Origin of the sequence: Micromonospora sp. NPDC093277 (genome assembly GCF_044765245.1) — a bacterium.
Classification (GTDB): domain Bacteria; phylum Actinomycetota; class Actinomycetes; order Mycobacteriales; family Micromonosporaceae; genus Micromonospora.
In genome coordinates, this window is record NZ_JBIWJO010000003.1 from 399,022 (window position 1) to 456,516 (window position 57,495).

General features: G+C 72.8%; 48 protein-coding genes and 1 pseudogene (2 of these 49 cut by a window edge). 30 read left to right on the forward strand and 19 right to left on the reverse strand.

Annotated elements, in window-relative coordinates; translation table 11 throughout:
• Positions 1-844: the 3' portion of a 30S ribosomal protein S1 gene (gene rpsA / locus ACIRG9_RS09780; RefSeq protein ID WP_402852832.1), read on the forward strand. Its footprint begins 641 nt before the window's first position; 844 of the gene's 1,485 nt are visible here — the last part of the coding sequence; its start codon lies beyond the left edge, outside the window; the stop codon is at positions 842-844.
• A gap of 380 nt (positions 845-1,224) precedes the next feature.
• Positions 1,225-2,403 carry a dephospho-CoA kinase gene (gene coaE, locus ACIRG9_RS09785; RefSeq protein ID WP_402853086.1) on the forward strand — a complete coding sequence of 393 codons (1,179 nt, stop codon included), beginning with the start codon at positions 1,225-1,227 and terminating at the stop codon, positions 2,401-2,403.
• 31 nt (positions 2,404-2,434) lie between these two features.
• Here the strand turns inward: coaE and ACIRG9_RS09790 are convergent, their stop codons facing one another.
• Positions 2,435-3,781 (reverse strand): hypothetical protein, encoded by a 1,347-nt coding sequence (locus tag ACIRG9_RS09790; protein ID WP_402852835.1) that lies wholly within the window; start codon positions 3,779-3,781, stop codon positions 2,435-2,437.
• Between the two features lie 928 nt (positions 3,782-4,709).
• On the opposite strand from ACIRG9_RS09790, the gene uvrB reads away from it, so the two are divergent.
• Together uvrB and ACIRG9_RS09800 are read left to right on the forward strand one after the other, a co-directional pair.
• Complete coding sequence (gene uvrB, locus ACIRG9_RS09795) at positions 4,710-6,821, forward strand: excinuclease ABC subunit UvrB (protein WP_402852838.1); 2,112 nt, start codon at positions 4,710-4,712, stop codon at positions 6,819-6,821.
• A 183-nt stretch (positions 6,822-7,004) separates the two neighbouring features.
• Positions 7,005-7,964: a DUF5753 domain-containing protein gene (locus ACIRG9_RS09800; protein WP_402852841.1), complete on the forward strand. Its 960-nt coding sequence runs from the start codon at positions 7,005-7,007 to the stop codon at positions 7,962-7,964.
• Between the two features lie 128 nt (positions 7,965-8,092).
• Here the strand turns inward: ACIRG9_RS09800 and ACIRG9_RS09805 are convergent.
• Both ACIRG9_RS09805 and ACIRG9_RS09810 read right to left on the reverse strand, forming a co-directional pair.
• Positions 8,093-8,473, reverse strand: a pseudogene (locus ACIRG9_RS09805) (SDR family oxidoreductase); the annotation flags it as partial.
• A 135-nt stretch (positions 8,474-8,608) separates the two neighbouring features.
• Positions 8,609-8,902 carry an antibiotic biosynthesis monooxygenase family protein gene (locus ACIRG9_RS09810; protein ID WP_402852844.1) on the reverse strand — a complete coding sequence of 98 codons (294 nt, stop codon included), beginning with the start codon at positions 8,900-8,902 and terminating at the stop codon, positions 8,609-8,611.
• A 469-nt stretch (positions 8,903-9,371) separates the two neighbouring features.
• Here ACIRG9_RS09810 and ACIRG9_RS09815 point away from each other — a divergent pair, with 469 nt between their 5' ends.
• Positions 9,372-10,370, forward strand: a complete 999-nt coding sequence (locus tag ACIRG9_RS09815) for a TerC family protein (protein WP_402852847.1) — start codon at positions 9,372-9,374, stop codon at positions 10,368-10,370.
• A 54-nt stretch (positions 10,371-10,424) separates the two neighbouring features.
• Here ACIRG9_RS09815 and ACIRG9_RS09820 read toward each other — a convergent pair whose 3' ends face one another.
• Both ACIRG9_RS09820 and ACIRG9_RS09825 read right to left on the reverse strand, forming a co-directional pair.
• Positions 10,425-11,342 (reverse strand): NlpC/P60 family protein, encoded by a 918-nt coding sequence (locus tag ACIRG9_RS09820; RefSeq protein ID WP_402852850.1) that lies wholly within the window; start codon positions 11,340-11,342, stop codon positions 10,425-10,427.
• A 57-nt stretch (positions 11,343-11,399) separates the two neighbouring features.
• The gene (locus ACIRG9_RS09825) at positions 11,400-12,497 is read right to left on the reverse strand and encodes a mandelate racemase/muconate lactonizing enzyme family protein (protein ID WP_402852852.1); all 1,098 of its coding nucleotides are present in this window, start codon (positions 12,495-12,497) and stop codon (positions 11,400-11,402) included.
• A gap of 44 nt (positions 12,498-12,541) precedes the next feature.
• On the opposite strand from ACIRG9_RS09825, the gene ACIRG9_RS09830 reads away from it, so the two are divergent.
• Positions 12,542-13,339, forward strand: a complete 798-nt coding sequence (locus ACIRG9_RS09830; RefSeq protein WP_402852855.1) for a tyrosine-protein phosphatase — start codon at positions 12,542-12,544, stop codon at positions 13,337-13,339.
• A gap of 40 nt (positions 13,340-13,379) precedes the next feature.
• Here the strand turns inward: ACIRG9_RS09830 and ACIRG9_RS09835 are convergent, their stop codons facing one another.
• A complete protein-coding gene (locus ACIRG9_RS09835) occupies positions 13,380-14,243 on the reverse strand; it encodes a serine hydrolase (RefSeq protein WP_402852858.1) in 864 nt (287 codons plus the stop codon).
• Positions 14,244-14,313: 70 nt separating this feature from the next.
• Between ACIRG9_RS09835 and ACIRG9_RS09840 the strand changes: the two genes are divergently transcribed.
• Positions 14,314-14,979 (forward strand): class I SAM-dependent methyltransferase, encoded by a 666-nt coding sequence (locus ACIRG9_RS09840; protein WP_402852861.1) that lies wholly within the window; start codon positions 14,314-14,316, stop codon positions 14,977-14,979.
• 157 nt (positions 14,980-15,136) lie between these two features.
• Here the strand turns inward: ACIRG9_RS09840 and typA are convergent, their stop codons facing one another.
• Positions 15,137-17,005, reverse strand: a complete 1,869-nt coding sequence (gene typA, locus ACIRG9_RS09845; protein ID WP_402852864.1) for a translational GTPase TypA — start codon at positions 17,003-17,005, stop codon at positions 15,137-15,139.
• A 131-nt stretch (positions 17,006-17,136) separates the two neighbouring features.
• On the opposite strand from typA, the gene ACIRG9_RS09850 reads away from it, so the two are divergent.
• From ACIRG9_RS09850 to ACIRG9_RS09870, 5 genes are all read left to right on the forward strand, one after another.
• A complete protein-coding gene (locus tag ACIRG9_RS09850) occupies positions 17,137-18,501 on the forward strand; it encodes a DedA family protein (protein WP_402852866.1) in 1,365 nt (454 codons plus the stop codon).
• A gap of 103 nt (positions 18,502-18,604) precedes the next feature.
• Complete coding sequence (locus ACIRG9_RS09855) at positions 18,605-19,486, forward strand: transglycosylase SLT domain-containing protein (protein ID WP_402852869.1); 882 nt, start codon at positions 18,605-18,607, stop codon at positions 19,484-19,486.
• Between the two features lie 64 nt (positions 19,487-19,550).
• Positions 19,551-21,164, forward strand: a complete 1,614-nt coding sequence (locus ACIRG9_RS09860) for a CocE/NonD family hydrolase (RefSeq protein WP_402853089.1) — start codon at positions 19,551-19,553, stop codon at positions 21,162-21,164.
• A 132-nt stretch (positions 21,165-21,296) separates the two neighbouring features.
• Positions 21,297-21,866: an ArsR/SmtB family transcription factor gene (locus ACIRG9_RS09865; RefSeq protein ID WP_402852872.1), complete on the forward strand. Its 570-nt coding sequence runs from the start codon at positions 21,297-21,299 to the stop codon at positions 21,864-21,866.
• Positions 21,867-21,910: 44 nt separating this feature from the next.
• Positions 21,911-23,155, forward strand: a complete 1,245-nt coding sequence (locus tag ACIRG9_RS09870; protein ID WP_402852875.1) for an MFS transporter — start codon at positions 21,911-21,913, stop codon at positions 23,153-23,155.
• Positions 23,156-23,206: 51 nt separating this feature from the next.
• On the opposite strand, the gene ACIRG9_RS09875 is transcribed toward ACIRG9_RS09870, so the two are convergent.
• Positions 23,207-23,410, reverse strand: coding sequence for a cold-shock protein (locus ACIRG9_RS09875; RefSeq protein ID WP_402852878.1), 204 nt, complete (start codon positions 23,408-23,410; stop codon positions 23,207-23,209).
• 197 nt (positions 23,411-23,607) lie between these two features.
• On the opposite strand from ACIRG9_RS09875, the gene ACIRG9_RS09880 reads away from it, so the two are divergent.
• Together ACIRG9_RS09880 and ACIRG9_RS09885 are read left to right on the forward strand one after the other, a co-directional pair.
• Positions 23,608-24,264, forward strand: a complete 657-nt coding sequence (locus ACIRG9_RS09880) for a class I SAM-dependent methyltransferase (protein WP_402853092.1) — start codon at positions 23,608-23,610, stop codon at positions 24,262-24,264.
• A 99-nt stretch (positions 24,265-24,363) separates the two neighbouring features.
• A complete protein-coding gene (locus ACIRG9_RS09885) occupies positions 24,364-24,987 on the forward strand; it encodes a DedA family protein (RefSeq protein WP_402852880.1) in 624 nt (207 codons plus the stop codon).
• 67 nt (positions 24,988-25,054) lie between these two features.
• On the opposite strand, the gene ACIRG9_RS09890 is transcribed toward ACIRG9_RS09885, so the two are convergent.
• Positions 25,055-25,708 carry an MBL fold metallo-hydrolase gene (locus ACIRG9_RS09890; RefSeq protein ID WP_402853095.1) on the reverse strand — a complete coding sequence of 218 codons (654 nt, stop codon included), beginning with the start codon at positions 25,706-25,708 and terminating at the stop codon, positions 25,055-25,057.
• Positions 25,709-25,716: 8 nt separating this feature from the next.
• On the reverse strand, positions 25,717-26,433 hold the full coding sequence (locus ACIRG9_RS09895) for a maleylpyruvate isomerase family mycothiol-dependent enzyme (RefSeq protein ID WP_402852883.1): 717 nt from the start codon (positions 26,431-26,433) through the stop codon (positions 25,717-25,719).
• Between the two features lie 293 nt (positions 26,434-26,726).
• On the opposite strand from ACIRG9_RS09895, the gene rsgA reads away from it, so the two are divergent.
• From rsgA to ACIRG9_RS09920, 5 genes are all read left to right on the forward strand, one after another.
• Entirely contained in the window at positions 26,727-27,806 is a 1,080-nt protein-coding gene (rsgA, locus tag ACIRG9_RS09900; protein WP_402852886.1) for a ribosome small subunit-dependent GTPase A, read from the forward strand.
• A gap of 204 nt (positions 27,807-28,010) precedes the next feature.
• The gene (gene uvrA, locus ACIRG9_RS09905) at positions 28,011-30,956 is read left to right on the forward strand and encodes an excinuclease ABC subunit UvrA (RefSeq protein ID WP_402852888.1); all 2,946 of its coding nucleotides are present in this window, start codon (positions 28,011-28,013) and stop codon (positions 30,954-30,956) included.
• A 151-nt stretch (positions 30,957-31,107) separates the two neighbouring features.
• A complete protein-coding gene (locus ACIRG9_RS09910; protein WP_402852891.1) occupies positions 31,108-31,587 on the forward strand; it encodes a Rieske (2Fe-2S) protein in 480 nt (159 codons plus the stop codon).
• A gap of 90 nt (positions 31,588-31,677) precedes the next feature.
• Positions 31,678-33,618, forward strand: coding sequence for an excinuclease ABC subunit UvrC (gene uvrC / locus ACIRG9_RS09915; RefSeq protein WP_402852894.1), 1,941 nt, complete (start codon positions 31,678-31,680; stop codon positions 33,616-33,618).
• A gap of 729 nt (positions 33,619-34,347) precedes the next feature.
• Entirely contained in the window at positions 34,348-34,968 is a 621-nt protein-coding gene (locus ACIRG9_RS09920) for a C39 family peptidase (protein ID WP_402852896.1), read from the forward strand.
• Between the two features lie 60 nt (positions 34,969-35,028).
• Here the strand turns inward: ACIRG9_RS09920 and recQ are convergent, their stop codons facing one another.
• Positions 35,029-36,870, reverse strand: coding sequence for a DNA helicase RecQ (gene recQ, locus ACIRG9_RS09925; RefSeq protein ID WP_402852899.1), 1,842 nt, complete (start codon positions 36,868-36,870; stop codon positions 35,029-35,031).
• A 244-nt stretch (positions 36,871-37,114) separates the two neighbouring features.
• Between recQ and rapZ the strand changes: the two genes are divergently transcribed.
• The 8 genes from rapZ (at position 37,115) to ACIRG9_RS09965 (ending at position 44,159) form a co-directional block, all read left to right on the forward strand.
• Positions 37,115-38,053 (forward strand): RNase adapter RapZ, encoded by a 939-nt coding sequence (gene rapZ / locus ACIRG9_RS09930; RefSeq protein ID WP_402852902.1) that lies wholly within the window; start codon positions 37,115-37,117, stop codon positions 38,051-38,053.
• On the forward strand, positions 38,050-39,036 hold the full coding sequence (gene yvcK, locus ACIRG9_RS09935; RefSeq protein ID WP_402852905.1) for a uridine diphosphate-N-acetylglucosamine-binding protein YvcK: 987 nt from the start codon (positions 38,050-38,052) through the stop codon (positions 39,034-39,036). The genes rapZ and yvcK overlap by 4 nt, the downstream gene beginning before the upstream one ends.
• A gap of 54 nt (positions 39,037-39,090) precedes the next feature.
• On the forward strand, positions 39,091-40,071 hold the full coding sequence (gene whiA / locus ACIRG9_RS09940) for a DNA-binding protein WhiA (protein ID WP_402852907.1): 981 nt from the start codon (positions 39,091-39,093) through the stop codon (positions 40,069-40,071).
• Between the two features lie 265 nt (positions 40,072-40,336).
• On the forward strand, positions 40,337-41,341 hold the full coding sequence (gap, locus tag ACIRG9_RS09945) for a type I glyceraldehyde-3-phosphate dehydrogenase (RefSeq protein ID WP_402852910.1): 1,005 nt from the start codon (positions 40,337-40,339) through the stop codon (positions 41,339-41,341).
• On the forward strand, positions 41,338-42,537 hold the full coding sequence (locus ACIRG9_RS09950; protein WP_402852913.1) for a phosphoglycerate kinase: 1,200 nt from the start codon (positions 41,338-41,340) through the stop codon (positions 42,535-42,537). Before gap ends, ACIRG9_RS09950 begins: the two co-directional genes overlap by 4 nt.
• The gene (gene tpiA, locus ACIRG9_RS09955) at positions 42,538-43,329 is read left to right on the forward strand and encodes a triose-phosphate isomerase (RefSeq protein ID WP_402852915.1); all 792 of its coding nucleotides are present in this window, start codon (positions 42,538-42,540) and stop codon (positions 43,327-43,329) included.
• Positions 43,330-43,423: 94 nt separating this feature from the next.
• On the forward strand, positions 43,424-43,684 hold the full coding sequence (gene secG, locus ACIRG9_RS09960; RefSeq protein ID WP_091121805.1) for a preprotein translocase subunit SecG: 261 nt from the start codon (positions 43,424-43,426) through the stop codon (positions 43,682-43,684).
• Positions 43,685-43,814: 130 nt separating this feature from the next.
• Positions 43,815-44,159: an RNA polymerase-binding protein RbpA gene (locus ACIRG9_RS09965; protein ID WP_402852919.1), complete on the forward strand. Its 345-nt coding sequence runs from the start codon at positions 43,815-43,817 to the stop codon at positions 44,157-44,159.
• Between the two features lie 81 nt (positions 44,160-44,240).
• Here ACIRG9_RS09965 and pgl read toward each other — a convergent pair whose 3' ends face one another.
• From pgl to tkt, 6 genes are all read right to left on the reverse strand, one after another.
• A complete protein-coding gene (gene pgl, locus ACIRG9_RS09970) occupies positions 44,241-45,011 on the reverse strand; it encodes a 6-phosphogluconolactonase (protein WP_402852921.1) in 771 nt (256 codons plus the stop codon).
• Between the two features lie 91 nt (positions 45,012-45,102).
• Positions 45,103-46,119: a glucose-6-phosphate dehydrogenase assembly protein OpcA gene (locus ACIRG9_RS09975; protein WP_402852924.1), complete on the reverse strand. Its 1,017-nt coding sequence runs from the start codon at positions 46,117-46,119 to the stop codon at positions 45,103-45,105.
• Positions 46,120-46,141: 22 nt separating this feature from the next.
• Complete coding sequence (zwf, locus tag ACIRG9_RS09980) at positions 46,142-47,698, reverse strand: glucose-6-phosphate dehydrogenase (RefSeq protein WP_402853098.1); 1,557 nt, start codon at positions 47,696-47,698, stop codon at positions 46,142-46,144.
• A 2-nt stretch (positions 47,699-47,700) separates the two neighbouring features.
• The gene (locus ACIRG9_RS09985) at positions 47,701-49,371 is read right to left on the reverse strand and encodes a glucose-6-phosphate isomerase (RefSeq protein WP_402853101.1); all 1,671 of its coding nucleotides are present in this window, start codon (positions 49,369-49,371) and stop codon (positions 47,701-47,703) included.
• Between the two features lie 53 nt (positions 49,372-49,424).
• On the reverse strand, positions 49,425-50,627 hold the full coding sequence (tal, locus tag ACIRG9_RS09990; RefSeq protein WP_402852926.1) for a transaldolase: 1,203 nt from the start codon (positions 50,625-50,627) through the stop codon (positions 49,425-49,427).
• A 16-nt stretch (positions 50,628-50,643) separates the two neighbouring features.
• Positions 50,644-52,782 carry a transketolase gene (gene tkt, locus ACIRG9_RS09995; protein WP_402852928.1) on the reverse strand — a complete coding sequence of 713 codons (2,139 nt, stop codon included), beginning with the start codon at positions 52,780-52,782 and terminating at the stop codon, positions 50,644-50,646.
• 253 nt (positions 52,783-53,035) lie between these two features.
• Between tkt and ACIRG9_RS10000 the strand changes: the two genes are divergently transcribed.
• The 3 genes from ACIRG9_RS10000 to ACIRG9_RS10010 all read left to right on the forward strand — a co-directional run bounded on the left by ACIRG9_RS10000 (position 53,036) and on the right by ACIRG9_RS10010 (position 55,510).
• Positions 53,036-53,995: a heme o synthase gene (locus tag ACIRG9_RS10000; protein WP_402852929.1), complete on the forward strand. Its 960-nt coding sequence runs from the start codon at positions 53,036-53,038 to the stop codon at positions 53,993-53,995.
• A 252-nt stretch (positions 53,996-54,247) separates the two neighbouring features.
• Positions 54,248-54,583: a hypothetical protein gene (locus ACIRG9_RS10005; protein WP_402852931.1), complete on the forward strand. Its 336-nt coding sequence runs from the start codon at positions 54,248-54,250 to the stop codon at positions 54,581-54,583.
• A 6-nt stretch (positions 54,584-54,589) separates the two neighbouring features.
• Positions 54,590-55,510, forward strand: a complete 921-nt coding sequence (locus tag ACIRG9_RS10010; protein WP_402852934.1) for a RimK family alpha-L-glutamate ligase — start codon at positions 54,590-54,592, stop codon at positions 55,508-55,510.
• Between the two features lie 22 nt (positions 55,511-55,532).
• Here the strand turns inward: ACIRG9_RS10010 and ACIRG9_RS10015 are convergent, their stop codons facing one another.
• Both ACIRG9_RS10015 and ACIRG9_RS10020 read right to left on the reverse strand, forming a co-directional pair.
• The gene (locus ACIRG9_RS10015; RefSeq protein ID WP_402852937.1) at positions 55,533-57,200 is read right to left on the reverse strand and encodes a right-handed parallel beta-helix repeat-containing protein; all 1,668 of its coding nucleotides are present in this window, start codon (positions 57,198-57,200) and stop codon (positions 55,533-55,535) included.
• Between the two features lie 85 nt (positions 57,201-57,285).
• Positions 57,286-57,495, reverse strand: partial view of a heme A synthase gene (locus tag ACIRG9_RS10020; RefSeq protein WP_402852940.1) — the 3' end only. Its footprint extends 753 nt past the window's final position; only the last 210 of its 963 coding nucleotides appear in the window; the start codon falls outside the window, past its right edge; the stop codon is at positions 57,286-57,288.

Here is a 57,495-nt window from a genome sequence, read left to right on the forward strand (position 1 = left end):
CCGCAAGGGCGTCGTGTCCTCGATCGTCAACTTCGGCGCGTTCGTCGACCTGGGCGGCGTGGACGGCCTGGTGCACGTCTCCGAGCTGTCCTGGAAGCACATCGACCACCCGTCCGAGGTCGTCGAGGTCGGCCAGGAGGTCGAGGTCGAGGTTCTGGACGTCGACCTGGACCGCGAGCGGGTCTCGCTGTCGCTGAAGGCGACCCAGGAGGACCCGTGGCGTCAGTTCGCCCGCACCCACGCGATCCAGCAGATCGTGCCGGGTAAGGTCACCAAGCTGGTGCCGTTCGGCGCGTTCGTCCGGGTGGACGACGGCATCGAGGGCCTGGTCCACATCTCCGAACTGGCCGAGCGCCACGTGGAGATCCCGGAGCAGGTCGTCCAGGTCGGCTCCGAGGTCATGGTCAAGGTCATCGACATCGACCTGGAGCGTCGCCGGATCTCGCTGTCGCTCAAGCAGGCCAACGAGGGCTTCGTCGAGGGCGAGGAGCACTTCGACCCGACTCTCTACGGCATGGCCGCGACCTACGACGAGCAGGGCAACTACATCTACCCGGAGGGCTTCGACCCGGAGACGGGCGAGTGGCTCGAGGGCTACGACAAGCAGCGCGAGACCTGGGAGAACCAGTACGCCGAGGCGCGCCAGCGCTGGGAGGCCCACACCAAGCAGGTGCAGACCTCCCGGGCCGCCGACGCCGAGGCCGCTGCCAACCCGGCTCCGGCTGTCTCCGGCGCCACCACCTCGACCTCGGCCCCGAGCCGGCAGGCCGAGGAGCCGGCGGGCACCCTGGCCACCGACGAGGCGCTCGCCGCGCTGCGGGAGAAGCTCGCCGGCGGCAAGTGATCCCTGCGGCAACTCCAGCGCGGCTTTGCGCCGCGACCCGGGGTCGCCGTTGAACGACGACGGGCCCCGTCCCCGCGATCCGGTTCGCCGGATCGCCGGGGGCGGGGCCCTCGCGTGTCTCCGCCCAGTTGCGCCTGCCGCCGGCATCCCGCGTCCGCCCTTGATCGACTTGGGTCGGCGGCAGGTCGGGTCAGGTGCTTCGGACGCCGGGCATCCCGCGTCGGTCCTTGATCGACTCGGTGTGCGGCAATTCGGGCTGTCCCGGCGACGGGAAGCGCCGGGTTGCCGCAATTGGAGTCGATCATGGCGGGCGTCGGCGCGCCGACCGCTCCGGCAACCGCCGGCTTGGCGTGCGGCCGGTGATCCTGTTGACTGGTCCGGTGCTGATGGTGGGACTGACCGGGGGCATCGGGTCCGGCAAGAGCGCGGTGGCGAGCCGGCTGGCCGCGCTCGGCGCGGTGGTCATCGACGCGGACCGGATCGCCCGCGAAGTGGTCGCCCCGGGCAGCGAGGGGCTGGCCGAGATCGTCGCCGCTTTCTCCGACCGGGTGCTGGATCCGCAGGGCGCCCTCGACCGGGCGGCGCTGGGCTCCGTCGTCTTCGCCGACGAGGCGGCCCGCCGCCGGTTGGAGGCGATCATCCATCCCCGGGTCCGGGCGCGCACCGCGGAGCTGGCCGCCGCCGCGCCCGTGGACGCGATCGTGATCAACGACGTGCCGCTGCTGGTCGAGGTGGGACTCGCGCCGACGTACCACCTGGTAGTCGTGGTGCGCACGGCGGTGCGCACCCGGGTGGAGCGGCTGGCGCGCGATCGTGGCATGGACCGCGCGGAGGCCGAGCGGCGGATCGCCGCGCAGGCCGACGACCCGCGCCGGGAGGCGGCGGCCGACGTGCTGCTCACCAACGACGGCACCCTGGACGAGCTGCACGCGGCGGTGGACGCGCTCTGGCGCGACCGCCTGGTGCCCTACGAGCGCAACGTCCGCGAGCGCCGGGCGGTCCGGCCGGAGCGGGTGGTGCTCACCGAACCCGACCCGACCTGGCCCCGGCAGTACGCCCGGCTGGCCGCCCGGATCCGGCACGCGGTCGGCTCCGACCCGCGCGTGGACCACATCGGCTCCACCGCCGTGCCCGGCCTGGCCGCGAAGGACGTCATCGACATCCAGCTCACCGTGCCGTCGCTGGCGGAGGCGGACGGCGCGCTCGCGGAGCGGCTCGCCGACGCAGGGTTCCCGCGCCTGCCCGGCGACTGGTGGGACAACCCGCGCCCGCCGGGCGGCCCCCGGTGGGAGAAACGGCTGCACGGCAGCGCCGACCCGGCCCGCCCGGCGCATCTGCACCTGCGGGAGGCCGGCTCGCCCGGCTGGCGGTACGCGCTGCTGATGCGCGACCACCTGCGGGCCGACCCGGAACAGCGGGATGCGTATCTGCGGCTGAAGCGGCAACTGGCGGGCTTCGCTCCGGACAGCGACACGTACGGCGCCGACAAGGAACCCTGGTTCGACGAGGAGCACCGGCGCGCCGAGGAGTGGGCGGCGCGGACCGCCTGGCGGACCTGACCGAACCCGGTGCCCGTTCCCGCCGGGCGGGTCAGGAGGCGATGGGCAGCGCCGGTACCCGGCCCGGGGTGAGGTCGAGCTGCGACCAGACGCCACGCCCGCTCCGCAGCTCCAGCCGGCGCAGCAGGCCGTCCCGGTCGATCCAGTAGCGCAGGACCGCCCGGCCGGCCGGCACCTCGACGACGTCCACGGCGCGGCCGGCCACCTGGTCGCCGCGCAGCCGTACCGCCGATCCGGCCGGCACCGCGGTCCCACGGGTGCGCAGCGCCGCCTCCAGCAGCCGGTCCAGGTCGTCGCCGGGCGGCCGGTCGGCCGACCGGGCCAGCCCGGCCGGTGGCGGTAGCGGCGGTGCGGCGGGAACCTCCGTCGCCGCACCGTCCGCCGGCACCTCCACCCTGGCCACCCGCCCCGAGTGCCACCGCAGCAGGGTCCGGCTCCCGGGGTTGTCGGCCTCGCCCACGGCCAGGTACGCCGAGGCATCGGCCCAGCTCAGCCAGCCGGTGGCGCGCAGGTTGGCGGTGGGGCCGACCGGGGCGGTCAGGGCCAGCGTGGCACCCCCGGCGGCCCGTAGCCGGTCGGACAGCCGGGCGAGCCGGTCCGCCTCGGCGTCGGCGAGCGCGCGGGGCAGCCCGGGAGGACCGCCGAGTGCGTCCACCGGGCGAAGCGTGGGCCGGTCGCTGCGGGCCAGTTCGACGGTGATCGGTGTGCCGTCCGGCAGCCATCCCCGCAGCCGGTGCAGCCGGGCGTCCTGGTCGAGCCAGAGTCGGGGCGGTCGGCCCGCCGCGGCACCGGCCGGACCGGAGCTGGCCGAGCCGGAGCTGGCCGGGGTGCCGGCGCCGGGGTCGGACGGGGCTGCGGGCAGGGGTGTCTCCACGATGTCGACCGGACTGCCGTCCACGGTGTCTCCGCCCACCCACCGGGCCGTCCCGGTCGTGACGTCGATGCGGTCCGCCGCCAGACCGAGGAGCAGGTCGCGTACGGCGGCCACGCCGCGCCCGGCGGGCGGCTCCCGCAACCGCCAGCGGTCGGTCGGGGGCACCAGCGGTGGCGGGGCGGACGCCGCGGCCGGGTCGGGCCGGACCACCATCGCCGACCGGGTGGCCTGGACCAGGCCCGGCTCGGTGCCCACGTCCAGGCCGCGCACGCTCAGGTAGACCAGCGGCCGGACCCAGTCGACCCACCCCACGAGCTCCGCGGCGGATCGATCCGCACCGATGGTGACGCGCACCCCGGCGCGGACGTCCCGCTGGTTGGTGACCCGCATCGCCGCCAGCCGGTCGGTCTCCTCCGCGGTGAGCGCCCGGGCCGGGTCGGTCGACTGCGGCGACCAGTTCAGCAGCCCGGCGACCAGGGCCGCCGCCGAGACGACGGCGGTCACCCCGAGCGCGACGAGGGTGGCGCGCCGCCGGGCCGGCGGTCGGGGCCGGGCGACGCTGTCCTCCGGGTCGTGGTCGTCCGGCGGTGCCGCATCGGTACGGGTCTCGGCCGCTGGTCCGCCGGCATCCGCGTCGGTCCGCCAGCCATCCAGGACGGTCCAGTGCCGCGCCCCGGTGATGGGGCGGGAACGCCGATGGCGGCCGCGACCGGGTTCGCGTGGCGCGGCCCTGGGCGAACGAACCGGTGCGTCGGCCGGACTCCCGGGCGATGCGTCGGCCGGACTCCCGGGTGGCGTGGTCGGGCTTGCGGGCTTCGTGGCGGCGGGGCCTTCCGGCGGTGCGTCGGCCTGGCTCCCGGGTGGCGTGGTCGGGCTTGCGGGCCTCGCGACGGCGGGGCTCCCCGCCGAGGCGGCGGTCCGGCTCCCGGCCGGGCTCGCTGTCGGTGCGGCGGGGCTTTCGAGCGCGGCGGCGTCCTGGCTCTCGGGTGACGCGGCGGTCGAAGGGGTCGGTGGCGTGTCGGCCGGGTCCGGGGGCGAGGTGCCGGCCGGGTCGGCGTGGGTGCCGCCCGTCGGCAGCGGCCCGATGTCGGGTTGCGGCACGCGCCAGAACCGCCATCCGCGAGAGATCTCCACGAGTGGAGAACGCGGCTGCGGGGATCGGGTGACGAGAGTGGCGCTCGCGGCGGCCGGTCTGCGCCCTTCAGCGCGACCACGTCGGTGCGCACGCCGGTCGTCCCGGGTGCTGCGACCGTCCGTGCCGGGGGCGGCCGGGCCCTGTAAGGGCGACCACCGGCCCGGTCGGCCGCCGCGAGCGGCCTACGGTACGAGGGTAGTCCGGTGAGATGAGCCACACAATGGGAATATCGAAGCAGGTCTCGGACCTGCGGCGGTCCGGCCGGAACTGTCGGACCTCCGGCGTACCGTTGAGGTCATGGCGCTCGACATTCCCCGACTCGAAGGCCGCTTCCAGGTCGTCAGCGAGTTCCAGCCGGGCGGTGACCAGCCGGCAGCCATCGACGAGCTGGAGCGCCGCGTGCGGCGTGGCGACCGCAACACGGTGTTGCTCGGCGCGACCGGCACCGGCAAGAGCGCCACCACGGCGTGGCTGGTCGAGCGGTTGCAGCGGCCGACCCTGGTGCTCGCGCCGAACAAGACCCTCGCCGCCCAGCTCGCCAAGGAGTTCGGCGAGCTGCTCCCGCACAACGCGGTGGAGTACTTCGTCTCCTACTACGACTACTACCAGCCCGAGGCGTACATCCCGCAGACCGACACCTACATCGAGAAGGATTCCTCGATCAACGAGGAGGTCGAGCGGCTGCGGCACTCGGCGACCATGTCGCTGCTCACCCGGCGCGACGTCATCGTGGTGGCGACCGTCTCGGCGATCTACGGCCTGGGCACCCCGGAGGAATACCTCGATCGCGCGGTCCGGGTCGCGGTCGGGCAGGAACTCGACCGCGACCAGCTGCTGCGCCGGCTGGTCGACATCCAGTACACCCGCAACGACATGGCGTTCCAGCGGGGCACCTTCCGGGTCCGGGGCGACACGCTGGAGGTCATCCCGGCGTACGAGGAGCTGGCCGTCCGGATCGAGCTCTTCGGCGACGAGATCGAGAAGCTGTATTACCTCAACCCGCTCACCGGCGACGTGGTCCGCGAGGTCGACCAGTTGATGATCTTCCCGGCCACGCACTACGCGGCCGGCCCGGAGCGGATGGAGCGGGCGATCCGCGACATCGAGACCGAGCTGGGCGAGCGGCTGGCCGAGCTGGAGCGGCAGGGCAAGCTGCTGGAGGCGCAGCGGCTGCGGATGCGCACCACGTACGACATCGAGATGATGCGGCAGGTCGGCTTCTGCTCCGGCATCGAGAACTACTCCATGCACATCGACGGCCGGCTGCCCGGCAGCCCGCCGCACTGCCTGCTCGACTACTTCCCCGACGACTTCCTGACCGTGGTCGACGAGTCGCACGTGACGATCCCGCAGATCGGCGGCATGTACGAGGGCGACGCCTCCCGTAAGCGGATGCTGATCGACCACGGCTTCCGGCTGCCCAGCGCGGCCGACAACCGGCCGCTGCGCTTCGACGAGTACCTGGAGCGGGTCGGCCAGATGGTCTTCCTCTCCGCCACCCCGGGTCCGTGGGAGCTGGAGCAGGGCCAGGGTGAGTTCGTCGAGCAGGTGATCCGCCCGACCGGCCTGATCGACCCGGAGGTCGTCGTGAAGCCCACCAAGGGGCAGATCGACGACCTGATGCACGAGATCAAGCTGCGCACCGAGCGGGACGAGCGGGTGCTGGTCACCACTCTGACCAAGAAGATGGCCGAGGACCTGTCGGACTACCTCCTGGAGAACGGCATCCGGGTGCGCTACCTGCACTCCGAGGTCGACACGCTGCGCCGGGTGGAGCTGCTGCGCGAGCTGCGCAAGGGCGACTACGACGTGCTGGTCGGCATCAACCTGCTCCGGGAGGGCCTCGACCTGCCGGAGGTCTCCCTGGTGGCGATCCTCGACGCCGACAAGGAGGGCTTCCTGCGCAGCGGCCGGTCGCTGATCCAGACCATCGGCCGGGCCGCCCGTAATGTCTCCGGCCAGGTCCACATGTACGCCGACAAGATCACGCCGTCGATGGCGGACGCGATCGAGGAGACCAACCGGCGCCGGGCCAAGCAGATCGCGCACAACGAGGCGCACGGGATCAGCCCCGAGCCGCTGCGCAAGAAGATCCACGACATCCTGGACGACATCTATCGCGAGGCGGAGGACACCGAAAACAACACCCGCGTCGGCGGGGCGGCCCGCCAGCTGTCCCGGGGCAAGGCCCCGGTCAAGGAGACCCGCAGCCGCGGTCGGGGCGGTGCCGCCACGCCGTCCCGGGAGGGGATGGCCCGGGCCGACCTGGCCAACCTCATCCAGGAGCTCAACGACCAGATGCTCGCCGCCGCACGGGAGCTGCAGTTCGAGCTGGCTGCCCGGATCCGGGACGAGATCGCCGACCTCAAGAAGGAGCTGCGCGGGATGGACGCCGCCGGCGTGAAGTGACGGCAAGGCGGGCCGCCGGGCGGGCGCAGCCGACGGGTCGCGCCGGGTGGCAGAGCCGGTGGCGGGCAGCGTCCGCGAGTGCCGGGAGGCCAGCGCCGGCCCCGCCACATCGATCGCACTGCGCAATCATTGTATTGCCGTCCGTGATTGGTGGTGCGTAGTCTCCGTCGATGGGAGGCTCGCATGCCGTTGTCAGCAAGTCCTGTCGTGCGGCGGGCGCGGCTTGGCGCGGAGCTGCGCCGGCTGCGCCGCCGGCAGGCGCTCACCCTGGAGCAGGTCTGTGGCCGGCTCGGCTGGGCGTCCACGTCCAAACTGTCCCGCATCGAGCTGGGTCAGAGCCGGCCGGACCTGGCCGACGTGCTCGACCTGCTCGACGTCTACGGGGTGCCGCCCGGCAAGCGCGACGAGTTGATCGTCATCGCCCGGGACGCCGCCACCGGTCGGGGCTGGTCCCGGGCCCTGGGCGAGATGGGTGAGCGGCAGCGGGCGTACGCGGAGCTGGAGGCGGGCGCCGCCCGCATCATCGAATACCAGCCCGCGGTCGTGCCCGGGCTGCTCCAGACCCCGGCGTACGCCCGGCTGCGGGTCGCCGCCGGGGCGCAGCTGCACGAGGATGTGGACGTGGAGGCGGACGTACGGGCGCGCGCGGTGCGCCAGGAGGCGCTGCACCGGCCGAACGCAACCCATTACACCGCCCTGCTCGACGAGCGGGTCTGCGACCCGGGCGGCGTGCCGGCCGACGTCTGGCGGGACCAGTTGGGGCACCTCGTCGCCCTGGCTGACCGGCCGTACGTCACCATCCGGCTGCTGTCCCGGGACGCCGCCCCGCACGGTGGTGTTCATCCGCTGACCGCCTTTTCCCACTACGCGTACCCGGACCCGGCCGATCCCCGCACGGTGCTGGTGGAGACCCTCACCACCGACCTGAGGCTGACCGCCGAGGCCGACGTCGCCCGGTACGAGCGGCTGGTCGACTGGCTGCTGGCGGCGGCGCTGCCGGCGGAGGAGACGGTCGACCTGCTGGCCCGCCGCCTCGGGTCGCCGCCCGTGCCCCGCCCACGAGACCCGCGCGACGCGCCGGTCACCGACCTGCGTGACGGCCCGGTGACCGAGTCGCCTGACGCCCCGGTGATCGAGTCGTGAGAGCCACCGGTGACCGAGCCGCGTGACGGTCGATTCCCCGAGCCGCGTTGAGCGGCCGGGTGCGGGTCTCGCGGAGAGCGGTCGGGTGTGCCGCCGCTGGAAGCCGCCCTCGGAGTGATGATCTGGTCGGTGAGCCAGCCGGCGTCGGGCGAGCAGAGGGAGCGGACGAGCCGGGCGGCGTCCTGCGGGGTGCCCCAGCGGCCCCCGGGAAAGAGGCGGGCCGCCCCGGCCAGCCGCTCCGGGTCGGCGTAGCCGGTGTCGGTCGGTCCGGGATTGGCGCAGTTGACCGTGATGCCCTTCGGCGTCAGCAGCGGGGAGAGCTGGACCACGAGGTTCTCCGCGCCGGCCTTGCTGGCCGCGTACGCCAGCTCTCGCGGCGGGCGGGTGGCGGCTGATGCTGACCGGCGTGCCGGCCTTTGACGACGCCCAGTCCTACGGCGGCTGCGGGCCACCGCCGCGCCGATGCCGATCCGCCGGCTGACGCCGGTCACCAGGGCTACCCGATCCATGCCGGGCAGCCACTCGAAGGTGGATACCCGTGACAACGCATTGTCGTCGCGCAAGCCACCGGGCCCGGCGCCCCCGGTGCCGTCGGGACCGGTGACCGGCGCGTCGCGCGCAGGCTATGCGATGGGTACGACAGCTCAGGCCGGCACGTCGACGAAGTGCTCGACCAGCGGCGGGTTGGCGAAGTACGGACCGATCAGCCCCCGCCACTGCGGGAACCGCTCGCTCTGCCGGAAGTTGACGTCGTGCGCCTCGACCGAGTCCCACTCCACGAGCAGCACGAACCGGGACGGCGACTCCACGCCCCGGGTCATCCGCACCGAGCGGCAGCCCTCGGTGCCGCTGAGGATCGGATACGCCTGCGCGTACGCGGCGGCGAAGTCGTCCTCTTGTTCGGGCGTCACATCGATCAGCGCGACCTCAAGCACCATGGGTGAACCCTCGCACGCCGGCTGCCGGTCGGGGCGACCAGGGGCTGTTCCGTCCCACCGCGTGGTCCAGCTCATGTGACACCCCTGCCGGCCGCCGGTTGGTCCTTCGCCGAGCCCCTCACCTGCGGAAAATCGTCCACCTAGCCTCCTAGGAAGGCGTAGGGAACGGAGCCTCGGCCACGTCGGAACGTGATTTCCTCGCCAATCGGGGCAGCCGGAGATGCGCCAACCGGGCCTGATGGTGAAGAATGGCGCCCGAGGAGGGGAGTATTCCCCCGCGACGGAGTCGTCAGCACGGAAGAACACACCGGACCCCCGGTGCTACGACCCGGCTCCGTCGGTCAGTGGCCCGCACCCGGGTCGCTGGCGGAAGAGACCTCCGACAGTCACCAGAGTCAGCGTAGACGCACCCCGGCCCCTCACCCGGCGTACGGTGTGCCCGACGCTGCGTGTCTGCCGGAGGATGGAATTGAACGTGTCCGGATTTGTGTGGGCCGGGACCCTCGTCGCGTTGACCGCGGTCCTGCTCGCCGACCTCTTCATCATCGGTCGGCGCCCGCACGAGCCCAGCGTCCGTGAGTCGAGCCTGTGGGTCGCCTTCTACGTCGGGCTGGCCCTACTCTTCGGGGGCGGGCTCTGGCTCACCGCCGGACCCAGCATCGCCGGCCAGTTCTACACCGGCTGGCTCACCGAGTACAGCCTCTCGGTGGACAACCTCTTCGTCTTCGTGATCATCATGGGCCGCTTCGCGGTGCCCCGGCCGTACCAGCAGAAGGTCCTGCTCGTCGGCATCCTGCTCGCGCTGGTCATGCGGGGTGGCTTCATCGCCGCCGGTGCCGCCCTGCTCGCCCAGTTCTCCTGGGTCTTCTACCTCTTCGGCGCGTTCCTGATCTACACCGCGATCAACCTGGCCCGGCAGGGCGAGCCGGACGAGGGCGAGTTCAGGGAGAACGTGCTGATCCGGTGGAGCCGCAAGGCGCTGCCGCTGTCCCGGGGCTTCGACGGCGCGCGGCTGACCACCCGGCAGGACGGGCGGCGGCTGTTCACCCCGATGCTGGTCGTGATGATCGCCATCGGCACCACCGATCTGATCTTCGCCCTCGACTCGATCCCGGCGATCTTCGGCATCACCCAGGAGGCATACCTGGTCTTCACCGCGAACGTGTTCGCGTTGATGGGGCTCAGGCAGCTCTACTTCCTGCTCGGCGGGCTGCTGGACCGGCTGATCTACCTCAGCTACGGCCTGGCCGTGGTGCTCGGCTTCATCGGCGTGAAGCTGATCCTGGAGGCCCTGGCCGACAACAAACTGCCGTTCATCAACGGTGGCCGGCACGTGGCCTGGGCCCCGCACATCCCGATCTGGCTCTCGTTGGCCGTCATCCTCGGCACACTGGCGATCGCCACCGCGGCCAGCCTGTTCAAGTCGGCCCAGGACCGGCGCCGCGAGCTGGCGCGAGCCCGGCGCTGACCGTACGGAAACGGGCGCTCCCGGCCGCGGGAGCGCCCGTTTCCAGGTGCGGGGTCAGACGCGGTGGGCGCCGACCAGCGTGGCCTCCCGGTGTGGGGGAAGCCGCTCCTCCACCACCCGGCGCTGGAGGTAGCAGGCGTGCAACATCCGCCGGACCTCCCCGTGCGGCTCGCTGCTGACGATGCCGACGTGGTGGATCCGGCGGCCCGGCCGGGCGAAGAAGTAGAGGTCGCCGGGGCGCTCCTCGCCCAGCGCCAGGGGAGTGGTCGCCTCGGCCTGGTCGTCGGCGTCCCGGGGCAGCGTCACCGCGTATCGCCGCCAGGCCAGGTGCACCAGGCCGGAGCAGTCGATTCCGTGGCTGGAGACACCGCCCCAGAGATAGACCAGGCCGTGCAGCCGCTCGGCGGTGGCGAGCACCTCCTTGGGCTCCGGTCGCTCGGCGGGCAGCGGTACGACGTCGCCCTCGGGCGCCCACAGCGGGTCGGCCCGGCCGGGCACGTGGACCGGCCGCCATCCGTCCACCGGCCCGCCGGCCGGGGCGAGACGGGTGCCGAGGACCACGGCGGGCAGCGCCACCGGACCGTCCGGGGCGATGCGCAGCGCGGTGAGCAGCGCGTCGACCACCAGCGGGTCGGTCGACGGGCCGGCCTGCGGCGCGGCGGTCAACTGGGCGGTGGGCAGCCAGCCGGGGTAGCCGCGCCGGTCGAGCCTGCCGGCGGGCTGGTCCAGGGCGATCACCTGGGTCCAGCCGTCGGCTCGCACCTCGGTGACGAGCACCCGTTCACCGAGCAGCAGTTGGCTGAGCACGCATTCGTCGACCTGCTGGTCGCGGTCCATGCCGCCGACCCAGGCCGCGATGTCCGGCGGATCGGCCAGCGCGGGGCGGTCGACGGGGCGGACCTTCTCCGGGTCGGCCCAGAGGGTCGCCACCGGGACCCGCACGACGGCCTCGCGGTTTGGTTGCAGCTCCACGTCCACCCCCCAGTTCGAGCCCGCCTGAGGCGAGCCTATGAAAAAAACCACCGGCCCTCAACCTTGCTGCTGAACCTTTGCTTCACTCAGGTCCGAAATGCCGAGGCCGGGCGCGTCCGGCAGCAGGACGTCCGCGCCGTCGTACCGGATCCCGCCGCGCACCGGCGACCAGGCCAGCCACCACGCGGCGTCCAGGTCGGAGACGGCGCTGGTGCCGTACGCGGCGACCAGGCTGGCCGCGGCGCCCACGCCCACCGGGCTCTCCATCATGGAGCCGACGATGGTGCCCATCCCATGGGCGGCGGCCAGGTCGAGCAGTGTCCGCGCGGCCTGCAGGCCGCCGCACTTGGCCAGCTTGACGTTCACCATGTCGGCGGCCCGGCGGCGGATCACCTCGACCAGGTCGCGGACGTCGAAGACCGACTCGTCGGCGAGGATCGGCAGGTCGACCCGGTCGCTGACCCAGGCGAGACCGTCCAGGTCCCGGCGGTGCACCGGCTGCTCGACGAGTTCGACGTCGAGCCCGGCATCTTCGATGCCGCGGATGACCCGGACCGCCTCGCGCGCCGTCCAGCCCTGGTTGGCGTCCAGCCGGATGCGGACGTCCGGGCCGACCGCGGCGCGGACCGCGTGGACCCGTTCGAGGTCGCCCCGGGCGTCGGTGCCGACCTTCAGCTTGAGCACGCTGAAGCCCTCGCCCCGGCGCCGCTTCGCGGCGGCGGCGAGGTCCACCGCGTCGCCGGCGGCCAGGGTGACGTCCGTCGGCACCCGCAGCGCCGTGCCGCCCAGCAGCCGGACCAGGGGTACGCCGAGCCGCCGCGCGGCCAGGTCGTGCAGGGCGACGTCGACGGCCGCCTTGGCGGACTCGTTGCCGGCCACCGCGCGGCGTACCTCGGCGCAGCGGGCCTGGAGGTCGTCGGCGTCCCGTCCGGTCAACGCGGGCGCGATGACGTCCTGGACGCACGCCTCGGCGCCGGCGATGGACGCCCCGGTGACCTGCCAGACCTGCGGGGCCTCGCCGAACCCGGACCGCCCGTCGGCGTCTACCACCTCGACTACCAGGGTGTCCACCGTGGTCGTGCGGCGCAGTGCGGTGACGAACGGGGTGTGTAAGGGGGCGGAGAGCCGATGGGTGCGTACCGCGGCGATGGTCATGTGAGGCACTCTATAAACAGGTGGCCGAGGACCGGGGAGGGCCGATGGCAGCACGGGACTGGGAACTGGTGGGCGCGCCGAACGCCCGTGATCTTGGCGGCCTGCCCGCCGCGGACGGGCGGCGGGTACGCCCGGGCCGGCTGATCCGCACCGCCGCGCTGGGCCGGCTCACCGACGACGACCTGCCGGTACTGGGCAAGTTGGCGCCGGCCTGTGTGGTGGACCTGAGGCACGGCAGCGAGCAGGCGGTCGCGCCGCCGGACCGGCTAGTCGGGGATCCGCGGGTGGTGCACCTGCCGGTGTACGACCCGGCCCACCCGGTCTTCACGTACGTCTCGGCGGTGCTGCTCGGTCATGATCTGGAGGCGTACGACGAGTTGGCCCGGGAGGGGATGCCGGCTGCGATGGCGGCGATCTACCGGTGGTTCGTCAGCGGGACGACGGCCCGGGCCGGGTTCGGCGCGGCGGTGCGGCTGGCCGCCGACGGGGCGAACCTGCCGCTGCTGTTCCACTGCTCGGCCGGGAAGGACCGGACGGGCTGGCTGTCGGTGGTGCTGCTCACCGCCCTCGGCGTCGACGAGGCGGTGATCCGGGGCGACTACCTGCGGCACAACGAGTTGACCGAGAGCCTGCGCGAGGTGCTGCTCGCGGCGATGACCCGCCAGCGGTCGGACCTGGACCCGGCGGTCGCGCGGCCACTGCTGGAGGTGCGGCCGGAGTATCTGGACGCCGCGTACGACGAGGTGCGGCGGGTGCACGGTTCGTTCGGGGCGTACCTGCGGGACGGGTTGGGGGTGACCGACGGGACGGTCGCCGCGCTGCGCGCGAACCTGTTGGAGTGAACGGGCCGCCGGCGCGGGCGCGTCGGCGGCCCGCGTCGGGTCAGTCGGCCAGCTTGTGCCGGGATTCCCACACCTGGGCGGAGATGTTCGCGATCAGGCGGCACGCGTCGTCGGTCTCCTCGCCGCTCGGGCCGCCGTCGGCCAGGTCCGTGGTGGTGCAGACGACGACCGTGTACGGCGGGGCGTCGGCCGGGAAGACCACGCCCGCGCCGTGCCGCAGTCCGCGTACCCAGCCGTTCTTGTGCGCGATGCGGGTCCCCTCGGGCAGTCCGGCGGCGAGGTCCTCCCGGTGTTCCTGGGCGAACAGCACGTCCAGCATGGACGCGCAGCCGGCCGGGGAGGCCAACGGGCCGGGCCGACGCGCGCCGAGGGCCAGTTCGCCGAGCAGGGCGGCCAGGTCGGCGGCGGTGACCAGGTTGTCGATGCCCGCCTCCCGGGCCGCGTAGTCCTCGATGCCTCGGCCGGTGGCGCTGTGTCGCGCCCCGGCCAGGGCCCACGCCTCGGCCACCGCGGGCAGTCCGACGTGGCCGATGACGATGTTGGTGGCCAGGTTGCTGGACCGGATGATCATCCGTTCCGCGAGCCAGCGCAGCGGCGCGGTGCCGTCGACGCGAGCCCAGACCGCGTCGTCGTTGTCGTAGTCCCGGTCGTTGGCGAAGCGGGGTGCGCCCGGCGCGGCGGAGTCGAAGTCGTTGTGCACCGGGACCGGGTCGTCCAGGTCCAGCCGGCCGGCTTCCGCCGCGCGGTACAGCGCCACCAGCACCGCCGCCTTCATGGTGCTGGCCGCGTAGTGGGTGGCGTCGGGCAGCCGCGTCCAGGTGGGTCGGGCGCCCAGCCGTCCCACGTACGCGGAGACGGTGCCGGGCACCTTGTCGAGATGCGCGTCGAGATCCTCCCAGGTCATGTCGGTGACGGTAGCGGATCATCGCGGTCGGCGGGCTGCGGCCGGGTCGGCGGCGGTCTAGCGTGCCCCGATGACGACTGCTGCGTACGACGCCATCGCCGACTGGTACGAGGAGTACGCCTCCGACACCTCCGCCGACTACATGGACCGGGTCCGCCGGCAGCTCGCCGGCCTGCTCGGCACCGGGGCGGGCCGCTGTCTCGACCTGTGCTGCGGCACCGGGGTGCACGCCGCCGAGCTGCGCCGGCTGGGCTGGGACCCGGTCGGGGTGGACCTTTCCGCCGGGCAGTTGCGGCACGCGTGTACCCGGTTGCCGGTGGCTCGGGGCGACGTGGCCCGGCTGCCGGCCGCCGACGCGAGCGTGCCCGCGGTGACCTGCGTACTCGGGCACACCGACCTGCCCGACTATCCGGCGGTGATCGCGGAGGCGGCCCGGGTGCTGGCGCCGGGCGGGCGCTTCGTGCACGTCGGGGTGCACCCGTGTTTCTGTGGCGCGTTCGCCGACCGGTCCGACCCGGGGCGGATCGTCATCGACGGCGGGTACGCCGAGCGCGAGCGCAGCTTCCGGTCCTGGAACACCACCGGGGTGCGGGCCCGGGTGGGCGCCTGGCACCTGCCCCTGGCGGACCTGGTCAACGCGGTCACCGCCGCCGGCCTGGTCCTGACCCGCGTCCAGGAGTCCGGCTCCACCGCCATCCCCGACGTCCTGGCCCTCCAAGCCACCAAACCCGCCTGACCTGGCCCTCCCCTGGGCGGTCGATCACGAGGTTGTCGCCATGACACGGCGGAGTGGGGCGCGACAACTTCGTGATCGACGGGGTGGCGGGCGGGTGGGGGAGAGACGGCGGAGCCCGGGCCGCCGGGGGCGGTCCGGGCTCCGGGTGGGCCGGTGGTCAGCCGGCGTGCTTGCGGCGGGCGGCCATCCGGCCGCGCTGGGTCTGGTCGAGGGTCACCTTGCGGATCCGCACCGCGGCGGGGGTCACCTCGACGCACTCGTCCTCGCGGCAGAACTCGAGGGCCTGCTCCAGCGACAGCTTGCGCGGCGGGATCAGCTTCTCGGTCTCGTCCGCGGTCGACGAGCGCATGTTGGTGAGCTTCTTCTCCTTGGTGATGTTGACGTCCATGTCGTCGGAGCGGGAGTTCTCGCCGACGATCATGCCCTCGTACACCTCGGTGCCGGGCTCGACGAAGAGCTGGCCGCGCTCCTGGAGGTTGGTCATCGCGAACGCGGTGACCGCGCCGGAACGGTCGGCGACCAGCGAGCCGTTGTTGCGGGTGCGCAGCTCGCCGAACCACGGCTCGTACGACTCGAAGACGTGGTGCAGGATGCCGGTGCCCCGGGTCTCGGTGAGGAACTCGGTGCGGAAGCCGATCAGGCCGCGGGCCGGGACCAGCCACTCCATCCGGATCCAGCCGGTGCCGTGGTTGACCAGCTGCTCCATCCGGCCCTTGCGGGTCGCGAGGAGCTGGGTGATCGCGCCGAGGTACTCCTCGGGGGCGTCGATGGTCAGCCGCTCGACCGGCTCGCAGGTCCGGCCGTCGATCTCCTTGGTGACGACCTGCGGCTTGCCGACGGTCAGCTCGTAGTGCTCGCGGCGCATCTGCTCGACCAGGATGGCCAGCGCCAGCTCGCCGCGGCCCTGCACCTCCCAGGCGTCGGGACGCTCGGTCGGCAGCACGCGCAGCGAGACGTTGCCGATCAGCTCCTTGTCGAGGCGGTCCTTGACCATGCGGGCGGTGACCTTGGCGCCCTTGACCCGCCCGACCAGCGGCGAGTTGTTGGTGCCGATGGTCATCGAGATCGCCGGCTCGTCGACGGTGATCAGCGGCAGCGGGACCGGGTTCTCCGCGTCCGCGAGGGTCTCACCGATCATGATCTCGGGGATGCCGGCGACGGCGATGATGTCGCCCGGCCCGGCGGACTCGGCCGGCTTGCGCTCCAGGCCCTCGGTCATCAGCAGTTCGGAGATGCGGACCCGCTGGGTGCTGCCGTCGGTGCGGCACCAGGCCACCGTCTGGCCCTTGCTGATGGTGCCCTGCCGGACCCGGCACAGCGCCAGCCGGCCGAGGAACGGCGAGGCGTCGAGGTTGGTGACGTGCGCCTGCAGCGGCGCGTCCTCCTCGTAGGCGGGCGGCGGGATGGTGTCGAGCAGGGTGCGGAACAGCGGCTCCAGGTTGTGGCTGTCCTGCGGGATGGAGCCGTCCGCGGGCTGGGTGAGGGAGGCGATGCCGTCGCGGGCGCAGGCGTAGATGATCGGGAAGTCGATCTGCTCCTCGTCGGCGTCCAGGTCGAGGAAGAGCTCGTAGGTGTCGTCCACGACCTCCTTGATCCGGGCGTCCGGCCGGTCCACCTTGTTGATCACCAGGATGATCGGCAGCCGGGCCTTGAGGGCCTTGCGGAGGACGAACCGGGTCTGCGGGAGCGGGCCCTCGCTGGAGTCGACCAGCAGGACCACGCCGTCGACCATGGTCAGGCCGCGCTCGACCTCGCCGCCGAAGTCGGCGTGGCCGGGGGTGTCGATGATGTTGATGGTGACCGGGTCGGACCCGTCCGCCGGCAGGTAGTGCACGCCGGTGTTCTTGGCCAGGATGGTGATGCCCTTTTCCCGCTCGAGGTCCATCGAGTCCATGACCCGTTCGGTGACCTCACCGCGGGCGCCGTAGGCGCCGGCCTGCCGCAACATGGCGTCGACCAGGGTCGTCTTGCCGTGGTCGACGTGGGCGATGATGGCGACGTTGCGGAGGTCGGTGCGAAGCTGCATACCCTCCATACTCCTGTCTGCGGTTGCCGGTGGACACCCCGGGGTCACCCCCGGGACTGCCCGGATCTCTGCCGAAACTGCTGTCCCGACCGGTTCAGCGACTGGCATGCTTGGCCCCGTGCGGGGGACCGATGCCTGACCTGCTGACGTGGCTGCAGGGCCTGCCGGCCCCGCTGATCTACCTGGTCGCCGCGATGATCGTCGCTGGTGAGACCGGGGTGATCGTGGGACTGCTGGTGCCGGGTGAGGCGACCCTGCTGCTGGTCGGCTTCCTAGCGTACGCGGGCACGCTGCGGCTCGTCCCGGCGCTGTTCGTGATGACGGCCGCTGCCGTGATAGGAGACACACTCGCCTTCCGGGCGGGCCGCCGGTACGGGCCGCGGCTGCGTGCCTCCGGTCTCGGTGCCCGGATCGGCGTCGAGCGGTGGCGGCGGGCCGAGTCCCTGCTGCACCGGCTCGGCGGTCGGGGTGTCCTGGCCGCGCGCTGGGTGGCCGTCGTCCGCACCCTGGCACCCCGGTTGGCCGGCGCGGCGGGCCTGCCGTACCGACGGTTCGCACCGTGGGACCTGGCCGGGGCGGCCAGCTGGGTCAGCGCGTCCGTGCTGGCCGGGTACGCGGCCGGCGAGTCGTACCGGCAGGTTTCCCGGCTGCTCGGCCAGGCCACCGGCGCGGTGCTGCTCCTGCTGCTCTGCCTGACCGGGGTGGTGCTGGCCGGCCGTTGGCTCGGCCGCAACCCCGACCCGGCGCGGGCGTTGGCCGCCCGGGCCACCGCCCTGCCCCCGGTCCGCTGGCTGCGCGCCCGGTACGGGGTGCTGTTCTTCGCGGTCGCCGAGCGGGTCGGGCCGACCTGGACGCTGCTGATCAATCTCGTCGTCGGCCTGCTGTTGCTGTTCGCCGTCGGGCTGGCCGTCGCCGTGCTGCTGCAGGCGGTGGTCCGGCACAGTGGGCTCGCCGTGCTCGACGGATTCATCGCCCACTGGTTCGCCGCCCGGCGTACCCAGGGGGTGGCGGACGCGGCGGTGGCGGTGCTCTCGGTGCTGCGCGGGTGGGTCCTGATCGGCGCGGTCGCGGTCGTCGCCGCGGCGCTGGCCTGGCGGCGCCGGCCCTGGCGGGCGGACCTGCTCAGCGTGCTCGGCTCGGTGGGGGCGTTCGTTCCGCTGGTCGTGCTCGCGGTGGTCGCCGACCTGATCGGCCCGGCCGGCGATCGGGTCCTCTTCCCCGCCCAGAACGCGGTGGTGACCGCGAGCTTCGGCACGCTGGCCTGGCTGCTGTCGCGGGGTGTGCGCTGGCCGGCGGCGGTGGCGGTGTGGACGAGCGCCGTCGCCGGGGTGCTCGCCGTCGGTGGTGCCCGCCTGTACCTGGGATGGAGCACGGCCAGCGGCACCGCCACGTCAGTGCTGCTCGGCGTGGCCTGGACCATGGTGTTCATGGTCGCCTGGGCCACCCGGGGCCGGGCGGTGCGCGCGGCCGGTCCGCCGTCCACAGCCGGGCCCTAGACGGCCGGTGAGTGCCGCCGCACCCACCCCGGACGACGCGGTCCCCCCGCCGGCCCATCGATCCTTGCTAAGGTGCGGCGGGCAACCACGGGGGAGGGGTCTGATGCGTCGGGGAATCGGCCGATGGGCCACGGCGACCGCCGCGCTGCTGCTGGCGGTCGGGATCGCCGGGTGCGGCGGCGAGCAGCGCCCACCCTCTGGGGTGGCGGCCGACCTGCCCAGTGAGGTGCCCGTCGAGGCCGCGGCCGACGAGCCGACCGAGGCGCCGCCGGCGGTCGAGGCGATGGGCGTGGCGCCCAGCACCAAGCCCAAGCCGAGTGCCACACCGACGGCGAAACCCAAGCCCACCCGGACGTCCGCAGGGCCGCTGGCCAAGCCGAAGCCGGCGACCGAGACCAAGGTCCCGCCGGCCCCGAAGAAGCCGCCGGTGTCCAGCGACTGCAAGCCCAGCTACCGGGGCACCAAGGCGACCACCAGCCAGGTGAAGGTGGCGCTGTCGGACGCGGCCGCGAAGACGTACTGGCCGACCTCGGCGCCCACCATCAAGATCCCGCTGAACCTGGTGAAGGCCACGGCCTGGCAGGAGAGCGGCTGGCAGTCCAACATCGTGGCCTGCGACACCGGCGTCGGGCTGATGCAGGTCATGCCGGACACCGCGAAGTGGATGAACGACCGCTTCGGTCAGTCGTACGACATCGAAGACTATCGGGACAATGCCTTCCTGGGGGCGAACTACCTCGCCTGGCTCACCAAGTACATCGGCGACATGTACTTCGGCGACGAGCCCCCCGAGTTGCGCTACCGGCTGGACGCCTCGCTGTGCACCGGCGGTTTGGACTCGTGCCTGCTCAACGCGGTGATCTCGGCGTACAACTTCGGGCACGGCGCGGTGGCCCAGATGGGCAAGCCGATCGCCATCCCGAACCCGACCTATGTCGAGAACGTGCGGGCGTTGATGACCAACTGCGTGTGTCTGGGCTATTGACCTGCCCGCACCGGACCTGACCGTGAACCGGCTCGTCACCAGGCTCGCCACCGCGGCGCTGCGGATGCCCGCCGTCCGGTCCCAGCGGGTCACGGTGACCCGGGACATCCCGGTCCGGGTCCGGGACGGTGTACCGCTGGGCACCGACCACTACGCCCCGGCCCTGCCGGGCGCACCCACCGTGCTGATCCGCACCCCGTACGGGCGGGGCGGGCCGGTCCGGCTGCTGGGCCGGCTCGTCGCCGAACGTGGCTACCACGTGGTGATCCAGTCCTGTCGGGGCACGCACGGCTCGGGCGGGGAGTTCGCGCCGCTGGTGCACGAGCGCGACGACGGACTGGACACCCTCGACTGGCTGCGCCGGCAGCGCTGGTGGTCCGGGGCGTTCGGCATGTTCGGCGCCAGCTACCAGGGCTTCGTGCAGTGGGCGCTCGCCGCCGAGGCGGCCGACGAGCTGCGCGCGATGGTAGCGGTGGCGACCGCCTCGGCCACCCGGGACTCGACGTACGCGGGTGAGTCGTTCTCCCTGGACACCGTGCTGACCTGGGCGGAGCTGCTTCAGGCGCAGACCGTGCCGTGGCTGGCCCGGCAGTGGGAGCTGCGGCGGGGGCAGCCGCGGCTGGCCCGGGCGCTGGCCCACCTGCCGCTGGCCGAGGCCGACCGGATCGCCACCGGGGTGACCGTGCCGTTCTTCCAGGAGTGGCTGCGCCACCACACCCCCGACGCGGACTACTGGCGGCCTCGCGTCTTCGGCGACCGGATCGCCGAGGTGCGCGCTCCGGTGCTGATGGTCAGCGGCTGGCAGGACATCTTCCTCCCGGCCCAGCTCGACGACTACGTCCGGCTCCGCGCGGCGGGCGCCCGGCCCCGGTTGACCGTCGGCCCGTGGACCCACGGCAGCCCGGGGCTGCTCGTGGCGGCCCTCCGCGAGGGCCTCGACTGGCTCGACGAGCACCTGGCCGGCCGCCCCGCGCCGCCCCGCGCCCCGGTGCGGGTGCACGTCGGCGGCGACGGTGGCGGCTGGCGGGACCTGCCCGACTGGCCGCCGCCGGCCGTGCCGACCCGGTGGCACCTGCACGCCGACCGGGCCCTCGGCACCGCCGCGCCGATCCCGTCGCCGCCCGACCGGATCTGGTACGACCCGGCCGACCCCACCCCGTCGCTCGGCGGGCCGCTGCTGGTCGCCCAGCGGGCCGGCAAGGTGGACAACCGGTCCGTGGAGGCCCGGCCGGACGTGCTGACCTATACCAGCGCCCCGCTGGACGCGCCGGTCGAGGTGCTCGGCCCGGTCCGCGCCGAGGTCCACCTCCGCAGCGAGCTGTCCTACCTGGACGTCTTCGTGCGGCTCTGCGACGTGGATCGGCGGGGCCGGTCGTGGAACGTCTGCGACGGCCTGGTCCGGGTCGCCCCCGGGCGCTTCCCGGTCGACCCGTCCGGCGTGGTCCGGGTGCCGATCACCCTCTGGCCGGCCGCGCACCGCTTCGCGCCCGGGCACCGGCTACGGGTCCAGGTCTCCGGCGGTGCCCATCCGCGCTACGCGCGTAACCCCGGAACGGGAGAGCCGCTCGGCACGGCCGTCACTCTTCGGGCTGGTTGGCGGGAGATCCTGCACGACCCGGTGCACCCGTCGGCCATCGTGCTCCCGCTCGCGCAGCCACCGTCCACCGCTCGCCCGTAGTTTCCCGCCGTCCCGCCGAACTGTCCCGGCGGCCGACCTCCCGACCTCCCGATCTGGTCGCCGGGCACCGGCGCCCGAACTTTTCCGCAACTACTCTTGCGCAACTACTCTTGCTGATGTCAGGGTCTGGGCATGGAGAACCCCGACGTCCGGCACGTCACCGACTCCCGCGTCCTCGCGGCGCTCGCCCATCCGTTGCGGCGCCGCCTCATGGACGTGCTCAAGGTCTACGGCCCGTCAACCGTCGGCCTACTCGCCGAGCGGACCGGGCAGGCGCCGGCCAACGTCAGCCACCACCTGAAGGTGCTGGCCGCTGCCGAACTGGTGGACGAGGCACCCGAACTGGCCCGCGACCGGCGGGAACGCTGGTGGCGGTTGCGCACCCGCGCCGTGCGCTGGTCCCACACCGACTTCGACGGCGACCCCGCCGCCCGAGCGGTGGCCGACGCCGCCTCCTCGCTCAACCTGGACCGGCACGTCGCCCTCGTCCGCGCGTGGTACGCCGCGGCCGAGGACGCCCACGCGGCCTGGGGCGACGGGCCGTTCAGCACCGACCGCTGGCTGCACCTGACCCCCGAGGAACTGGCCGAGCTGAGCCGCGAGGTGATCGAGCTGTTCGCCCGCTGGGCGGAACGGCCGGACGACGGACGCGAACGCAGGCCGGTCTTCCTGTTCGCGCACGGCGTCCCGGGCCAACCGTGACCGCGCGGCCAACCGTGACCGCGCCGGCCCGTACGCACCCGCGGGTGCCGCCGCGACGTGGCGGCCTGTTCCGGCACCGCGACTTCCGGCTGCTCTGGGCCGGCCAGACGGTCAGCGCCCTCGGCAGCAACGTGACCGCCGTGGCGCTGCCGTTGGCCGCGGTGGCGGTGCTGGACGCGACCACGTTCCAGGTGGCGGTCCTCACCGCGGCGGCCTGGCTGCCGTGGCTGCTGGTCGGCCTGCCCGCCGGGGCCTGGGTGGACCGGGTCCGCCGCCGCCCGCTGATGATCGCCTGCGACCTGGTCTCGGCGGCGCTGTTCCTCAGCGTCCCGGTGGCCGCCGTGCTCGACGTGCTCACCGTCGGCCAGCTCCTCGTCGTGGCGCTTGGCGCCGGCCTGGCCCGGGTCTTCTTCGAAACCGCCGACCAGGTCTACCTGCCCACCCTGCTGCGGCCCGAGGAGGTGCCGGAGGGCAACGCGAAGCTGCACGCGACGCAGACCGCGAGCTACCTCGTCGGCCCCGGGCTGGCCGGCCTGATCGCCCAGCTGGCCGGTGCGGTGGCCGCGGTGCTGCTCGACGCGCTGAGCTTTCTGGTCTCCGCCGCCTGCCTGGGGCGCATCCGGGCGGCCGAGCCACGGCCTGCCCGCCGCGACGCACCCTCCTCGTTGCGGCGCGAGGTGGCGGACGGACTGCGGTTCGTCGTCCGGGATCCGTACCTGCGGGTGCTGACGGTGTTCGGGGCGGCCAGCAACATCGGGCTCACCGGCTACCAGGCCGTCCTGGTGGTCTTCCTGGTCCGCTCCGCGGGACTTCCGGCGGGCCTGGTCGGCCTGCTGATCGGACTGGCCAGCGTGGGCGGGATCGTCGGCGCCGGCCTCGCCACCGTCCTCGCCCGCCGGCTCGGCTCCGCCCGCGCGTTGCTGCTCGCCGCCGGGACCACCGGACCGCCCGCGCTGCTCATCCCGCTGGCGGGTCCGGGCCCCCGCGTGGCCTGGCTCGTGCTCGGCGGCGCGCTGGTCAGCCTGGGAGTCGCCGTGGGAAACGTGATCAAGGGCAGCTTCCGCCAGACGTACACCCCGCACGCCCTGCTCGGTCGGGTGACGGTGAGCATGCAGCTGCTGAACTACGGGACCATCCCGCTGGCCGCCGTGCTGGCCGGCGCGCTGGGCGCGGCGTGGGGCCCGACCGGGGCGATCCGGGTGATGACCGCCTGGCTGGCGCTGACCCCGCTGATCATGCTGGTCGGGCCACTGCGGCGGCGCCGTGACCTGCCGGCGTCGCCGCGCTGAGCACGCGCTGCGGCGGCGGTCGGGCCTTCGACCGCCGCCGCCGGCACGGACCTACAGCGGGTGGACGTTGTCCGCCTGCGGACCCTTCTGCCCCTGAGTCACCTCGAACTCGACCTTCTGGCCCTCCTGCAGCTCGCGGTAGCCGCCGCTCTGAATGGCCGAGTAGTGGACGAACACGTCGGGCCCTCCGCCGTCCTGCTCAATGAAGCCGAAGCCCTTTTCCGAGTTGAACCACTTGACCGTGCCGGTTGCCATGCGTCTCTCCCTGTTCCAAAACGAGTGAGCACCGGCCGCAGCCGATGATCGCCCCTGTACCTTCCCGACAGTAACTGCCCGAACCAGGATCTGCTGGCGGAAGTGCCGGTGTGCCTCGTGAATACACGCCGAGCGGGAAAATCCCTCCGCGACCGGCCGGCACCCGGCATGCTTCCCCGGTGGAGGCACAGACGGCGTTGGCCGACCTGGAACGGGAGATCGCCGCGCCCGGCGACGGCCCGGACCGCCTCCGGCTGGTCGCCCCGCCGTTCGTGCCCGAGGTGCGGCTGCACCTCGCCGAGGACGCGATCCTCTGGTGGGCCCGGATGGAGGCGGCTGCCGGCCGCTCGCTGCCGCCGCCGTACTGGGCCTCGGTCTGGGCCGGCGGGCAGGCACTGGCCCGCCACCTGCTCGACCATCCCGAGCTGGCCGCCGGCCGGCGGGTGCTCGACCTGGCCGCCGGATCCGGGCTGGTGGCCATCGCCGCCGCGCTCGCCGGCGCCGACCGGGTGGTCGCCAACGACATCGACCCGTACGCGGTCGCCGCCGTCACGGTCAACGCGCGGGCCAACCGGGTGGACGTGGCGGCCAGCGGCGACGACCTGCTGGACGCCGCTGTGCCCACCGACCTGCTGCTGGCCGGCGACGTGCTCTACGAGGCGACGCTGGCCGAGCGGGTGCTGCCGTTCCTGCAGCGGGCCGCCGACCGCGGCGTCGAGGTGCTGGTCGGCGACCCGGACCGGGGGCACCTGCCATCCGGCCGGCTGGAGGTGGTGGCCAGCTACCCGGTGCCCACCACCGAACCTTCGGTGGACTCCCCGGTACGCCGGGTGCAGGTGCTGCGCCCCCGGTGAGCGCGACGGCGGTGCCGGGACGACCCCGAGCCGGAATCAGGGGACGGTAGGGGTCTGACCGGATGTGCGCGCGGAGTGTTGCTGAGTAGGGTCCCCGGCATGACGGATCTGCTGGCCCGGATCGGGGAGCTGCCCACCAGTCTGCTGATGGGAATTCTCGGCCTGGTCATGCTCGCCGACGCCGTACCGCTGCTCGGCGTGCTGGTGCCCGGCGACGCCGCGGTGCTCGCCGCGGTCGCCGGAGGCCGGCCGGCGACCGGACCGGCCACCGTCGCGGCGGTGGTGGCCGGCTGCCTCGCCGGCTGGTCGCTGAGTTTCCTGGCCGGACGACGCTGGGGCGAGCAGCTGCGACGCAGCCGGGTGGGCGGCTGGATCGGCGAGTCACGCTGGGCGGCCGCCGAGGCCATCCTGCGCCGCGGCGGCGGCCGGATGGTGCTGGTGGCGCCGTTCCTGCCGGTGTTCAACGCGCTGCTGCCCCTGGCGGCCGGCGGGCTGAAGATGTCGTACCGCAGGTTCGTGTCCTGCGCGGCGCTCGGCGCGGCGCTCTGGGCCGGCCTTTACGTGCTGCTCGGCACCACCGCGCGGGCGCTGACCGGGCTGCTGCCCGGAGCGCCGAACCCGGCGCTGCTCACCATGGCGGTCGGGCTGCTGCTCGCCGGCCCGGTGCTGCTCGGCACCCGGCGCCGGCTCCGCGCGATGACTGGCACGGACATCGCCTCCTGAGCGGGCCGGGACCGGCCGGCGGGGCCCTGGCCGCCGCCGGTCGCCCCGATTCGTGACGCCCGGTCGGTCACCAGCCGCGGGCCCGCCACTGCGGCACCGCGGGCCGCTCGGCGCCGAGGGTGCTGTCCTTGCCGTGTCCCGGGTAGAACCAGGTCTCGTCCGGCAGCCGGTCGAACAGCTTGTGCTCGACGTCGTCGATGAGCTGCCCGAACCGTTGCGGGTCCTGGTCGGTGTTGCCGACCCCGCCGGGAAACAGGGAGTCGCCGGTGAACAGGTGCGGAACGCCGGCCGGGTCACGGTAGAGCAGCGCGACCGAACCCGGGGTGTGTCCCTTGAGGTGGATCACCTCCAAGGCGCAGCTCCCGACCGCCACCGTGTCGCCCTCGCGCAGCGGCTCGACGGCGATCGGCAGTCCCTCGGCGTCGTCGGCGTGCGCCAGCGCCCGGGCGCCGGTCTTGGCGACGACCTCCTCCAGGGCCACCCAGTGGTCCATGTGCCGGTGCGTGGTGACCACCGCGGCCAAGCCGCCGTCGCCGACCAGTTCGAGCAGGCGGGACGCCTCGTTCGCGGCGTCGATGAGCACCTGGTCGCCGCTGTCGCGGCAGCGCAGCAGGTAGGCGTTGTTGTCCATCGGCCCCACCGACACCTTCGTGACGGTGAGCCGGTCGAGTTCGCGGACGGCCGGCGGGCCGCCGGGCGTGACTTCTCCGGTGTAGGTCATGGCGACTCTCAGATCCATTCCGGTGGGGTCGGCAGGGGCGCGTCGGGGGTGACGGTGAGCACCTCGCCGGCGCTGCGGCCGATCAGCCAGGCGGCGAGTTCCGGTGCGGTGCCGGTGATCGTGGGCGCCCCCGCGGGCTCGCCCACGACGATCTCTTGGCGGACGCCGTCGAAGCGCAGCACCATGGCCGGCGCGCCGGGGTTGTCGGCCAGCCCGGTCGCCACCTCGTGCAGCAGCCGTTGGGCGAACGCGTCCGGCCAGTCGTCCGGCCGGTAGCCGGCGCCCAGGTCGACGTGGTGCACCTCGACCTCCCGCAGCCGCCCCCAGACCAGCATGGCCGCCGGCCACGGGCCGCGCCGGGTCTGCACGGTGGCCGCCCACGCCTCGACCGGCATCGCGTCGACCGCCGTCGCGAACCGCTCCGCGCTGCGCCGCAGGTCGTCGAGGAGTTCGGCCGGCGCCCGGCCGGCCCCGGCCTCGATGTCGGCGGTCCGGGCCTCGGCGCTGGCGTACATCGGGATGGGTTCGCCGGTGCGGGCGGCGGTGAGCAGGTTGACGAAGCCGTCGGCGTTGCGGGCCAGGTGGGTCAGCACATGGCCGCGGGTCCAGCCCGGCAGCGGGGAGGCGGCGGCGACGTCCGCGGCGCCGAAGGCGGCCACCGTACGCAGCAGCCGGGCTGTGGCGTCGCCCACCTCGCCGGTCAGCAGCAGCGGATCACTGGTCACGGTGACACCTCTGTTCGCGGCTGCGGGGCTCGCAGGATCGGCTCACTCCTCGCGCTCACGGTGCCACCTCTGTTCGCGGCTGCGGGGCTCGCAGGATCGGCTCACTCCTCGCGCTCACGGTGCCACCCTAGTGGCATCGGGACCGCCGCGTCGCCGGGGAAATCGCTTTCGGCGCATCGGTGGGCGGCCTACCGTCGCAGAACGCGGCACCGGAAGTCGGAGCGGAGGTGGTGAGCATGCCGGTAGTAGCACGCGTGTCCCACCAGAGATCCCTCGACACCGATGAGGACCTTATGACAATCGATCTGACCGCCCTCGGCTGGGACGCCGATCGGGCGGCGCACGTACGACCACACAGTGAACGCAGCCCGGGCCGGGTGGCCCGGGTCGACCGCGGCGTCTGCACCGTGCTGCGACCGGACGGGCCGGTGCGGGCCAGCCTCGGCGGGGCGGTGCTGGCCGCCGCGGCCCGGGACCTGACGGCGCTGCCCTGCGCCGGCGACTGGGTGCTGCTGGCCACCTGGCCGGACGGGCCGGTGACCGTGGAGGCGGTGCTGCCGCGCCGCACCGCGCTGGTCCGGCGGACCGCCGGCAAGGACGCCAGCGGACAGGTGCTCGCCGCCAACCTCGACGCCGCCGCGGTGGTCGAGCCGGTGCACCCCGCGCCGGACGCCGCGCGGATCGAACGGCTGCTCTCCCTGGCCCACGAGTCCGGCGCCGAGCCGCTGGTCGTGCTCACCAAGGCGGACCTGGCGGCCGACCCGGCGGCGGTCGCCCGCCAGCTCGCCGCCGTCGCGCCCGGGGTGCCGGTGCTGCCGGTCAGCGCCGAGCGGGCCACCGGGCTGGACCCGCTGCGGCCGTACGTCGCGGCCGGGCGGACACTCGGCCTGCTGGGGCCCTCCGGGGCGGGCAAGTCGAGCCTGGTCAACGCCCTCGCCGGGGCGGAGGTGATGCGCACCCAGGCGATCCGCCGTTCCGACGGCAAGGGCCGGCACACCACCACCTGGCGGGCCCTGGTGCCGATCCCCGGTGGCGGCGCGGTGCTGGACACCCCCGGTGTCCGGGCGGTCGGCCTGCTGGACGGCTCGGCCGGGCTGGACCGGGCCTTCGCGGACATCGCCGAGCTCGCCGCCGGCTGCCGGTACGCCGACTGCGCGCACGAGGCCGAGCCGGCCTGCGCGGTGCGGGCGGCCCTGGAGGCCGGCGAGTTGCCGGTCCGGCGCTGGGAGAGCTGGCGCCGGCTGCAGCGGGAGCTGACGTACGAGAGCGGGCGCCGGGAGGCCCGGCTGGCCGCCGAGCGGCGGGGGAGCTGGCGGGGCGAACGGCGCCGCAAGGCCCGCCCGGCGGCACCGCCGTCGCCCGGCGGATACTGAATCGGATACCGGTCGCGCCGGCCCGCACACGGTCGGCGCGACCGGGCTGACCTGGTGGAATGTGCGCGCGACGTAAGTTGTCGTACCTCGGGGCTAGAGTTTCCGAGGCGTGTTTTCTGCGCCTCGACAACCTCGAAAACCGCTCAGACCGTGCTCCGAGCGGACAGATCCGCCTCACATTCTTCTTCCGGGAGTACACGGACCGTGGCCGACCGACTGATCATCCGTGGCGCGCGCGAGCACAACCTCCGTGACGTCAGTCTCGACCTGCCCCGGGACGCCCTGATCGTCTTCACCGGATTGTCCGGGTCGGGCAAGTCGAGCCTGGCGTTCGACACCATCTTCGCCGAGGGCCAGCGACGCTACGTGGAGTCACTGTCGTCGTACGCCCGGCAGTTCCTCGGCCAGATGGACAAGCCCGACGTCGACTTCATCGAGGGCCTCAGCCCCGCGGTGTCCATCGACCAGAAGTCCACCTCACGCAACCCGCGCTCCACCGTCGGCACCATCACCGAGGTCTACGACTATCTCCGGCTGCTGTTCGCCCGCGTCGGCGAGCCGCACTGCCCGGTCTGCGGGGAGCGGATCTCCCGGCAGAGTCCGCAACAGATCGTCGACCGGGTGCTCGCCATGGCCGAGGGCACCCGGTTCATGGTGCTCGCCCCCGTGGTGCGCGGCCGCAAGGGCGAGTACGTCGACCTGTTCGCCGAACTCCAGGCCAAGGGCTACGCCCGGGCCCGGGTCGACGGCGTGGTGCACCCGCTGACCGAGCCGCCGAAGCTCAAGAAGCAGGAGAAGCACACCATCGAGGTGGTGATCGACCGGCTCAGCGTCAAGCCCGGCGCCAAGCAGCGGCTGACCGACTCGGTCGAGGCGGCGCTCGGCCTCTCCGGCGGCCTGGTGCTGCTCGACTTCGTGGACCTGGCCGAGGACGACCCGGCCCGGGAACGCCGCTTCTCCGAGCACCTGGCCTGCCCCAACGACCACCCCCTCGCCATCGAGGACCTGGAGCCCCGGGTCTTCTCCTTCAACGCCCCGTACGGCGCGTGCCCGGAGTGCACCGGACTGGGCACCAAGAAGGAGGTCGACCCGGAGCTGGTGATCCCGGATCCGGAGCGCAGCCTGCGCGAGGGCGCCATCCAGCCCTGGGCCACCGGGCACAACCTGGAATACTTCCTCCGCCTGCTGGAGGCCCTCGGTGAGGCCGAGCACTTCGACCTGGACACCCCGTGGCGGGCATTGCCGTCCCGGGCGCAGAAGACGATCCTGCACGGCTCCGACGATCAGGTGCACGTCCGCTACCGCAACAAGTACGGCCGCGAGCGCTCCTACTACACCGGCTTCGAGGGCGTGGTGCAGTGGATCGAGCGCCGCCACACGGACACCGAGTCGGAGTGGTCGCGGGAGAAGTACGAGGGCTACATGCGGGACGTGCCCTGCGCGGCCTGCGGCGGCACCCGGCTCAAGCCGGAGGTGCTCGCGGTCACGGTGGCCGGGAAGAGTATCGCGGAGGTCTGCAACCTGTCCGTCGGCGAGGCGGCCGAGCTGCTCGCCGGCATCGAGCTCACCGACCGGCAGAAGATGATCGCCGAGCGGGTGCTCAAGGAGATCAACGCCAGGCTGAAGTTCCTGCTCGACGTCGGGCTGGACTACCTCTCCCTGGACCGCCCGGCGGGCACCCTCTCCGGCGGCGAGGCGCAGCGAATCCGGCTCGCCACCCAGATCGGCTCCGGCCTCGTCGGCGTCCTGTACGTGCTCGACGAACCGTCCATCGGTCTGCACCAGCGGGACAACCACCGGCTGATCGAGACGCTGCTGCGGCTGCGCGGGCTGGGCAACACGCTGATCGTGGTCGAGCACGACGAGGACACCATCCGGGTCGCCGACTGGATCGTCGACATCGGCCCGGGCGCCGGCGAGCACGGCGGCCGGATCGTGCACAGCGGCTCGGTGCCGGCCCTGCTGGAGAACGAGGAGTCGGTCACCGGGGCGTACCTGTCCGGTCGCCGGGAGATCCCGACACCGAAGCAGCGCCGCCCGCAGACCCCGGACCGTGAGCTGGTGGTGCACGGGGCGCGCGAGCACAACCTGCGCAACCTCACCGTGTCGTTCCCGCTCGGCCAGCTCATCGCGGTCACCGGGGTCAGCGGCTCCGGCAAGTCGACCCTCGTCAACGACATCCTGCACGCGGTCCTGGCCAACCAGATCAACGGCGCCCGGCTGGTCCCCGGCCGGCACACCCGGGTCACCGGGCTGGAGCACGTGGACAAGGTCGTCGGCGTGGACCAGTCGCCGATCGGGCGGACACCCCGGTCGAACCCCGCCACCTACACCGGTGTCTGGGACCACATCCGCAAGCTCTTCGCCGAGACCACCGAGGCCAAGGTCCGGGGGTACGGTCCGGGCCGGTTCTCGTTCAACGTCAAGGGCGGCCGCTGCGAGGCGTGCTCCGGCGACGGCACCCTCAAGATCGAGATGAACTTCCTGCCGGACGTCTACGTCCCGTGCGAGGTGTGCAAGGGTGCCCGGTACAACCGGGAGACCCTGGAGGTGCACTTCAAGGGCCGGACGGTCGCCGAGGTGCTGGACATGCCGATCGAGGAGGCGGCCGAGTTCTTCTCCGCCATCCCGGCCATCCACCGGCACCTCAAGACCCTGGTCGACGTCGGCCTCGGGTACGTCCGGCTCGGCCAGCCCGCCCCGACACTCTCCGGCGGCGAGGCGCAGCGCGTCAAGCTCGCCTCCGAGCTGCAGAAGCGCTCCACCGGCAGGACGGTCTACGTGCTCGACGAGCCGACCACCGGCCTGCACTTCGAGGACATCCGCAAGCTGCTGATGGTCCTGGAGGGCCTGGTCGACAAGGGCAACACAGTGATCACCATCGAGCACAACCTCGACGTGATCAAGACGGCCGACTGGCTCATCGACATGGGGCCGGAGGGCGGCCACCGGGGCGGCACGGTGCTCGCCACCGGCACCCCGGAGGAGGTCGCCGAGGTGCCGGAGAGCCACACCGGTCAGTTCCTGCGCCCGATGCTCAGGCTCGATGGCGCGGCCAAGGGCGCCAAGGCGGCCACCACCCGGGCGGCGAAGGCCAACGGTGCGGCCGCGAAGCCGCGTATCCGAAAGGTGCCGGCCGGGGCGCGCTGAGCGACGGTTCGACGGGCGGGCCGGGACCACCGGTTCGCCCGTCCGGCCGTTTTGCAGCATGTCGGGGTGAACCGTGCGGCAGGGTGATCCGTGTTCGAAACTATGGCCGCGGGTCACGAGGGGCCGCGGCAGCCGAGAGGATGGGCCGGACATGAGTGATGACCAGACGCTGACCGCACCGGGTGCGCAGACCCGGCGGGCCCTGCTGGCGGGGGCCGGCGCGGTCGGCGCGGCGGTGGCGCTGGCCGGCTGCAACGACAACGGGACGGGGACGGCCGCTGCCGGACCGACCACCGGCGGTCCCGGCGCGACCAGCAGCGATCCTGGTGCGACCGCCAGTGGCGGCGAAGTCATCGCCAAGACCGGCGACATCCCGGTCGGCGGTGGGACGATCTTCGCCAGCAAGGGCGTCGTGGTCACCCAGCCGCAGTCGGGCCAGTTCAAGGGGTTCAGCCCGATCTGCACCCACCAGGGCTGCCCGGTGTCGAGGATCGAGGGTGACGCCATCGTCTGCACCTGCCACAACAGCCGATTCTCGATCGTCAACGGGGCCGTCAAGCAGGGTCCCGCGAACCGGCCCCTGCCCCCGAAGGACATCAAGGTCACCGGCGACGAGATCAGCCTGGCCTGACGCGTCCGGCGGCGTCCGAGCGCGGGCCCGCTGGGACGTCGGGCGCGCGATGGCGGTGGGCTGTCGGGGGTGCGGATTAGGCTTGCGAACGTGGCTGACCCCTCGACCTACCGTCCCGCCCCTGGCACGATCCCGGAGTCGCCGGGGGTCTACCGCTTCCGGGACGGCACCGGTCGGGTGATCTACGTCGGCAAGGCGCGGAGCCTGCGCAGCCGGCTCAACTCCTACTTCGCCGACCCGGTCAACCTGCACCAACGCACCCGGCAGATGGTCTTCACCGCCGAGTCGGTGGACTGGATCACCGTCGCCACCGAGGTGGAGGCGCTCCAGCAGGAATACACCTGGATCAAGCAGTACGACCCGAAGTTCAACGTCCGCTACCGCGACGACAAGTCGTACCCGTACCTGGCGGTGACCCTCGACGAGGAGTTCCCGCGGTTGCAGGTGATGCGCGGCGCCAAGCGCAAGGGCGTGCGCTACTTCGGGCCGTACTCGCACGCCTGGGCGATCCGCGAGACGCTGGACCTGCTGCTGCGCGTCTTCCCGGCGCGGACCTGCTCCTCCGGCGTGTTCAAGCGGGCCGGCCAGGTCGGCCGTCCCTGCCTGCTGGGCTACATCGGCAAATGCTCCGCGCCGTGCGTCGGCAGCGTGACCGCCGAGCGGCACCGGCAGATCGTCAACGGGTTCTGCGACTTCATGGCCGGACGCACCGACACCATGGTCCGCGGGCTCGACCGGGAGATGCAGGAGGCCAGCGAGCGGCTGGAGTTCGAGCGGGCCGCCCGGCTGCGGGACGACGTCGCCGCGCTGCGCCGGGCGATGGAGAAGCAGACGGTGGTGCTCGGCGACGGCACCGACGCCGACGTGGTGGCCTTCGCCGAGGATCCGCTGGAAGCCGCGGTCCAGGTCTTCCACGTCCGCGACGGGCGGGTGCGAGGCCAGCGTGGCTGGGTGGTGGAGAAGACCGAGGACCTGACCACCGGCGACCTGGTGCACCACTTCTGTACCCAGGTCTACGGCGGCGAGCAGGGCGAGGCCGATGTCCCCCGTGAGCTGCTCGCCCCCGAGCTGCCCGGCGACGCCGACGCGCTCGCCGACTGGCTCTCCGCCCGCCGGGGCAGCCGGGTGTCACTGCGCGTCCCGCAGCGCGGCGACAAACGGTCGCTGCTGGAGACGGTGGAACGCAACGCGAAGGACGCGCTCGCCCGGCACAAGCTCAAGCGGGCCGGCGACCTGACCACCCGCGGCAAGGCCCTCGACGAGATCGCCGACGCGCTCGGCATGCGCACCTCGCCGCTGCGCGTCGAGTGTTTCGACGTCTCCCAGATCCAGGGCACCGACGTTGTCGCCAGCATGGTCGTCTTCGAGGACGGGCTGCCCCGCAAGAGCGAGTACCGCCGGTTCATCGTCCGGGGCGCCACCGACGACCTGTCCGCCATGTCGGAGGTGCTGCGCCGGCGCTTCGCCCGCTACCTCGACGCCCGCGCCGAGACCGGGGAGATCGGCGAGGAGACCGCCAGTGACCCCGACCGGCCCGGCATCGACCCCACCACCGGCCGGCCCCGCAAGTTCGCGTACCCGCCGCAGCTGGTCGTGGTCGACGGTGGCGCGCCGCAGGTGGCGGCGGCCGCGCAGGCCCTGGCCGAGCTGGGCATCGACGACGTGGCGCTGTGCGGGCTGGCCAAGCGGCTGGAGGAGGTCTGGCTGCCCGACGACGAGTTCCCGGTCATCCTGCCGCGCACCTCGGAGGCGCTCTACCTGCTGCAACGGGTACGCGACGAGGCGCACCGGTTCGCCATCACCTTCCACCGGCAGCGGCGCTCGAAGCGGATGACCGAGTCGGCCCTGGACAACGTCCCCGGGCTGGGCGAGGTACGCCGCAAGGCGCTGATCCGGCACTTCGGCTCGCTCAAGCGGCTCTCCGCCGCCACCGTCGAGGAGATCACCGAGGTGCCCGGGGTGGGAAAGCGGACCGCCGAGGCGATCCTGGCCGCCCTTGACGGGGACGCCAAACCCACCCCCACCCCCTGACCCCGGCGGCCGCAGCCGCTGCCCGCCGCTTTACGGCTTGATCCACTCCATGCGCGGCATGTGGTGGTTTCCGGCGTCCGGGAGACCGCAACATGCCGCATCCCGGGTCACCCCCTTCGCGCCGGCGAATGCCGTCCGCGTCGAATGTCTGGTTCGTGCCTGATTCAGGCACCCGCCTGGGGCCGGCCCGCCCCTGGCGCGGCGTTTGGCGAGTGTCGCAACTTCGTGGTCGGGCAGCGGCACCACGGCCGGCCGCCACGCCAAAGCCCAGCGCCGGCCGACCGGGTTGGTGTGGGTGGTTTATGGCGGGATGTGCCGTGGTCGGGGCCACCCGCGGGGCGGAATCATGCCGGGGGCGGGGGCGTTGAACAGGGCAGACCGCGTGCAGACCCGGCCCCGCCCGGCCTGCCGAGCCGGGTCGGAATGACCGGCCGGCGGCCGTCGTTACATCCCCGGGACCGCGACACTGGTCCCGCCAGCCGGTGGCCCCGCGGGAACCCCCGCCGGTGGGAATCATCGGCCCGCCCCGGCGGTTACCTCCCCGGACCGCGGCAGTCCCGAGCCGGTAAGGCCGTGGGAATCACCGCCCGCCGCCGGTCGTTACATCCCCGGGCCGCCCGAGCAGGTCACGCCGCCGGGCCCCGGATCCCCAGATTTTCCTTTCACCCGTGGCACCCGCACCCCCTTGCGGGCGTGTCGCGTACCCCCGAGCGAAAGGCTTTGATCATCATGCGTAAGAACACCATGCTGCGTAACACCGTCCTGACCGCTGCTGGCTTCGTCGCCACCGCCGGTGGCATCGCCGGCCCCGCGATCGCCGCGCACGCCGCCGACGCCAAGCCCGCCCAGCGCGAGCTGAACGTCCGCTACGAGGCGCAGCCGAACTTCTACTACTGCGGCCCCGCCGCCACCCGTAACGCCCTCTCCGTCCAGGGCAAGGACATCAACGTCGACGCCATGGCCAAGGAGATGGGCACCACCGAGAACGGCACCAACAGCATCAACGACATCACCCCGGTGCTGAACAAGGAGACCGGTCGCAACGCGTACCACAGCACCGAGATGCCGGTCGACAAGGTCGACGCCAAGCACGTTGACCAGCTGCGCGCCGACGTCGTGAAGGCCGTGGACGACGGCCGGGCCGTGGTGGCCAACATCGCGGGCACCGCGACCGACATCGACGGCAACACCCACTCCTTCGAGGGTGGCCACTACATCAGCGTGGTGGGCTACCGCGACGGTGGGAAGACCGTGACGATCGCCGACTCGGCCAACCCGAACATGGCCTCGTACCGGATGGACGTGGACGCCCTGGCGCACTGGATCGCCAGCCGTGGCTACAGCTCCTGACCTGAGGCGGTGACGAAGGGCCCGACCCCGAACGGGGGTCGGGCCCTTCGGCGTCTCCGGTCAGTCCTCGACCAGCACGCCGAGGATCGCCTCGCCGTACTTGGCGAGCTTGTTCTCGCCGACGCCGCTGACCCGGGACAGTTCGGCCAGCGAGGCCGGCGCTTCGGTGGCGATCTGCCGCAGGGTCGCGTCGTGGAAGATGACGTACGCGGGCACACCCTGCTCCTTGGCGGTGGCCGCCCGCCAGGCCCGCAGCCGCTCGAAGACCGGCGCCGCGTCGGGGGAGAGCTCGGCGACGACGGTGGCCGCGCCTCGGGGCTTCGCCGACCGGGTGGACGCCGGCTTCTCCGGTTCCCGCCGCATGGTGACCGTACGCCGGCGGCCCAGCACCTCGGCGCTCGCCTCGGTCAGCGCGAGCGTGCCGTAGTCGCCCTCGACCGCCAGCAGGCCCTCGGCGAGCAGTTGCCGCACCACGCCCCGCCACTCCGCCTCGCGCAGTTCGCTGCCGATGCCGAAGGTGGTCAGCGAGTCGTGACCGTACTGGTCGACCTTGTCGGTGTGCTTGCCGAGCAGGATGTCGATGCTGTGTCCGGCGCCGAACCGCTGGTTGCGTTCCCGGTCCAGCCGATAGACGGTGGAGAGCAGCTTCTGCGCGGCGACGGTGCCGTCCCAGGACTCGGGCGGCTCCAGGCAGGTGTCGCAGTTGCCGCAGCCCGCCGCCTCGGTCTCGCCGAAGTATTCGAGGAGCTGCGCCCGGCGGCAGCGGACCGTCTCGCAGAGGGCCAGCATCGCGTCGAGGTGGGCGGCCAGGTTGCGCCGGTGCGCCAGGTCGCCCTCGGAGGTCTCGATCATCTTCCGCTGCTGGACCACGTCCTGGAGGCCGTACGCCAGCCAGGCGGTCGACGGCAGGCCGTCCCGCCCGGCGCGGCCGGTCTCCTGGTAGTAGCCCTCCACCGACTTGGGCAGGTCCAGGTGGGCGACGAAGCGTACGTCGGGCTTGTCGATGCCCATGCCGAACGCGATGGTGGCGACCATGACCAGCCCGTCCTCGCGCAGGAAGCGCTGCTGGTTGGCCGCCCGGGTGGCCGCGTCCAGCCCGGCGTGGTACGGCAGCGCCGGCACGCCGTTGGCCACCAGGAACTCGGCGGTCTTCTCCACCGAGGCACGGGACAGGCAGTAGACGATCCCGGCGTCGCCGGGGTGTTCGTCGCGCAGCAGGCTCAGCAGCTGCTTGCGCGGCTCCCGCTTGGGCACGATCCGGTACTGGATGTTGGGCCGGTCGAAGCTGGCCACGAAGTGGCGGGCGTCGGTGAGCTGGAGCCGGGTGGCGATCTCGGTGCGGGTGGCCCCGGTCGCGGTGGCGGTGAGCGCGATCCGCGGCACCCGCGGCCAGCGCTCGTGCAGCATCGACAGGTTGAGGTAGTCGGGACGGAAGTCGTGCCCCCACTGCGAGACGCAGTGCGCCTCGTCGATCGCGAACAACCCGACCCGTCCGCGTTCCAACAGGGCGACGGTGGAGCGGACGGCAAGCGCCTCCGGGGCGAGGTAGAGCAGGTCCAACTCCCCGGCGAGGAAGGCCGCCTCCACCCGCCGCCGCTCGGTGAGGTCCTGGGTCGAGTTGAGGAACCCGGCGCGGACGCCGACCGCGGTGAGCGCGTCGACCTGGTCCTGCATGAGCGCGATCAGCGGGGAGATCACCACCGCGACGCCGTCACGGACCAGCGCGGGGATCTGGTAGCAGAGCGACTTGCCGCCCCCGGTCGGCATCAGCACCAGCGCGTCGCCGCCGGCCACCACGTGCTCGACGACCTCCTGCTGGAAGCCCCGGAAGGCGTCGTAGCCGAACACCCGGCGCAGCACCCGCAGGGCGTCCTCGGTCCGCTGATCGGTGGGGGAGACCATCCGCGCAGTCTACGAGCGTCCTGCGACAGCACCCGGACGCGGCGGCCGCGCGCCGTGGACCGGGCGGACGGGCCGGTCGGGCTGTCGGCAGTACGACAGGCCAGGGACAGTCGCTGGCAAACCGGACAAGTCGCTGTTCCGGTCGTCACCCCGTGGAATCCCGTACGGGGGCGCAGCCGTTAGAGTCGCAGACTGACCACGCGCGGCCGACGGGTCGCGGCGCCACAGCTTGGGGGTGTAGCAGGTGAGCGAGGCGCGGACGGCGGGAGACCTGGTACCGGCCGGTACGGAGACAGCCGTGAGCCGGCCGGGGCCGGCCGAGGCGGACACCACCCTGGTGGTGGTCACCGGCCTCTCCGGCGGCGGCCGGAGCACGGTCGCCCGGGCACTGGAGAACGTCGGCTTCTACGTCGTCGACAACCTGCCCCAGGCGCTCATGCTCGACATGGCCGAGCTGGCCTTCAAGGCCGGCGGCGCGACCCGGCGTACGGCGATGGTGCTGGACGTGCGCTCGCGCGCCTTCTCCACCGACCTGGCCGGGGCGATCCGGGAGCTGCGCGAGCGTGGCTTCCAGCCCCGGGTGGTCTTCGTCGACGCCGACGACGAGGTGCTGATCCGTCGGTTCGAGAGCGTCCGGCGCTCCCACCCGTTGCAGGGCGACGGGCGGCTGGCCGACGGGATCGCCGTCGAGCGTGCCCTGCTGGAGGAGGCCCGGGACCAGGCTGATGTGATCATCGACACCAGCCACCTCAACGTCAACCAGTTGCGGCGGCGGGTCGAGGAACTGTTCGGCGGGGAGGACTCCCGCCGGCTGCGGATCACGGTGCTCTCGTTCGGCTTCAAGTACGGCCTCCCCCCGGACGCCGACTTCGTGATGGACGCCCGGTTCCTGCCCAACCCGTACTGGGTGCAGGAGTTGCGCGAGCATACCGGGCGCGAGGCGGCCGTCAGCGCGTACGTGCTGGGCCAGGAGGGTGCCGAGGCCTTCGTGACCGGGTACGCCGACCTGGTCAACGCCACCACCGCCGGCTTCGAGCGGGAGGGGAAGCGCTACCTGACCGTCGCCGTCGGCTGCACCGGCGGCAAGCACCGCAGCGTCGCGATCGCCGAGGAACTGGCCGCCCGGCTGCGTCAGTCCGGCATCGCCGCGAACGCCCAGCACCGGGACCTGGGGCGGGAATGAGGCCGGTCAGGGTGGTCGCCTTCGGCGGCGGGCACGGGCTCTCGGCGTCCCTGCGGGCACTGCGGCACTGCGTACCCGAGTTGGACCTGGACATCACCGCCGTGGTCACGGTGGGCGACGACGGCGGCTCCAGCGGCCGCTTACGGGCCGAGCGCGGCGGGCTGCCCCCGGGGGATCTCCGGCAGGCGCTGGTCGCGCTGGCCGGCGACCACCCGGCCACCCAGCGCACCGCCGGCCTTTTCCAGCACCGTTTCGCCACCGCGGCGGACCCGGTCGCCGGCGGGGCGGCGGCCGACGTGCTCGTCGGGCACGCGGTCGGCAACCTGGTGCTGCACGGGCTGATGGAGCTGTTCGGCGACCCGGTGGCGGCGCTCGACCACGCCGGCGCGATGCTCGGCGCGGTCGGCCGGGTGCTGCCGATGTCGCGTCAGCCGGTCAACATCGTGGCCCGGGTGCGCGGCGCCGACCCGGACCGCCCCGACGAGGCACGCACGGTGCGGGGCCAGCACCAGGTGGCGGTCACCACCGGCCGGGTCGAGGCGCTGCGGCTCACCCCCGTCGCGCCGGCCGCCTGCGCCGAGGCGGTGGCCGCGGTACGCCGGGCCGACTGGCTGATCTTCGGGCCGGGCAGCTGGTACACCAGCGTACTGCCGCACCTGCTGGTGCCGGGGCTGGCCGACGCGATCGTCTCCAGTCCGGCGCGGCGGCTGGTGACGCTCAACCTGGTGGCGGAGAAGGAGACCCTCGGGCTCTCCCTGGCCGACCATCTGGACACCCTGCGGCGCTACCTGTCCGAGCTGAAGGTGGACATGGTGCTGGCGGACTCGAAGGCGGTGGGTGATCCCGTGGCGGTCGAAGGTGCGGCAGAATCACTGGGTGCCCGGCTGGTCCTCGCCCCCATCGCCGTCCGCGACGGCACACCCCGACATGATCCAGCCGCCCTGGGTGCCGCCCTGGTGCCTGTCCTGGGCGCCGATCGTTAGACACGTACGTAATCACCGGCGACACGCCGGTACCGGTCCGTGAGGGGGCGCACTATGGCGATGACGGCTGCGGTCAAGGACGAGCTGAGTCGGGTCGACGTGCCCAAGCCCTGTTGCCGGCGGGCGGAGATGGCCGCCCTGCTGCGCTTCGCGGGCGGCCTGCACATCGTGTCGGGTCGCGTGGTGGTCGAGGCGGAGCTGGACACCGGCGCGGTCGCCCGGCGGCTCCGCCGGGAGGTCGCCGAGGTCTACGGTTATCCGAGCGAGATCCACGTGCTCGCCTCCGGCGGGCTGCGCAAGGGCAGCCACTTCATCGTACGGGTGGTGAAGGACGGGGAGGCGCTGGCGCGCCAGACCGGTCTGCTGGATGTGCGTGGCCGTCCCGTGCGCGGGCTGCCGCCGCACGTGGTCGCCGCCAACGTCTGCTGCGCGGTCTCCGCCTGGCGGGGGGCGTTCATGGCGCACGGCTCGCTGACCGAGCCGGGCCGCTCCAGCGCGCTGGAGATCACCTGCCCGGGGCCGGAGTCGGCGCTCGCCCTGGTCGGCGCCGCCCGGCGGATCGGGATCACCGCGAAGAACCGCGAGGTGCGGAACGTGGACCGGGTGGTGGTCAAGGACGGCGACGCGATCGCCGCCCTGCTCACCCGGATAGGGGCCCACTCCAGCGTGCTGGCCTGGGAGGAGCGGCGGGTGCGCCGCGAGGTGCGGGCCACCGCCAACCGGCTGGCCAACTTCGACGACGCCAACCTGCGCCGGTCGGCCCGGGCCGCGGTGGCCGCCGCCGCCCGGGTCACCCGGGCGCTGGAGATCCTCGCCGACGACGCCCCCGACCACCTCACCTCGGCCGGGCGGCTGCGTCTGGAGCACCGGCAGGCCTCGCTGGAGGAGCTGGGCGCCCTCGCCGAGCCGCCGCTGACCAAGGACGCGATCGCGGGCCGGATCCGCCGGCTGCTCGCGCTGGCCGACAAGCGGGCCAGGGACCTGGGCATCCCGGATACCGAAGCGGCCGTCACGCCCGACATGCTCGTGGTCTGATAGGACGGTGGGGCGTCATTCCGCTGGCGGGATTCACCACCCGCCGCAGCGCGACGTCGCGCGCTCGGATAAGGTCGCTGCGTACGGCAAGGGGGCCGACACAAGGCACTCCTCGCCGTACTCACCGCCTCGGGCGGTCAGGTCCTGAGGACCGCGGCGGGGTGGCCGAGATGAACCGTCAACGGCCGGCTCCAACGGTCGGCGCACACACCTCCGCCGGCCCAGGTCTGACGCCGGCGGACCAGAACGCGAGGAGATGGGACCTGTGACCATCCGGGTTGGCATCAACGGCTTCGGCCGCATCGGCCGCAACTTCTTCCGGGCAGTGCTGGCGTCCGGTGCTGACATCGAGGTCGTGGCGGTCAACGACCTGACCGACAACGCGACGCTCGCCCACCTTGTCAAGTACGACAGCATCCTGGGGCGCCTCCCGCACGAGGTGAAGGCCACCGACGACGAGATCAGCGTGGGCGGCCACACCATCAAGGCGTACGCCGAGAAGGACCCGGCCAAGCTGCCGTGGGGCGAGGCCGGCGTCGATGTCGTCATCGAGTCCACCGGTTTCTTCACCGACGCCACCAAGGCGAAGGCGCACATCGACGGCGGGGCCAAGAAGGTCATCATCTCCGCGCCGGCGAAGAACGAGGACGTCACCGTGGTCATGGGCGTCAACCAGGACCAGTACGACCCGGCCAAGCACACCATCATCTCGAACGCCTCCTGCACCACCAACTGCCTCGCCCCGATGGCGAAGGTGCTGCAGGACACGTTCGGCGTCCAGCAGGGCCTGATGACCACCATCCACGCGTACACGCAGGACCAGAACCTGCAGGACGCGCCGCACAAGGACCTGCGCCGGGCCCGGGCCGCCGCGCTCAACATCGTGCCGACCTCGACCGGTGCCGCGAAGGCGATCGGCCTGGTCCTGCCGGAGCTGAAGGGCAAGCTGGACGGTTACGCGCTGCGGGTGCCGATCCCGACCGGCTCCGCCACCGACCTGACCGTCACGGTCGGCCGGGAGACCACCGTGGACGAGGTCAACGCCGCGATGAAGGCCGCCGCGGCCGGCCCGCTCAAGGGCATCCTGGTCTACAACGAGGACCCGATCGTCTCCGCCGACATCGTCACCGACCCGGCGTCGTGCATCTACGACGCGCCGCTGACCAAGGTGATCGGCAACCAGGTCAAGGTCGTCGGCTGGTACGACAACGAGTGGGGCTACTCGAACCGCCTCGTCGACCTGGTCAAGCTGGTGGGTAGCTCGCTGTGAGCATCCGCAACCTCGACGATCTGCTCGCCGAGGGGGTGTCGGGTCGGCGCGTGCTGGTGCGCGCCGACCTGAACGTCCCGCTCGACAAGCAGACGGGTGAGATCACGGACGACGGTCGGATCCGGGCTGTGCTGCCGACCCTGAGCGCGTTGGTCCAGGCCGGCGCCAAGGTGGTCGTCTGTTCGCACCTGGGTCGGCCGAAGGGCGCGCCGGACCCGCAGTTCAGCCTGCGTCCGGTCGCCGGGCGGCTCGGCGAACTGCTCGGCGCCCCGGTGCACTTCGCCGAGGACACCGTCGGCGACTCGGCCCGCGCCTGCGTGCAGGGGCTGGCCGACGGTCAGGTCGCGCTGCTGGAGAACCTCCGCTTCAACAAGGGAGAGACCAGCAAGGACGACGCCGAGCGGGGCGCTTTCGCCGACCAGCTCGCCGCCTTCGGTGAGGCGTACGTCGACGACGCCTTCGGCGCCGTGCACCGCAAGCACGCCAGCGTCCACGACGTGCCGGCCCGGCTGCCGCACGTCGCCGGCCGGCTGGTGCTGCGCGAGGTGGAGGTGCTCAGCAGGCTGACCGCCGACCCGGACCGGCCGTACGTGGTGGTGCTGGGCGGTTCCAAGGTCTCCGACAAGCTCGCCGTGATCGAGGCGCTGCTGCCCACGGTCGACCGGCTGCTCATCGGCGGCGGGATGTGCTTCACCTTCCTCAAGTCGCAGGGCCACGAGGTGGGCTCCTCGCTGCTGGAGGAGGAGATGGTCGAGACCTGCCGCAACCTCATGGAACGCGCGCCGGGCAAGATCATGCTCCCGGTCGACGTGGTGGCGGCGGACGCCTTCGCCCCGGACGCCGCGCACGACACCGTGCCCGCCGACGGCATCCCGAGCCACCGGCTGGGCCTGGACATCGGCCCGGAGACGGTGGCCGGCTTCGCGGCCGCGCTGTCCCAGGCGAAGACCATCTTCTGGAACGGCCCGATGGGCGTGTTCGAGATGGCTGCCTTCGCCAACGGCACCCGGGGTGTCGCCGAGGCGATCACCAAGGCGGACGCGTTCAGTGTGGTCGGTGGCGGTGATTCTGCCGCCGCGGTCCGGGCGCTGGGCCTGGACGAGGCTGCTTTCGATCACATCTCCACCGGTGGCGGCGCCTCCCTGGAATACCTGGAGGGCAAGACCCTCCCCGGCATCGCGGCCCTGGAGAGCTGAATGGCGAGCACCCCCCGTCGGCCGTTGATGGCCGGCAACTGGAAGATGAATCTCAACCACCTTGAGGCCAACCTGCTGGTGCAGAAGCTGGCCGCGAGCCTCACCGAGCAGCAGCTCACCGACGTCGAGACGGTGGTCCTGCCGCCCTTCACCGACCTGCGGACCGTGCAGACCGCGGTGGACGGCGACAAGCTGCTGATCGGCTACGGCGCGCAGGACCTGTCGCCGTACCAGTCGGGCGCGTACACCGGGGACATCTCCGGGCCGATGCTCGCCAAGCTGGGCTGCACCTATGTCGTGGTCGGCCACTCCGAGCGGCGGCAGTACCACCAGGAGGACGACGCGCTGGTCAACGACAAGGTGAACGCCGCGCTGTCCAACGGGCTCACCCCGATCCTGTGCATCGGCGAGGGCCTGGAGGTCCGGGAGCAGCTGCGGCACGTGCCGCACTGCTGCGACCAGCTCGACGGCGCGCTCCGGGGGCTCACCGCGGAGCAGGTCACCAAGGTCGTCGTGGCGTACGAGCCGGTCTGGGCGATCGGCACCGGCAAGACGGCGACCCCGGAGGACGCCCAGGAGGTCTGCGGCGAGGTTCGCAAGCGGCTCGGCGAGACCTTCGACGAGGCGACCGCCCAGCAGGTCCGGATCCTCTACGGCGGCTCGGTCAAGGCGGCGAACATCGCCGCGATCATGAGCCAGCCGGACGTGGACGGGGCGCTGATCGGTGGCGCCAGCCTGGACGCCGAGGAGTTCGCGCAGATCTGCCGGTTCCCGGAGCACATCGCTCGCTGATCGCTCGCTATCCTTGACGCTGCCCGTCCAACGGTCGGTGCCACCGTGCCCGACAGGACGGGCAGTGATCGCAACGAGAGGATTGACCCCCGCCATGCCGATCTGGTTCGCGTACACGATGATCGTGTTGTTGGTCATCACGAGCGTGCTGCTCACCCTGCTGATCCTGCTCCACCGCGGCAAGGGCGGCGGCCTGTCGAGCATGTTCGGCGGTGGGGTCAGCTCCAGCCTGGCCGGCTCCTCGGTCGCCGAGAAGAACCTCGACCGCTACACCGTTCTGGTCGGGATCGTCTGGTTCGCGTGCATCGTCGGGATCGGGCTCTGGCTCCGCCTCCAGCTCAGCAGCGGAGCCTGAGCAGCCCGTCGAGTCGTACAATCTGCGCGCGGTCCGTCACGGATCGCGCGCAGATTCTTTTTGCGCTGCACCGCGTCGCCCGTCGCCCGTCCCCCCGCGCGGCGGCCCCCTCCGACGACAGGAGCAAGCAGTGCCGAATGGCAACGTCATCCGCGGCACCCGGATCGGTTCCGCCCCCGAGCGCTTCGACCGGTTCATCGAGCCGGCCCCACGCCGCCCGGTCACCTACTGGTGCCGCAACGCCCACCGCGTGCAGTTCCTCATCGCCGCCGAGGCGGAGACGCCGCCGGCGTGGGAGTGCCCGCGCTGCGGCCAGCCGGCCGGGCCGGACCGGGGGAACCCGCCGGGCGGGCACCGCGCGGAGCCCTACAAGACCCACCTGGCGTACGTGCAGGAGCGGCGTACCCCGGAGCAGGCGGAGGCGCTCCTCGCCGAGGCCCTGGCCACGCTGGCCCGCCGTCGCGGCCGGTCCTGAGCCACGGCGTCGCCGACCAGGTCGCCAGTTGGGAAGGGACCCCTGCTGTACCGCAGGCGTTAAGGGGCCCCTCCTCACCGGTCAGCGCAGGCTGCGGAAGCGGGGCGGCACGTCGGCCGCCGCCGCCCGGTCGAGCAGCCAGAGGGTACGGGACACCCCGTGCACCCCGGCCGCCGGCAGTTGCACCGGCCCGGCGCCGGCGAGAGCCATGCCCACCGCCCGGGCCTTGTCCGCGCCGGCGGCCACCAGCCAGACCTCCTCGGCGGTGTTGATCGCCGGCAGGGTCAGCGTGGTCCGCACCGGCGGCGGCTTCGGGCTGCCGCGTACCGCGCTGACCGGCCGGTTGTCGTGGTGTACCGGGTGCTCAGGAAAGACCGACGCCACATGCCCGTCCTCGCCGACGCCGAGCATCAGCACGTCGAAGTGGGGCAGCGTGGCGTTTCCCGGCCGGGCGGCCCGGGCGAGTTCCTCGGCGTACCCGGCGGCGGCCGCCTCCGGGTCGTTGCCGGCCGGCCCGTCGGCGGCCGGCATCGGATGCACCCGCGTCGGGTCCAGCGGCAGCACGGCCAGCAGCGCCTCCCGGGCCTGCGTCTCGTTGCGCTCCGGGTCGCCGGCCGGCAGGAACCGCTCGTCGCCCCACCAGAGGTCGACCCGGGACCAGTCGACCGCGTCCCGGGCCGGTAGCCGCACCACCGCCCGGTACACCGCCGCGGCGATCCGCCCGCCGGTCAGCACCACCGACGCCTGGCCCCGATCCGCCTGCGCGTCGAGCAGCTTCACCACCAACCGGGCCGCCACCGCCTGCGCCAGCAGGTCGGGGTCGGCGTGTACGGCGACACTCGCCTCACTCATGTCGTGCCTTCGTGTTCCGACCGCCCCACGGCGGTCACCTGACTGTCCGACCGCCGTTCGGTCCGTGTTTTCGCCGTGACGGCGGGCCGGCTCACCCGTTGGCGGTCGCGCCGGCGTGCGCGGTGACCCCGGCCTCAGCCCGTTGAGCGGTCGCCGGATCCTTCCACACGTGCACTCGCTTGCCGGGGCGCTGATCCAGCCCGGAGATGCCGGCGACCGCGCCGAGCGCCTCCGCGTAGACCTGGTCGGCGTCGAGGCGGCGCAGTTCCTCGGCCAGCTCGTCGCCGAGCGGGCGGCGGACCAGCGGCAGGGCCCGGTCCTCCTGGCCGGTACGCCGGAAGGTCGCCATGCTGTCCTCCCGGGTCAGCACCAGCTCGTCGCCGTTGGCGCAGCGCAGCCCCACCTCGCGCATCCGGGGGAACTCGTCGGTGGGCTCCCAGACCGGGTCGATGTGCAGCCGGGCGGCGAGCCAGCCGCGCATCAGCGCCGCCGTCGGATCCCTGCGCGGCGCCACCACCGTCGCCTCGGTGATCCCGTACTCGGCGGTGTCGAACGCCCCGGCGACCAGGGTGCGCCACGGGGTGATCCGGGTCCAGGCCAGGTCGGTGTCGCCCGGAGCGTAGTCCACGGCCCGCTGCCGCAGCGCGGCGACCGGGTCGGCGGCCTGCGCCGAGTCGGTGATCCGCCGGTCCGCCACCACGCCGAGGAAGTCGGTCGCGATCTCCTCCGGCGGCTCGCCGTGCCACCACGTCACCACCGGCACGTCCGGCACCAGCAGCGGCATCACCACCGACTCGGCGTGCAGCGCGAGGCGGCCGTACATCCGGGTCACCACCGCCTCGCACGGGCCGAGCCGGCCGCCGACGACGATCTCCGCGTCCAGGCGGTTGCGGTCCCGCTCGACCTCCGAGCGGACCACCACGAGCAGCCGGCACGGGTGGGCCGCGGCGGCTATGGTCGCCGCCGCCTCCGCCTCCCGTACCCGCTTCTCGTCCACCACGACGATCAGGGTGAGCGCCATGCCGCTGGCCACCCCGCCCGCGCTGCGCCGTTCGGCGGCGAGCGCCTTGACCACCTCGTTGCCGGTGGTGTCCCACAGCCCGATCAACGGATCCTCCAGGTCTGCTCGGTCATGCCCGCCGCCAGGACCGGCCGTCGCGGGCCAGCATCTCGTCCGCTGCCCGCGGGCCCCACTCGCCGGCCCGGTACGGCTCCGGTTTGTGGCCCGTCCAGGCGCGCTCCAGCGGGTCCACCACCTGCCAGCTCTGCTCCACCTCGGCGGCGTCCGGGAACAGCGTCCGGTCACCGATCAGCACGTCCAGCACCAGCCGTTCGTACGCCTCGGGGCTGGACTCGGTGAACGCCTCGCCGTACTGGAAGTCCATCGCGATGTCGCGAACCTCCATGGCGGTGCCCGGCACCTTCGAGCCGAACTTCAGGACCACGCCCTCGTCGGGCTGGACCCGGATGACGAGCTGGTTGTTGCCGAGCGACTCCACGTCGGCCGGGTCGAACGGCAGGTGCGGTGCCGTCTTGAAGATGATCGCCACCTCGGTGACCCGCCGGGGCAGCCGCTTGCCGGCCCGGATGTAGAACGGCACCCCCGCCCAGCGCCGGTTCTGGATGCCGAGCTTGACGGCGACGTACGTCTCGGTGGTGGAGTTCTCCGGGATGTCCTTCTCATCCAGGTAGCCGACGGCCCGCTCGCCGCCGACCCAGCCGGGCAGGTACTGGCCCCGGACGGTGTCCCGGGAGATGTCGCCGGGCACCGTGATGGCCTTGAGCACCTTCAGCTTCTCGGCGCGGATCTCGTCGGCGTCGAAGCTGGTCGGCTCCTCCATCGCCACCAGGGCGAGCAGTTGCAGCAGGTGGTTCTGGAGCACGTCCCGGGCGGCGCCGGCCGAGTCGTAGAAGCCGGCGCGGCTGCCGATACCGACGTCCTCGGCCATGGTGATCTGCACCGAGTCGACGTACTTCGAGTTCCACAGCGGCTCGAACAGGTTGTTGGCGAACCGCAGGGCGAGGATGTTCTGGACGGTCTCCTTGCCCAGGTAGTGGTCGATCCGGAAGACGTCCTTGCGGGTGAAGACGTCGTCGACCAGGTCGTTGAGCGACTTGGCCGAGGGCAGGTCGTTGCCGAACGGCTTCTCCACCACCACCCGGCGCCAGCCGCCGGACTTGGCGTTGTCGGCCATGCCCGTCCGGGCGAGCTGCTTGAGCACCACGGGGAAGGCCGCCGGGGGGATGGAGAAGTAGAAGGCGGCGTTGCCGGGGATGCCCTGGGTGTCCCGCAGCTCGTCGAGGGTGGCGGCGAGCTGGTCGAAGGCGGCGTCGTCGTCGAACGAGCCGCCGACGAACTTGATGTGGCCGGCCAGCCGCGCCCAGACCTCCTCCCGCCACGGGGTGCGGGCGTTCTTCTTCGCCGCCTCGTAGGCCAGCGACTCGAAGTCGCCGTCGCCCCAGTCCCGCCGGGCGAAGCCCAGGACCACGAAACCGGGCGGCAGCAGCCCCCGGTTCGCCAGGTCGTAGACCGCCGGCAGGAGCTTCTTGCGGGCCAGGTCACCGGTGACCCCGAAGATCACCAGAGCGCACGGCTCCGGGATCCGTGGCAGCCGTCTGTCCTGAGGGTCGCGCAGCGGGTTCACGCTTCCTCCTCGCTCCGCTGATGTCACGTCAACGTCAATCATCGTCACGTCCGTGTCCGTCCGGCAGCATCCAGCAGCTGGGCGACGCCCGCCGCCCGCTCGGTCAGGTGCAGGCGTAGCACGGGTCGCCCCCGGTCGGCCAGGGCCTGCCGGTCGCCGGCCGCCTGGGCCGCCTGCAGTTCCCCGAAGGTGTACGGGCGGCCGGGCACCGGCAGATCGTCGGTGACGGCGCCGGTCACCTGAAGGTGGCTGCCGACCGGGGGGCCGCCCTTGTGGTACTGCCCGGTCGAGTGCAGGGACCGTGGCCCCCACCCGAAGGTGACCGGTCGTGCGGTGGCCCGGGCCAGCAGTTGGCGCAGCCCGGCCACCGCCGCGTCCGCCTGCCGGTCGAGGTACGCCGTCACCGCGAGGTAGCCGTCGCCGGTGAGCCCGTCGAGCAGCCAACGCAGCGCGTCGGCCAGGTCGGCGGGGGCGCCGGCCGGGGCGTACGCCTCGACCGCGCCCTCGGTGAACGACGGTGTCTCCACCGCCGGACCGGTGGCGAGGATACGGGCGCAGTGCTCCTTGCTCTCGGCGACGTCGGGCTGGTCGAACGGGTCGACGCCCAGCACCGCCGCGGCGATAGCGGTGGCGTACTCCCAGGTGAGGAACTGGGCGCCGAGGGGGCCGTTGACCGCGACGTCGGCGGCGCCGGGCGGCACCACGCCCGGGGCGAGGGCCCCGCCGAAGCTCACGGTGAGGATGCCCGGGCCGGTGGCGCCGGGGGCGTCCGGCGACTCCACCACGACGGGCAGGATCCCCATTCCGGCCTTGCCGGTCGACTCGGCGAGCAACTGCTCGGCCCAGTCGCCCAGCCCGTCGACGCCGGTGCCGTCGGCCACCAGGGCGACCGTGCCCCGGCCGGTGGCGGCCGCCGCGCCGAACGCCACCCCGAGGGCCAGGCCCGGATTGTCCCGGTGGTGGGCCAGCGGGCCGGCCAGCGCGTCGGCGTCGTCCAGGAGGTCGGCCACGGCGACCCCGGCCAGTGCCGAGGGGACCAGGCCGAACGCGGTGAGCGCCGAGTATCGCCCGCCCACGTCCGGGTCGGCGACGATGGTGACCACGCCCATCTCCGCGGCGACCGCCTCCAGCGGCGAACCCGGGTCGGTGACCACCACGAAGTGCCGGGCGGCCTCCGCCTCGGTCATCCCGGCGTCGAGGAACGCGTGCCAGTACGCCCGCCGGAGGCTGTCCGTCTCCACCGTCGAGCCGGACTTGCTGGCGAGCACCACCACGGTGCGGTCGAGCCGGTCGGCGAGGGCCGCCCGGACCTGCCCGGGATCGGTGGTGTCCAGCACGGTCAGCGGCCGGCCAAGGGTCCGGGCGATGGTCTCCGGGGCGAGCGACGAGCCGCCCATCCCGGCGAGCACCACGTGGTCCAGGTCGGCCAGCTCCTCGATCAGCTCGGCGAGCTGGGGGAGCAGCTCCCGGCTGCGCCGGTGGGTGTCCAGCCAGCCGAGGCGTACCTTCGCCCCGGTCTCGGCCCCGGGTCCCCAGAGGGTGGGGTCCTTGGCGGCGAGCCGGGCGGGGACGTCCCGGGCGATCAGGGTGTCGCGTATCGACGCGGAGGCGGCGGGGTCGACCGCGTCCGCGCCGCGTACGGCCAGCCCGGCGGCGGCGTCCGCCGGGCCGGCCAACAGGTCGCTGGCGACGCCACCCGGGTCCGGGTGGGCGATCGCGGCGCGGGGCGTCCCGGGGCGGTGCCCCGGGGCGCTTCCGACGCCGTCCGTCACGCGTTGCCCCCGGCCTGCTCGGCGGCCCGAGCGTTGCCCTTGGCGGCCTGCCCCGGCGTCCCGGTGCCCCGGGCCGCCTCGGTGAGGGACTTCCGCACCCCGTCGAGCAGCTCCACCCAGCTGGCCTCGAACTTCTCCACGCCCTCCCGTTCGAGGACGGCGATCACGTCGGCCATGTCCACGCCGACCGCCTGGAGGTCGGTGAAGACCTTGTGGGCGTCGTCGAAGCAGCCGGTGATGGTGTCGGACCGCACCTCTCCGTGGTCGGCGAAGGCGTGGATGGTCGCCTCCGGCATGGTGTTGACCGTGCCGGAGGCGATCAGCTGCTCGACGTACATGACGTCGCGGTAGTCGGGGTTCTTGGTCGAGGTGGAGGCCCAGAGCGGACGCTGCGGGTGGGCGCCGGCGTCGGCGAGGGCCTGCCACCGGTCGGAGGCGAAGACCTCGCAGTAGCGCTCGTACGCGAGTCGGGCGTTGGCGATGGCGGCGCGTCCCTTCAGTCCCAGCGCACGCTCCTTGCCTGCCGGGTCCGCGGCCTCGCCGGCCATCCGATCAAGTCTCTTGTCCACCTCGCTGTCGACCCGGGAGACGAAGAACGACGCGACCGAGCCGATCTTGGCCAGGTCGTGGCCGTTCGCCTTCGCCTGCTCCAGGCCGGCGAGGAACGCCTCCATGACCTGCGAGTATCGGTCCAGGCCGAAGATCAGGGTGACGTTGACGCTGATCCCCTGGGCCAGGGTGGCGGTGATCGCCGGCAGCCCCGCCTCGGTGGCGGGGATCTTGATGAACAGGTTGGGCCGGTCGATCAGCCACCACAGCGCCCCGGCCTCGGCGACGGTCTTCTCCGTCTCGTGGGCCAGCCGCGGGTCCACCTCGATGGAAACCCGGCCGTCGACTCCCGCGCTGGCGTCGTACGCCGGGCGCATCACGTCGCAGGCCCACCGCACGTCGTACGTGGTGAGCATGCGGACCGCCTCTTCGACGTCCACCCCGCGGATTGCCAGGTCCTTGAGCTGCCAGTCGTACTCGTCGGCGGCGCTCAGTGCCTTGGCGAAGATGGTCGGGTTGGAGGTGACCCCGACCAGGTGCTTCTCCCGGCGCAGCTGGTCCAGCCCGCCGGAGCTCAGTCGTACCCGGGAAAGGTCGTCGAGCCAGATCGCCACACCCGTGGCGCTCAGCTCACCCAGCCTGTCGGTCATGCCGTCCACGCTCCCCTCAGTTGCCGGTCGTGTAACCGGTGATGTCGCCCACCCGGGTCAGTGCCGCGTGCGCGGCGGCCACGATCCGGTCGGGGGTGAACCCGAACTGCTCGAAGAGCACGGTGTGCGGGGCGCTCGCCCCGTAGTGCTCCAGGCTCACGCTCTCGCCGCTGTCCCCGACGATCCCCCGCCAGGACATGGCGATGCCCGCCTCCACGCTCACCCGAGCCTTTACCCCGCGCGGCAGGACCGACTCCCGGTACGCCTCGTCCTGCGCGAAGAACCACTCCTGGCAGGGCATGGAGACGACCCGGGTGGGGGTGCCGTCGGCCTCCAGCCGCTCGCGGGCGGTGAGGCAGAGCTGCACCTCGGAGCCGGTGCCGACGAGGATCACCTGCGGGCTGCCGGTGGACGCCTCGGCGAGCACGTAGCCGCCCTTGGCGGCGCCCTCGGCGCCGGCCAGCTCGGTGCGGTCCAGGGTCGGCAGCGCCTGGCGGCTGAGTGCCAGCGCGGTCGGCCGGTCGGTGTGCTCCAGGGCCTGCCGCCACGCCCACACGGTCTCGTTGGCGTCGGCCGGGCGGACCACGTCCAGGCCGGGGATGGCGCGCAGCGCGGTCAGGTGCTCCACCGGCTGGTGGGTCGGGCCGTCCTCACCGAGGCCGATCGAGTCGTGCGTCCAGACGTAGACCACCGGCAGCTTCATCAGCGCGGCGAGCCGCACCGAGGGCCGCATGTAGTCGCTGAACACCAGGAAGGTGCCGCCGTACGGGCGGGTGCCGCCGTGCAGGGCGATGCCGTTGAGGATCGCGCCCATGGCGTGCTCGCGGATGCCGAAGTGCAGGGTGCGGCCGTATTCGTCGCCGGGGAAGTCCTTGGTCGCGTGTACCGCCGGGATGAACGACGGCTCACCCTTCATGGTGGTGTTGTTGCTCTCCGCCAGGTCGGCGGAGCCGCCCCAGAGCTCCGGCAGCACCGGGGCGAGGGCCTCCAGCACCTTGCCGGAGGCGGCCCGGGTGGCGACGCCCTTGGCGTCGGCCGGGAAGGTCGGCAGCGCGTCGGCCCAGCCCTCGGGGAGCTGGCGCAGGGCCGTCCGGTCCCAGAGCGCCTTGCGTTCCGGGTTGGCCTGCGCCCACGCGTCGAACGTGGTGGTCCACGCCGCCTGGGCCGCGGCGCCGCGCTTCATCACCTGGCGGGAGTGCTTGAGGACCTCCTCGTCGACCTCGAAGGTTCGCTGCGGGTCGAAGCCGAGGATCTCCTTGGTGGCCTTCACCTCGTCGGCGCCGAGCGCCGAGCCGTGGATCTTGCCGGTGTTCTTCTTGTTCGGCGCGGGCCAGCCGATGATGGTGCGCAGCGCGATGAAGGAGGGGCGGCCGGTCTCCGCCCGGGCGGCCAGCAGCGCCTGGTGGAGCGCCTCGACGTCCTCGTGGTAGTCGCCCTGGTCGGCGTCGCCGCGGCGCCAGTCGACGGTCTGCACGTGCCAGCCGTACGCCGTGTAGCGGGCGGCGACGTCCTCGCTCAGGGCGATGCGGGTGTCGTCCTCGATCGAGATCTCGTTGTCGTCGTAGATCACGCAGAGGTTGCCGAGCTGCTGGTGGCCGGCGAGGGCGCTGGCCTCGTGGCTGATGCCCTCCTCGATGTCGCCGTCCGAGGCGATGCACCAGATGTTGTGGTCGAAGGGGGACTCGCCGGCCTCCGCCGCCGGGTCGAACAGGCCGCGCTCGCGGCGGGCCGCCATGGCCATGCCGACCGCGTTGCCGAGGCCCTGGCCGAGCGGGCCGGTGGTGGTCTCCACGCCCGGGGTGTGCCCGTGCTCGGGGTGGCCGGGGGTGAGCGAGCCCCACTGGCGCAGCGCCTTCAGGTCGTCCAGCGACAGCGGGTAGCCGGCGAGGAAGAGCTGGATGTACAGGGTCAGGCTGGAGTGCCCGGCGGAGAGGACGAACCGGTCCCGGCCGGTCCAGCCCGGGTCGGCCGGGTTGTGCCGCATGACCCGGTTGAAGAGCAGGTACGCCGCCGGGGCGAGGCTCATCGCCGTACCCGGGTGGCCGTTGCCGGATTTCTCCACGGCGTCCATGGCCAGCACGCGGACCGTGTCGACGGCCCTACGGTCGAGGTCGGACCAGTTGAGAGCGGGAAGCTCGGGTCGGTTGGCAGCCACTAGTTGTGCTCCTCGGCAGATGGGCGGAACCCTCACCGATGACCCTATCGAGCGGTCCTAAACGTGCGCCCAGGGATCTCTTCCGTACGGTCCGACCGGATCGGTCGTCGACCGCGGACTGTGACGGCCCGCACCGTCGTCGGGTCTCGGGGGCAGCGAAAACGACGACGCGTAGTCTGTGGGTCGGTGTGTGGACCCGGACGGGTCCGGACCGACCCGACCTCCCCCTGCCGAAGCCGGAAGGTGGCAATCCGTGAGCATGATCACCGAGCGCCCCGTCAGCAACCCTGGCGGCCAACCGCCGGTGGGCACGGTGGCCGAGGAGGCGGCGAACGGCCAGCGGGGGGTGCGGGCGGTGGTGGCCGCGTACGTGGCCCTCACCAAGCCGCGGATCGTCGAGCTGCTGCTGGTCACCACGGTGCCGGCGATGATGCTCGCCCACGGCGGCATGCCCTCGCTCTGGCTGGTGGCTGTGGTGCTGGTCGGCGGCTCGCTCGCCGCCGGCGCGGCGAGCGTGCTCAACTGCTACATCGACCGCGACATCGACCAGTTGATGCGGCGCACCAAGCGCCGGCCGCTGCCCGCGCACACCGTGTCGCCACGCAGCGCGCTGATCTTCGGTCTGGTGCTGGCGGCGGTCTCGCTGGCGCTGATGGCCGCGTTGACCAACTGGCTGGCGACGGGGCTGACCCTGGCCGCGATCGCCTACTACGACCTGGTCTACACGCTCTGGCTGAAGCGGACCACGGCGGCGAACACCTTCTGGGGTGGCATCTGCGGTTCCGCGCCGGTGCTGATCGGCTGGGCCGCGGTCACCGGCTCGCTGGCCCCCGCCGCGTGGGCGCTCTTCGCGGTGGTCTTCTTCTGGCAGATGCCGCACTTCTACGCGCTGGCGATCAAGTACAAGGCCGACTACGCCCGGGCCGGCGTGCCGATGCTGCCGGTGGTGGCCTCGGTCCGGCGGGTGAACGCCGAGATCCTGATCTTCTCCTGGCTGACCCTGATCTCGTCGCTGGCCGTCTGGCCGCTGGGGATGAGCCCCATCTACGGGGTGACCGCGCTGGTTGTCGGCGGCGTCTTCGTCGTCGAGGCGCACAAGCTCTGCCGGCGCGCGGCGCGCGGCGAGGCGGTCAAGCCGATGCGGCTGTTCCACTGGTCGACCACCTACCTGACCATCCTCTTCGCGGCCGTCGCGCTCGACGCCCTGCTCTGACCCGGGCCCGGCGTTTGACCGGGTGGATGGGACATCGCAGGTCGAGCGGTTCGTCACAGTCTTTTTCGGGTTGAGCGAACTTGGCTCAACCCGGACAGAATGTGACGATCTTGCCTGTCCGCTTGGTGTCGACTTAGTGCGACATAGCCGGGCAAGTTGCCTGTGGTCTTCCTTAAGCCGGCAGGTAATTGGCATCACAATTAGTTCATCGTTCTCGCACATGTGGGTGCAAGTCTGCTTAGGCTTCGCGTCATGGCAGATGGTTCCGATACGACGCTGACGGCCGAACAGACCGTCGCCAACCAGTCCCCCGACGGCCTGGTTGCCGGCATCAAGTCGTTCGCCGCCGGACACGGCGGCGCGAAGGCGGTCATCGAGTACGTCGGCAAGCGCGGCGCCCGGATCGTCCTCGTGGGCTCCGACGGGGAGTGGGCCGACCAGTTCGCCGACGGCACCGACATCGCGCGGCAGGCGTGCGCCACGGCCGGAGTCACCGTCGAGAACGCCTGGGAGCGTGAGCTGATGGACCAGATGCGGCCCAGCAACGACCTCTGGCGGTCGATGGCCCGGCGCACGATGGCCCGTTGACATAAATTGACCAACCACCACCAGCCGGCCCGGGGGGAACCCCGGGTCGCTCTCGTCACCTGCTCCGCCCTGCCCGACCTCGACCCGGACGACCGGCTCGTGCTCGCCCCGCTGGCCGCCCGCGGCGTCGCCGCCGAGGCGGCGATCTGGGACGACCCGGCCGTGGACTGGTCCGGGTACGGCCTCGTCGTCCTCCGCTCACCCTGGGACTACGCGCGGCGCCGCGACGAGTTCGTCGCCTGGGCGCAGACCGTGCCCCGGCTGGCCAACCCGATCGACGTGGTCGGCTGGAACACCGACAAGCGGTATCTCGCCGAACTCTCCGCCGCCGGCGTGCCCACCGTGCCGACCGTCTGGATCGAGCCGGGGGAGACCTGGGCGCCGCCCGACGACGCCGGCGAATACGTGATCAAGCCGGCGATCAGCGCCGGCAGCCAGGACACCGGCCGGTACGACCTGGCCGACCCGGAGCACCGGGAGCTGGCCGCGGCGCACGTGCGGCGGCTCACCGCAGCCGGCCGGGTCGCCATGGTCCAGCCGTACCTGCGCGCGGTGGACACCGCCGGCGAGACCGCGCTGCTCTTCCTCACCGGGCCGGAGGGCCTCGCGTTCAGCCACGCGATCCGCAAGGGGCCGATGCTGACCGGCCCCGACCTGGGCGTGGCCGAGCTCTACAAGGAGGAGCGGATCGACCCCCGCGCGGCGCTGCCCGACCAGCTCGCGGTGGCGCAGCGGGCCCTGGCCGCCGTCCCGGGCGGCCCGGACCGGCTGCTCTACGCCCGGGTCGACCTGATTCCCGGCCCGGACGGCGCACCGGTCCTGGTCGAGCTGGAGCTCACCGAGCCGAGCCTGTTCATCGGGTACGCCGACGCCGCCCCCGACCGCCTCGCCGCGGCGATCGCCACCCACCTGGCCCGCCGGTCCTGACCCGGCGGGCCCGGCCCGGCCCTCACTCCACGTTCTCGTGGTTGTGGTCCCAGCGGCCGCGGGTCAGGGGCGTCTCCAACCGGACGGCGGCCTCGGTGCCGGCGAAGTCGTTGTCCTCGATCCGGCAGGAGAGGCAACTGCCTGCCGCGGTGACCCAGAACCCGTACGTCTGGGTCTCCTCGTCCCGGTTCCAGATCCGGTTGCCCCGTATCGAGGCCGACTCGAGCCGGGCGTTGACGGTGATCCCGGCCCGGACAGCCGGGCCGGCCGGCAGCTCGTACGACGTGCCGGGCGCCGGGGTCGCCTCGTTCCATCCGGTCGCGCCGTCCGGCCGCACCTCGGCGAGGGACAGCTCCGTGGCGGTGTTGGCCGCCACCACGGCGACCCGCGAGTCGACCCGGACCGTCTTGCCCCGGTGCCCGTCCCAGGGCCAGTCCGCCGCGCCGTCGACCACCGAGCGGGGTCCGTAGCGCACCGCGTCGCCACCGCCGCGGTGCGCCGGGGCGGAGCGCCGCCCGTTGTCGCGGATCCGGTTGCCGAGCACCGTCGCGTCGATCATGGGCCGGTCGATGCGGATGCCGTCCAGGGCGTTGTCCCGGATGTCGTTGGCCTCGATCACCACGTCCGCCGCCGGGCCCCGGTAGCCGTTGCCCAGGTCGTGCTCGTGGTAGCCGTATCCGCCGTTGCGGGTGATCCGGTTGCCCCGCACCGCGTACGCGCCCGGGGTGTTGCCCATGCTGATCCCGTCGCCGACGTTGCGGTCGATGTCGCAGCCGGTCAACAGGCCACCCCGGCCGGCCACCCCCGAGGTGCCGTTGGCGGAGACGTCGAACCCGGCCTCCAGGTTGTTGGTGAGGGTGCAGGCGGACACCACGAGGCCGTCGGCTCCCCAGTCGGAGATGCCGAACCGGTTGGCCTGGCTGTGGCACCCGATGATGCGGAAGCCGCGTGGCGGCGACCAGTGGTCCTTCTGCAGCTCCAGGAAGATCCCGTTGGTGCCGTTGCCGACCGTGGTGCAGTTGGCGATGGTGAGCCGCTCCACGTCGCCCCAGCCGCCGATGCCGACGCCGATGCCCGCGCCGCCCATCTGCTCGCCGTTGTCGAGGCGGCCGCAGCCCACCACGACCACCCCGTCGATCAGGCTGTCCTGCAGGAAGTCGCAGCCGAGCCCGGTCGCCCCGGTGTGGTGGATGTAGAGGTTGCGGAACACGCCGCGCACCACGTACTGCAGGCCGAGGCCCTTGGCGAGGTAGTTGTACTCGGCCATGCCGACCCCCGAGCCGTCGATCTCGAAGTCGGCAAAGGTGCAGTCGGCGATGTGCCGGTCCCGGTCCGCACCGTGCTGCACCGATGTCCAGTAGGCCAGCGGCACCGGGTCGCCGCGGTTTCCCTCGTTGCTGAGCAGGAAGCGGGTCGCCGCGGAACCGGCGCCGATCAGCGACACGCCGCTGCGCCACACGGTGCCGGCGTCCCGGATCGAGTAGATGCCGGGCGGGCAGTAGATCACCCGGGCCCGCCCGTCGGCGGCGTATCCCTCGCCCAGCCGGTCCACCAGTGCCGCCAGCGCCGGCTGGTCGTTGGTCACCCCGTCGCCGGTGAGCCCGAAGTCGCGCGCATCGCACCACAGCGGCGCGCCGGCGACCGGGGCGAGCCGCTGCGGGACGGTCGTGGACAGGCCCTTGCGCGACAACCGGCACTCCCCTCGACGCGGACGGTCCGTCGGCGGACCGCATTCCCGCAGCCGCCGAGGGGTAACCCGCGCCGCGGGGCGCCGGTCAGGCCGCCGCGGGGACCGGCTCGGCGGCCGGGCTGGGCCGGGTCGGCGGCGCGGCCGGGCGGCGCTCCCGGGTCGACCAGAGCATCGCCAGGGTGGCCAGCAGCACCAGGCAGGAGCCGAGCATGTGCGCGGCGACCAGCGCCCCCGGCAGGTGGGTGAAGTACTGCACGAAGCCGATCAGGCCCTGGCCCAGCTCGACCGCGACCAG

Bases quoted from the DNA above. Each gene is read 5' to 3' on its own strand.
- ACIRG9_RS09910 (WP_402852891.1), top strand. From the start codon at position 31,108: ATGAGTGATGACCAGACGCTGACCGCACCGGGTGCGCAGACCCGGCGG.
- pgl (WP_402852921.1), bottom strand. From the start codon at position 45,011: ATGAGTGAGGCGAGTGTCGCCGTACACGCCGACCCCGACCTGCTGGCG.
- ACIRG9_RS09890 (WP_402853095.1), bottom strand. From the start codon at position 25,708: ATGACCTACACCGGAGAAGTCACGCCCGGCGGCCCGCCGGCCGTCCGC.
- ACIRG9_RS09800 (WP_402852841.1), top strand. From the start codon at position 7,005: ATGCCGTTGTCAGCAAGTCCTGTCGTGCGGCGGGCGCGGCTTGGCGCG.
- rsgA (WP_402852886.1), top strand. From the start codon at position 26,727: ATGACAATCGATCTGACCGCCCTCGGCTGGGACGCCGATCGGGCGGCG.
- ACIRG9_RS09850 (WP_402852866.1), top strand. From the start codon at position 17,137: ATGCCTGACCTGCTGACGTGGCTGCAGGGCCTGCCGGCCCCGCTGATC.
- typA (WP_402852864.1), bottom strand. From the start codon at position 17,005: ATGCAGCTTCGCACCGACCTCCGCAACGTCGCCATCATCGCCCACGTC.
- ACIRG9_RS09875 (WP_402852878.1), bottom strand. From the start codon at position 23,410: ATGGCAACCGGCACGGTCAAGTGGTTCAACTCGGAAAAGGGCTTCGGC.
- uvrB (WP_402852838.1), top strand. From the start codon at position 4,710: ATGGCGCTCGACATTCCCCGACTCGAAGGCCGCTTCCAGGTCGTCAGC.
- secG (WP_091121805.1), top strand. From the start codon at position 43,424: ATGCCGATCTGGTTCGCGTACACGATGATCGTGTTGTTGGTCATCACG.
- ACIRG9_RS09825 (WP_402852852.1), bottom strand. From the start codon at position 12,497: ATGACCATCGCCGCGGTACGCACCCATCGGCTCTCCGCCCCCTTACAC.
- tpiA (WP_402852915.1), top strand. From the start codon at position 42,538: ATGGCGAGCACCCCCCGTCGGCCGTTGATGGCCGGCAACTGGAAGATG.
- ACIRG9_RS09920 (WP_402852896.1), top strand. From the start codon at position 34,348: ATGCGTAAGAACACCATGCTGCGTAACACCGTCCTGACCGCTGCTGGC.
- ACIRG9_RS09810 (WP_402852844.1), bottom strand. From the start codon at position 8,902: ATGGTGCTTGAGGTCGCGCTGATCGATGTGACGCCCGAACAAGAGGAC.
- ACIRG9_RS09855 (WP_402852869.1), top strand. From the start codon at position 18,605: ATGCGTCGGGGAATCGGCCGATGGGCCACGGCGACCGCCGCGCTGCTG.
- ACIRG9_RS09885 (WP_402852880.1), top strand. From the start codon at position 24,364: ATGACGGATCTGCTGGCCCGGATCGGGGAGCTGCCCACCAGTCTGCTG.
- ACIRG9_RS09860 (WP_402853089.1), top strand. From the start codon at position 19,551: ATGCCCGCCGTCCGGTCCCAGCGGGTCACGGTGACCCGGGACATCCCG.
- ACIRG9_RS09840 (WP_402852861.1), top strand. From the start codon at position 14,314: ATGACGACTGCTGCGTACGACGCCATCGCCGACTGGTACGAGGAGTAC.
- yvcK (WP_402852905.1), top strand. From the start codon at position 38,050: ATGAGGCCGGTCAGGGTGGTCGCCTTCGGCGGCGGGCACGGGCTCTCG.
- whiA (WP_402852907.1), top strand. From the start codon at position 39,091: ATGGCGATGACGGCTGCGGTCAAGGACGAGCTGAGTCGGGTCGACGTG.
- zwf (WP_402853098.1), bottom strand. From the start codon at position 47,698: ATGATTGACGTTGACGTGACATCAGCGGAGCGAGGAGGAAGCGTGAAC.
- recQ (WP_402852899.1), bottom strand. From the start codon at position 36,870: ATGGTCTCCCCCACCGATCAGCGGACCGAGGACGCCCTGCGGGTGCTG.
- ACIRG9_RS10005 (WP_402852931.1), top strand. From the start codon at position 54,248: ATGGCAGATGGTTCCGATACGACGCTGACGGCCGAACAGACCGTCGCC.
- ACIRG9_RS09835 (WP_402852858.1), bottom strand. From the start codon at position 14,243: ATGACCTGGGAGGATCTCGACGCGCATCTCGACAAGGTGCCCGGCACC.
- ACIRG9_RS09830 (WP_402852855.1), top strand. From the start codon at position 12,542: ATGGCAGCACGGGACTGGGAACTGGTGGGCGCGCCGAACGCCCGTGAT.
- ACIRG9_RS09865 (WP_402852872.1), top strand. From the start codon at position 21,297: ATGGAGAACCCCGACGTCCGGCACGTCACCGACTCCCGCGTCCTCGCG.
- tal (WP_402852926.1), bottom strand. From the start codon at position 50,627: ATGACCGACAGGCTGGGTGAGCTGAGCGCCACGGGTGTGGCGATCTGG.